At 46.6% G+C, this 47,106-nt stretch carries 32 protein-coding genes and 2 pseudogenes; 10 read left to right on the plus strand and 24 right to left on the minus strand.

Annotation, left to right across the window (positions count from 1 at the left end; genetic code table 11):
• Window positions 1–433 (plus strand): annotated as a pseudogene (gene carB, locus BUB73_RS13635) (carbamoyl phosphate synthase large subunit); the annotation flags it as partial.
• Window positions 434–703: 270 nt separating this feature from the next.
• Here carB and BUB73_RS13640 read toward each other — a convergent pair.
• The 4 genes from BUB73_RS13640 to BUB73_RS13650 all read right to left on the minus strand — a co-directional run bounded on the left by BUB73_RS13640 (window position 704) and on the right by BUB73_RS13650 (window position 7,464).
• Window positions 704–1,816 carry a nucleotidyltransferase domain-containing protein gene (locus tag BUB73_RS13640; RefSeq protein WP_073286659.1) on the minus strand — a complete coding sequence of 371 codons (1,113 nt, stop codon included), beginning with the start codon at window positions 1,814–1,816 and terminating at the stop codon, window positions 704–706.
• Window positions 1,817–1,821: 5 nt separating this feature from the next.
• Window positions 1,822–2,277, minus strand: a complete 456-nt coding sequence (locus BUB73_RS13645; RefSeq protein WP_073233867.1) for a hypothetical protein — start codon at window positions 2,275–2,277, stop codon at window positions 1,822–1,824.
• A gap of 272 nt (window positions 2,278–2,549) precedes the next feature.
• Window positions 2,550–2,675, minus strand: a complete 126-nt coding sequence (locus BUB73_RS17850; protein ID WP_254917750.1) for a hypothetical protein — start codon at window positions 2,673–2,675, stop codon at window positions 2,550–2,552.
• Between the two features lie 145 nt (window positions 2,676–2,820).
• The gene (locus BUB73_RS13650) at window positions 2,821–7,464 is read right to left on the minus strand and encodes an InlB B-repeat-containing protein (protein WP_073286662.1); all 4,644 of its coding nucleotides are present in this window, start codon (window positions 7,462–7,464) and stop codon (window positions 2,821–2,823) included.
• Window positions 7,465–8,323: 859 nt separating this feature from the next.
• Between BUB73_RS13650 and BUB73_RS13655 the strand changes: the two genes are divergently transcribed.
• The 6 genes from BUB73_RS13655 (at window position 8,324) to BUB73_RS13680 (ending at window position 12,156) form a co-directional block, all read left to right on the plus strand.
• The gene (locus BUB73_RS13655) at window positions 8,324–9,163 is read left to right on the plus strand and encodes a DUF6261 family protein (protein WP_139259225.1); all 840 of its coding nucleotides are present in this window, start codon (window positions 8,324–8,326) and stop codon (window positions 9,161–9,163) included.
• Window positions 9,164–9,330: 167 nt separating this feature from the next.
• On the plus strand, window positions 9,331–9,660 hold the full coding sequence (locus BUB73_RS13660; protein WP_073156520.1) for a DUF6788 family protein: 330 nt from the start codon (window positions 9,331–9,333) through the stop codon (window positions 9,658–9,660).
• A 43-nt stretch (window positions 9,661–9,703) separates the two neighbouring features.
• On the plus strand, window positions 9,704–9,826 hold the full coding sequence (locus BUB73_RS17855; RefSeq protein ID WP_256374941.1) for a hypothetical protein: 123 nt from the start codon (window positions 9,704–9,706) through the stop codon (window positions 9,824–9,826).
• A 7-nt stretch (window positions 9,827–9,833) separates the two neighbouring features.
• Window positions 9,834–10,319 carry a DUF6169 family protein gene (locus tag BUB73_RS13670; RefSeq protein WP_073286667.1) on the plus strand — a complete coding sequence of 162 codons (486 nt, stop codon included), beginning with the start codon at window positions 9,834–9,836 and terminating at the stop codon, window positions 10,317–10,319.
• Between the two features lie 183 nt (window positions 10,320–10,502).
• Entirely contained in the window at window positions 10,503–11,318 is an 816-nt protein-coding gene (locus tag BUB73_RS13675; protein ID WP_083539789.1) for an ATP-binding protein, read from the plus strand.
• A 268-nt stretch (window positions 11,319–11,586) separates the two neighbouring features.
• Window positions 11,587–12,156: a 6-pyruvoyl trahydropterin synthase family protein gene (locus BUB73_RS13680; protein ID WP_073286673.1), complete on the plus strand. Its 570-nt coding sequence runs from the start codon at window positions 11,587–11,589 to the stop codon at window positions 12,154–12,156.
• A 78-nt stretch (window positions 12,157–12,234) separates the two neighbouring features.
• Here the strand turns inward: BUB73_RS13680 and BUB73_RS13685 are convergent, their stop codons facing one another.
• From BUB73_RS13685 to BUB73_RS13725, 9 genes are all read right to left on the minus strand, one after another.
• On the minus strand, window positions 12,235–13,731 hold the full coding sequence (locus tag BUB73_RS13685; protein ID WP_088658976.1) for a hypothetical protein: 1,497 nt from the start codon (window positions 13,729–13,731) through the stop codon (window positions 12,235–12,237).
• Between the two features lie 11 nt (window positions 13,732–13,742).
• Window positions 13,743–14,558, minus strand: a complete 816-nt coding sequence (locus tag BUB73_RS13690) for a hypothetical protein (RefSeq protein ID WP_073286678.1) — start codon at window positions 14,556–14,558, stop codon at window positions 13,743–13,745.
• A gap of 9 nt (window positions 14,559–14,567) precedes the next feature.
• A complete protein-coding gene (locus tag BUB73_RS13695; RefSeq protein WP_073286682.1) occupies window positions 14,568–15,383 on the minus strand; it encodes a TIGR02147 family protein in 816 nt (271 codons plus the stop codon).
• A 259-nt stretch (window positions 15,384–15,642) separates the two neighbouring features.
• Window positions 15,643–17,052, minus strand: coding sequence for an ammonium transporter (locus tag BUB73_RS13700; RefSeq protein WP_249269445.1), 1,410 nt, complete (start codon window positions 17,050–17,052; stop codon window positions 15,643–15,645).
• Window positions 17,053–17,067: 15 nt separating this feature from the next.
• The gene (locus BUB73_RS13705; protein WP_073156489.1) at window positions 17,068–17,409 is read right to left on the minus strand and encodes a P-II family nitrogen regulator; all 342 of its coding nucleotides are present in this window, start codon (window positions 17,407–17,409) and stop codon (window positions 17,068–17,070) included.
• A 405-nt stretch (window positions 17,410–17,814) separates the two neighbouring features.
• Window positions 17,815–18,756 (minus strand): hypothetical protein, encoded by a 942-nt coding sequence (locus tag BUB73_RS13710; protein WP_073286685.1) that lies wholly within the window; start codon window positions 18,754–18,756, stop codon window positions 17,815–17,817.
• A gap of 2 nt (window positions 18,757–18,758) precedes the next feature.
• Window positions 18,759–22,844, minus strand: coding sequence for a C25 family cysteine peptidase (locus BUB73_RS13715; protein WP_073286688.1), 4,086 nt, complete (start codon window positions 22,842–22,844; stop codon window positions 18,759–18,761).
• A gap of 23 nt (window positions 22,845–22,867) precedes the next feature.
• Entirely contained in the window at window positions 22,868–23,764 is an 897-nt protein-coding gene (locus BUB73_RS13720) for a hypothetical protein (protein WP_139259227.1), read from the minus strand.
• Between the two features lie 21 nt (window positions 23,765–23,785).
• Window positions 23,786–24,493 carry a hypothetical protein gene (locus tag BUB73_RS13725; protein WP_073286693.1) on the minus strand — a complete coding sequence of 236 codons (708 nt, stop codon included), beginning with the start codon at window positions 24,491–24,493 and terminating at the stop codon, window positions 23,786–23,788.
• On the opposite strand from BUB73_RS13725, the gene BUB73_RS13730 reads away from it, so the two are divergent.
• Both BUB73_RS13730 and BUB73_RS13735 read left to right on the plus strand, forming a co-directional pair.
• Window positions 24,488–24,979 carry a peptide chain release factor family protein gene (locus BUB73_RS13730; RefSeq protein ID WP_073156475.1) on the plus strand — a complete coding sequence of 164 codons (492 nt, stop codon included), beginning with the start codon at window positions 24,488–24,490 and terminating at the stop codon, window positions 24,977–24,979. The genes BUB73_RS13725 and BUB73_RS13730 overlap by 6 nt on opposite strands.
• Window positions 24,980–25,084: 105 nt before the next feature.
• Complete coding sequence (locus tag BUB73_RS13735; protein ID WP_073286696.1) at window positions 25,085–26,320, plus strand: lamin tail domain-containing protein; 1,236 nt, start codon at window positions 25,085–25,087, stop codon at window positions 26,318–26,320.
• 59 nt (window positions 26,321–26,379) lie between these two features.
• Here the strand turns inward: BUB73_RS13735 and BUB73_RS13740 are convergent, their stop codons facing one another.
• A complete protein-coding gene (locus BUB73_RS13740) occupies window positions 26,380–26,838 on the minus strand; it encodes a hypothetical protein (protein WP_073156469.1) in 459 nt (152 codons plus the stop codon).
• A 202-nt stretch (window positions 26,839–27,040) separates the two neighbouring features.
• On the opposite strand from BUB73_RS13740, the gene typA reads away from it, so the two are divergent.
• Window positions 27,041–28,873 carry a translational GTPase TypA gene (typA, locus tag BUB73_RS13745; protein ID WP_073156465.1) on the plus strand — a complete coding sequence of 611 codons (1,833 nt, stop codon included), beginning with the start codon at window positions 27,041–27,043 and terminating at the stop codon, window positions 28,871–28,873.
• Window positions 28,874–29,108: 235 nt separating this feature from the next.
• On the opposite strand, the gene BUB73_RS13750 is transcribed toward typA, so the two are convergent.
• The 10 genes and pseudogenes from BUB73_RS13750 to BUB73_RS17595 all read right to left on the minus strand — a co-directional run.
• Window positions 29,109–29,834 (minus strand): IS3 family transposase, encoded by a 726-nt coding sequence (locus BUB73_RS13750; RefSeq protein ID WP_073286698.1) that lies wholly within the window; start codon window positions 29,832–29,834, stop codon window positions 29,109–29,111.
• Between the two features lie 252 nt (window positions 29,835–30,086).
• Window positions 30,087–30,419, minus strand: coding sequence for a transposase (locus BUB73_RS13755; protein WP_073286714.1), 333 nt, complete (start codon window positions 30,417–30,419; stop codon window positions 30,087–30,089).
• 160 nt (window positions 30,420–30,579) lie between these two features.
• Window positions 30,580–30,972: pseudogene (locus tag BUB73_RS13760) on the minus strand (carbamoyl phosphate synthase large subunit); the annotation flags it as partial.
• A gap of 174 nt (window positions 30,973–31,146) precedes the next feature.
• Entirely contained in the window at window positions 31,147–31,815 is a 669-nt protein-coding gene (locus BUB73_RS13765) for a hypothetical protein (RefSeq protein ID WP_073286701.1), read from the minus strand.
• A 12-nt stretch (window positions 31,816–31,827) separates the two neighbouring features.
• Complete coding sequence (locus BUB73_RS13770; RefSeq protein ID WP_073286703.1) at window positions 31,828–32,640, minus strand: FISUMP domain-containing protein; 813 nt, start codon at window positions 32,638–32,640, stop codon at window positions 31,828–31,830.
• Window positions 32,641–32,647: 7 nt separating this feature from the next.
• Window positions 32,648–42,949: a LamG-like jellyroll fold domain-containing protein gene (locus BUB73_RS13775; protein WP_139259228.1), complete on the minus strand. Its 10,302-nt coding sequence runs from the start codon at window positions 42,947–42,949 to the stop codon at window positions 32,648–32,650.
• A gap of 984 nt (window positions 42,950–43,933) precedes the next feature.
• Window positions 43,934–44,494, minus strand: a complete 561-nt coding sequence (locus BUB73_RS13780) for a hypothetical protein (protein ID WP_073286708.1) — start codon at window positions 44,492–44,494, stop codon at window positions 43,934–43,936.
• Window positions 44,495–44,582: 88 nt separating this feature from the next.
• Complete coding sequence (locus tag BUB73_RS13785) at window positions 44,583–45,464, minus strand: hypothetical protein (protein WP_139259229.1); 882 nt, start codon at window positions 45,462–45,464, stop codon at window positions 44,583–44,585.
• Window positions 45,465–45,653: 189 nt separating this feature from the next.
• Window positions 45,654–46,493 (minus strand): hypothetical protein, encoded by an 840-nt coding sequence (locus BUB73_RS13790; protein ID WP_073156440.1) that lies wholly within the window; start codon window positions 46,491–46,493, stop codon window positions 45,654–45,656.
• Window positions 46,494–46,659: 166 nt separating this feature from the next.
• The coding region (locus BUB73_RS17595; RefSeq protein WP_217650917.1) for a hypothetical protein at window positions 46,660–47,106 on the minus strand (447 nt) is incomplete at its 5' end.

A 47,106-nucleotide genomic window follows, 5' to 3' on the forward strand; every position in this document is an offset into this window, starting at 1 on the left:
CGGCAACCGCATCCCCGACAAGGGCAACATCTTCGTATCCCTCAAGGACGAAGACAAGGAACGTGCAGTGCCTCTCATCAAGAAGCTTGCAGACCTGGGCTACGGCATCTACGCCACCCGCGGTACTTCTACCATCCTCTTCAACGCTGGTATCAAGACTCGCGCCGTGTTCCGTATCTCCCGTGGTCGCCCAAACCTGCTGGACCTCATCCACGATAACGAAGTCCAGTGGATCGTGAACACCTCCGAAACCGGTGCCGAAGCCATGGTGGACGAAATCCAGATGCGCAGTAAGGCAGTGGTCAGCGGCGTGCCTATCACTACTACCATCGCAGCCCTCACCTCTACCGTTGAAGGCCTCATGGACAAGTACGACTACGGCCGCTTCGAAGTCTGCAGCTTGCAGGAATATCATCGTCACATTGTGAAGTGACACGCTAGCGTGTCATCCCTTCGACAGGCTCAGGGCAGGCTCTGAGCGAAGCGAAGGATCTGGCAGCAATCCACGTGTCATCCTGAGCGAAGCGAAGGATCCAGGGCGTTGCCCTGGCGGGCCGGCCCTCTTGCGCTATAAAAAGACCGAGCTGGAAAAATCCAGTTCGGTCTTTTTTTCGTTCAGCCTCGCGCTCCGTGCGACAGCACAAGGCAAGCGCCGCGCGAGTCCGACCCCATGCGGGCTGCGGGGCCTAACGCGAAAGCATTATCAGAACTTCACATCCCTTAATGAAATCTTGCGCAACCGGATTCGTGTCGAAGTGTTTTCTACAAAAACTTTCCAGTAATCGACTTCCGCCCAGAAGGTTTCCGCCAAATCGAAGCGCCAGTAACTTAAGGATTTCTTGCGCTTGCCAAGCCACCAGTAGAGCCATTTGAGGCGACCGCCTCCTACATGGCGACCAAAGTTGCCACCCTGCAGGATTTCCCGCAGGAGCCACCGTCCACGGAATTCATCGGGCTTGCAAAGCATCAGACTTTCGTCAAGACCAAACGATTCACGAAGCAGCCACATGAGGGCCCCCGCAATTTTTCGCAATCCAAAGCTGTTCAGGTTCGCCTTCAGTTCGTGGCGATCACTTTCGCTGGAATGCCTAAGCAACACGTAATAATCTACAATCTGCCGGAGCCCTACCCCGCCACCAATAAAATGGCGATAGATGTGCGATAGCTGCATGGCCAGCGCAAACTTCATGGAATGGGCGCAGAAACCTTCGGGAACCTCCACCGAGTTCAGGATTTCCCTGTCCAGATATTTCAGCAGCCGCCTTGTCGTAAAAGGATTGTAGTTGCCCGAAGACGTGCGGAAATGAACTTCCACATCAATTCCACGGTCATTTTTCATGTGGGTGTGGTGCGGCGAAGCCTTCTGCGATTCCTGCATTCCAGTTTCCCGCAGCAAACCCACGACGCTCTTTTTCCCGCCGGAAACCCAGATGTCAATATCTCCCGGTTGCCGGCAAAGCGGATTCGGATAGAGTCTAGCGTTGGCCTGGCCTTTCAAAACGGCGCAGCCTCTGCCATGCCCCTTGAAAAATTCCGTAAGTTTTGCGGCTTCCTGATTCAAAATCTTGTTCAAGCCATTAAAGGATTCCGCTTCGCTCGCCCACTGGAACATCAGCTCCATGGGAGGGCGCAGCTCCTGAGGCAACTTCATCACCCCGTCAAACGCAAGCCCCAGAAGAGTCTGCCGGTCCGCCTCGTCGTAAATACGCTTCCACTCTTCCGCAGACAGCCGCGGAAACGCACCAGCACTTGCCCCCGGACACCCAAGCGCAATACGCAACAGAAGGAAAAAATTATCGTATCTGGAAAAATCCATAGCATTCAGACAAAATACTGTAAGGCCGAATATTTTATTTCGGGAAGATCCTTCAAGTTAGCATCATCTTTTGATGCTATGTAAAACTCATAGTATCTTTTGAACATTTCCACAATTCTAGTGTAATTTGAATTAAGCTCTTGGAACTCCCGTTTATCAATAGACGCAGGAAGACCAACATCTTCATCTACAATTACAACAGCCTTGCAAAAATCTAGTGCAGGAACTTTTTGTTCATTACTTAATTCGGAACGGCCAGATGATCCGAAAAAATATACGGATTGAGGAACGCCTTTTCGTTTTTTTGGCTTATGAGCATTTGTCCTAAAAGGAACAGCAAACTTTTTTCCAAAGGCCTCTATTATTAACGTTAGGTAGGGGCGCTGCTGCTTGCAAAGAATTTCGGAATCCAATACATGCTTTGCGTAAAATGCTGGCGTCAGTACAACAATGTTAATCACTTGTTCCTCCTTACAAGAAATGCCGGATTTTACTCCGGCACATCTAGTTGGCCTTTCTTTTTTTTCTCAGGTGGCGACCTACCACCCTGTTTCATCTAGTCGGCCTTTCTTTTTTTCTCAGGTGACGACCTACCACCCTGTTGCACTACTTAATATAGTTTTCCGCAGAACCTTTGTCAAGCACCTACCCTAAAATCCGCACAAAAAAGTCCCTCCGATTTTGGTCGGAAGGACTTTCGTTTTATACTTCAAGGCGAAATCGTAAAAAAAAACTAATCGTCAACGACAACACCCATTCTGTCGGGAAGGCTGCTCTGCAGCAAGTTTGAACGGTGCTTCAGCTTGATCACCTTCACCTGGGGCTTTTTGTACTGTTTCTTCTGCTCTTGCTTTTTCATTTCTACTCCTATTACTGAAATTTGCCGCCATAACCCTTGGGACCGTCATTTTCAAAACCGCTGTTTTGCAGCAGGTTCGCACGGTGTTTTAGCTTGATCACTTTTACCTGGGGTTTGCAATACAGTTTCTTCGGTTCCGGCCTTTTCATTTTACGATAACCTTGCTCTTGTTATTGAAGAAGGAGCCCTTAACGCTGGGTTTGCCGTTGAGTTTACGGCCCTTCATGTCAAACCAGCGCTCTCCCGCGGCGTTGAACTCGCCGGTGCGGGTATTGAGTTTACCGATATACAGAGTTCCGCCCTCATCGTCATCCACGACCACATCCAAGTAATTCGGGGTCTCGATACTGGAAGTCGAACGAGCCATGGGAGCCATGCCACGGAAGGACGGTTTCGGAGAAGGTGCCGGAGTTGCGACAGGATTGTAATAGAGGTAGGCTCGCATAGGCGGCAGATTTGCACCAGCGGTAGCTTTCACAAATTCGCCAATATGGACATCGGCAACATTCTCGGCAGCAAAACCATAAACATACCCAAGATCCGGATGACCTTCCTTCCAGACCATTTTTCCATAGGTTCCGCGAAGTTCCCAGCCATCACCCTCATCCTGGCCCTGGTCCGTGGGAGAGGCATCCAATGTACGTTCCAAGGTAGCCCCAGTCTTAAAGGAGATGGTCTCGCCAGTAGTTTTCACTAGGTACGGGGTGTTTGCGATCAGTTCGTCACGAACGGAACCCACGTGAACAGTCCAGTCATCCGAAGAAACATACTTAAATCTGTAGAATACAGCGCCCTCCACATTTTCCACATACATGCTAAAAGGCAGCGTAATGGTGGAGATTGTGCCAGCGGCAAAGGTCCTATTCAGCTCAATTGCGTCCACATCGATACTCCAAGGGAGCAGTACGGAGGTTTCGGAGTTTCCGTCGATAATTGCCTTGCTATCGTCATTGTATATACAAGCTGCGCCGTAGGTTGTGCCAAGGGCGGCCACCGGGGACATTTCAACATGGCCATCCACATCGGCAAAGCGCTTGTGGCACTCATTGCAGACATAGCCTGCTTCCCAACCTGTTTCAGAGCATGTGGGTACTACAGCATCATCGGTCCAGACCAGCATAGATGCGTCGTGATCAACAATGTGGTCCTCGTAATCCTTCCAGCCATCGGCAGACCTGTAGGCATCGGCTGAACCATGAGGCACGTGAATCAAAAATTCATCAGGAACGTTGAGGAAAGTCAGCCATTCCCCCAATTGAGGGGGCACTTTTGACTTCATATCCACACGAATCAAAGGAGTTTCTGTAAAAGCGAAATGCCCAATAGTTTCAATACTGCTCGGGATTTCAATACTAGTCAAGCGTTTATGATTATTAAATGCGCCATCGTCTAGTTCTGTAACACCATCGCCCAAAAACATGACACACAGACCGTCCTCGCACTTATTTTTCTTAATATCATACATAGATGAAAGCACAGGCAAAGCAGTATCACCGTCGCTGGTTGTGTAAGCAATATAGTGATTGCTGAAAGTTGCTTCTAGGCTATTCTGTTCTGCATCAACCGTGTATTCAAATGTTGCAGGAACATCGACATCACTGTTCCAGCTAAGGAACTTGTATCCGTCTGCAGGCTCCGCGGTAAGGGTAAGTACTGTACCAACAGGGTAGAATTCGTCGGGATCGTAGCCACTTACAGAACCGTCGCCAACCACGGTCACATCAACACGAACCGGCACCTGAATTTCAACACTCCCTGCGGCACCAGACCAGTTGCCACTTTCTTCGACCTCGTAGTAAACCGTATAATCGCCGCCTTTATCCGCACAAGGAATATTTTCCGAGTAATCATCATCTAAACTGTAAAGCATCGTTCCAAAGTTCGTAGATCCGGCGGTGACAAGTGCGACGCATGCACCAGCGTACTTCGGATTGGCAGAAGTCGGAGGTTCAACTGTAGGCGTAGCCTTCGTGATATTAAAGGATTTTGTTACAGGTTTTACCCAGTCATATTCACCACGGAAAGTAACTGTTACAGTTGCGGCGCCAACATTTACATTGTTGGTATAAGAATATTCGTAGTCGGTACCTTCTGTAAGACTGAGTGAGCCTGCTAAAACAAGTGGCTCAGGCTTTATCTCGCTACCCGTATAAGTCTGGTCGGGAACATTGTCCAAAGCAGCAACAGTTTTCAGAATAGACACCGACCATCTATCATCGCCAAGATCGGTTAGTATGATATCGTAGAAGCCCGATGGGATATTGCGAAAATAAAATATCGTCGATTTATCATCATCAATAAACTCCCCTACGCCATCGGAATATGGAATATCGACAGTGCTTTTATCTAACCTCAAATAAGTTTGGTCTTTAGAAACAATTTTATAATTACTGTTAGCTTCAAGATTTAATGTAGTCACACCATCGTAGATAATGTTTTCTTTAACTATACTGCCAGATACATTTTGCCACACAAACTCCGTCGTACCGTGAGGGCCTTGCTCAAAAATTGCACTTACCGTTACATTGCCCTTTGGCATCACGAAAGAATTCCCATCAATTACAACATCATTGTTATTGGCATCCTTTACGATAAGACGGCTAATTCTGTATCCAAAGTCTGGAGTAACGGTAATTGTCACCTTTTCCGTATACTTTGCCGCCCCTGCTCCTGTCAATGTACCATGCTCGATGTCGTTAGCAATGGAAATGCTATAATCGGCATCGTCCTTTGGTGCGATAACGCGTCGGTTGCCATCTTCGCTGATATTGAAATAATCGGTTTTATTGGCGGTCACATTGCTCTCGCCATGCATATAGGTAATATCTTTTCCAATACTTGATGCATCAACGAGTACTACGCTATCGTAAATGGTTACCGTACCAAATTCATTCGTACTACCAGGATTTACCAAACCCGAACCAATGCCTTCAGCTGACCCACCACTAGTTGCCTTTACCGAGCCCCCCTTAATGGTAATATTACCAAGTCTTACAATATTTGCGCCACCATACGCAAAGCCAGTTCCAATTCCGGCTCCAGATCCACTTCCGATAGCATTAATTGTTCCTCCTTCGATAACAATATCTCCACCATAAGCATCAACATACCGTACACAATCTAAACCAATACCTGCAGCTCCATCACTACCAATTGCTGTTAAGGAACCATTACCTTTGATAGTAAGTACAGTCCCTTCGCCACCAACCTGGATACCCGCTTTAAATACATTTTTACTTATACTTGAATATCCCTTAACATTATTTGAACCTTCAAGAATAATTGTTGCAGAGCCTTCGCAAACTATACCTCCATTTATTGTCGCATTAGAAAGTGTAATATTTGCACCATTGGCAATTGTTACCGTGCGTTCTGTTGTACCACTAAGAACATCATTATTTAGAGCAGTAAAATCATATGGTGCCTCCGCTAGATTTACATTGTACTCATGATTTATTGTAGCCGTAATATTTATGTCAGAAGTTCCAACTGTCACACTATAAACACCGTTTGATGCAACCAAAGCATTGGTTCCATCAGAAACATCAAATACCGTATAAGTATAGTTAGGTCTAAACTCAACAACCGTTCCTGAAATATATTTGCCGTCACCATCTGGAGGATTTGTGGAGCTTACAATTTCCATCTGTTCAGGGATAACGACAGAATATGTATCAGAGGCTCCTGCTGTCACATTTACATCACCATCTGGCATAACAAAAGTGTACTGACCATTTCCTGCATCCAATAACGATACTGCGCCACCATTTAATTTAATCGATTCAACATCAACTGCCGCGCCAATAGAAAGTGTAACCATCTCTCCTGTAAAAGCATATTCTGTATTTGCTGTTATTTGAGCCTTGATATTATCACTAATTACTATATGATGATTTAATGCTTTGGTTCGAACATATCGCTGTTCGCCCTCACCAGAATCATAAAACAATTTATCCTTGGCATTCCCTTCGACTGTCGACTCGCCGTCCTTAAATATCACATTGATAGTGGTTTGTCCATTTTCACCTTGACCGATACATTCAGCGCCAGATGATCCCTTAGTTGAAACAATTTTCTTTACAGCACTACTAATTGTGATGGTCATTGTACCACTCTTGGCCATATTTCCTGTTCCAATACCTGCTCCTCCATAACTGTTTAGTGCTGCACCAGTTGCAGTAATGCTTCCACCATTTAGCGTAATGCTCGATACATATCCATTCCCGCTACCGCCGATGCCAGCACCACCATATGCAGAATGTGTTGTTGCATCGATAACACCACCATTAATGGTAATGTTTCCACTTGTTGAATTATAACCACCACCAATACCAGTAGTTTGGCCTATTACCGTAATCTTTCCGCCATTGATAATGATGTTACCAAAGCCCGCCATATTAGTTCCACCAATACCAGCGCTGCCAAATACGTTTTTTGCATTAGCCACAAGCGCACCCATCGTCGCTTCATTCTCCGACTGTGCATAGACATTGAATGTCGCACTACTGCTAACGCCAATACCTTTATTTGCATTAAGAGTCGCTCCGTCAGCTAATATCAAATGCACATCACCATTTACCGTGATGCGCTCATCAATTGTTACATTGTCCGATACAACATACCAGCCTGCACTCCAGGTTGTCATAGAGCTAGTAATCGCTGTTGCAGATTCTTCTAGTGTTTTTAGAGAGCCTTTTTCGTCAAGATATGCCGTTTGGGCAAATAAAGCCGTGGGCAAAACTAGCATAGCCAGCACCGACAGAATGTTCTTAAATCCACGAAACTTCATAAATTTTCCTTACTTTTTCCTAATTTTCAAAAAAGATAGAAAATACACACAAATTTACAATAGCACAAAGGTCCTAAACAAAAGCTATTCATCCCCGGATAGACATAGCATCTCCACGAACTGAGGAACTTGCTTCTTCACATAGACATAGCATCTCCACGGATTGAGGAACTTGCTTCTTCACGTAGACAAAGTATCTCCACGGATTGAGGAACCTGCTTCTTCACGTAGACAAAGCATCTTCACGGATTGAGGAACTTGCTTCTTCACATAGACAAAGCGTCTTCACGAATTGAGGAACTTGCTTCTTCACATAGACAAAGCATCTACACGGATTGAGGAACTTGCTTCTTCACATAGACAAAGCGTCTTCACGAATTGAGGAACTTGCTTCTTCACATAGACAAAGCGTCTTCACGAATTGAGGAACTTGCTTCTCCACATAGACAAAGCATCTTCATGAATTGAGGAACTTGCTTCTTCACATAGACATAGCATCTCCACGAACTGAGGAACTTGCTTCTTCACATAGACATAGCATCTCTACAGGTTCGTAGAGCAGCTTCTTCACCGAAAACAAACTCCTTGCAAGTTTTTTTTGAGGCAATCGATTCCAATCGGGAATATTTTTCTTTATAAAAAAAGGCCTGCAAGCCTAGAAAAACCGGCGTTTTTTGAAAAATTTCGCGTGGTGCAAAATGGTTGCATCCTTTTTAGAAAACCTTCATTTACATACAAACTTTGTATAGATTTTTAAACTTTTCTTTAGCGGCGGACCCTTGTAGTTTAGTGATCAATGAGCCGGGAATTGCTCGGACAGATTGACCTAAACATCAACACTCTTTACGAGGGTACCTATATGAAAAACGTTAACGCAATCAACTTCAACCGCATCACCAACGACGGCTTCATCGGTTTCCACAACAACGTGGCAACGGCAGCCGCATCCATCAATCTCAAGGATGTCCGTACCCAACTTGACGCATACAAGGCAACCATCGGCAAGTTCTCCGACTACACCACCAGTGTGGCGGAGGCCGCGGCAAAGAAGGGCGCATCGGAACAGGATTCCAAGCGCACCATCGCATTCCGCAATTTCCGTGGAACGGTAAAGGTTCTCACAGGCTCCCTGGACCAGCAGCGTTCCGCCCTGGCCAAGGAAATCTGGGAATACGTAAAGGGGTACGGCAATGCAGGTTCCGTTGACCAGAAGAGCCTCACCGGTATCATCGAATCGGTCATTGCTAACGTCCAGGCGGTTATTGGCAAGGAAGAATATGCCGGGGCCCTGGCCGGGAGCGAACTGGAGCTTGCCTTCAACGCCCTGAAGGAGGTGCAAGGCGCATTCGCCGAAGCCAACCAGACCCGTGCCGAGGAACGCCGCATCCGCGAGGAGACCACCAGCAAGAATCTCCGCAACGATTGCATCAGCGCCTTCCGCCAGCTGATTAACTTCGCGCAGTACAACGCGGCCACCAAGGGTGACGAAAGTTGCACGGCCTTCATCGACAAGGTGAACGTATTCATCGCCAACAGCCGTTCCCTCTACAAGGCTCGCGCAAAAGCCCGTGCAAAGGCTCGCGAAGACACCCCGCCCACCACCGAGGCTATCGCACTTCCTGTGGAGCCCACGACCGGTGCAGCGAACACCGTAACCACAAACGGCGTTTCGGCCGAAAGGAGGATTAATGCCGCATAGTTCCGAAATAGAATACCGACTGCGCATCTCGCACACAAAGACACCCTGCCGACGCAGGGTGTTTTTTTGTTTCATCGGGAGATTTTACCCTACAAAGTTCAATTTTCAAGCACTTGTAGGACAACACTACCCTACAACCGTCAAATATTTTTATATTGTAGGGTAAGATGAGCGTTGTGAAAGGAATATTGCTAGAAGAACTCGATCGCCTGGAAAAACTTCAGGCGAAGTATGCCTCCGAACAAGCAAAACTCCCCTCATGTTCTCTTCGAAGAAAAAAAATAGGCAAGCAGGTATATCTTTACCATGTATCCCGTCAAAACGGGAAAGTTGTTACCAAATACCTCTGCAAAAGCGTCGATCCGCAAGCCGCGCAATTTGAAGAACAAGATGCAAGACGAAGAGAGTTAAAGGCAAAATTAAAGAAATTGCAAAAAGACATTGAAGAAGTAGGACGAAGCCTTGGAAAAGTCAGCAGAAACAGACAAGTCCTTTGACAAGGCCTCTTCAAAATCCTATATTATGGATGAGGATAATGCTATGAAGCAGTTTACTACATCCGAAGCAAGGAAGCTTTTGAAAGACATTCTTGCCGAAAAGAAACAAAGGGCGGAATATTTCAAAGCCAACGGTACTTTGAAGGGCTTTGCTCCCACAAAGTAGTTTTTTTGTGATTTATCCAGTAATTGAAGATTGCGACACCTTTTATTTTGAGACCGAAACTCAAAATAAAATTTCTGTCATATTCAACGACTTGACTTCGCAATTTGAAGCCAACTTCCCTATCTTCTGCGTGGACATCTATCGCGTAGAAAGCAGTTTGCTGCCAAATAATCATGTAAACGATATTTCTGGAAGTAATACTAGAGATACCATTGTTTCGATCATTCGAAACTTCCTGGACAAATTCGACAGCGCCTTGGTTGCGTTCATCGACACATCGACCGACAGTAAGGGGCGGGCAAGACACAGGCTTTTTCAGTCCTGGTTCCGTATGTATGGCGAAAATGAATTTTCCATCACCCCAAGAGAAATTTTCTTTAGCGAAACAGAGTCCTATTCGTTCTTGATTATCCGCAAGTCTTATGCAAATGCAGACTCTATAATCGAGGTTTTTGACAACTTCATCAAGTTGGCCAATGAGGCTGAAGACTAGCGTTTCGCGTTAGGGATAGTTACCCGTATGGGCGGAGACTCGCGTAGCGAGGCTCCGTTTTAACAGCGTTGCGGGCGGTCCGTAAGGGCCGACCGGAACGCGTTAAAATATAGCCCGACCCACGCAACGCGTGGGGAACGCCCTTATAAGAAGCATTCATGAACATGCAGCTGGCCGTCAAGGATGGCGAAAACGACGAAGCGAGTCAAGCGAAAATATGCTTGCATATTTTCATTTGACGAGCGAGGAAGTTGCACGCAAAGCGTGCCACTCTACATGATCGAAGTGAACCCCCGCGCCTCCCGCACCGTGCCCTTCGTCTCCAAGTCCATCGGCGTGCCTCTGGCAAGCTACGCTTCCCGCTGCATGCTGGGCGAAACCCTCGAAGAAATCGGCTTCACCGAAGAAGTCCACGTTCCGTACGTGAGCGTGAAGGAAGCCGTGTTCCCCTTCGTGAAGTTCCCGGGCGTCGACGTGACCCTCTCCCCGGAAATGAAATCTACGGGCGAAGTCATGAGTCTGGATCGCGACCGCGGACTTGCCTACCTCAAGAGCCAGCTGGCCTCCGGCAACCGCATCCCGGGCCAGGGCAACATCTTCGTCTCCCTCAAGGACGAAGACAAGGCCCGCGCAGTGCCCCTGATCCGCCAGCTGGTGGAACTGGGCTACGGCCTCTACGCCACCCGCGGCACCTCCACCATGCTCTACAACGAAGGCATCAAGACCCGCGCAGTGTTCCGCATTTCCCGCGGCCGCCCGAACCTGCTGGACCTTATCCACGACAAGGAAGTCCAGTGGATCGTGAACACCAGCGAGACCGGCGCCGAAGCCATGGTCGATGAAATCCAGATGCGCAGCAAGGCAGTGGTCAGCGGAGTGCCTATCACCACCACCATCGCCGCCCTCACCTCCACCGTCGAAGGCCTCATGGACAAGCACGACTACGGTAGGTTTGAGGTTTGCTCGCTGCAGGAGTATCATAGACATATCGTCAAATAGACGAGAGAACGGACCTGCGGTCCTTCAGACGAGAGACGAGAGGAACGCAGGATAAAAACGCCCTCTGCGTGTCATCCCTTCGACAGGCTCAGGGCAGGCCCTGAGCGAAGCGAAGGATCTGGCATTACAAAAGGACTTGAGTTTTTCTCAAGTCCTTTTTCTTTATGTACTATCCCAGCCGCAAAATTTCCCCCTTGCCCTCCCCTCTCTCCGTTTGATATACTGCAGGTACAACCATCAACGTTCGCTATGCGGACAAGGAGAAATCATGAGAAGCTACACAACGTTCAGCCTGCAGTACGCCCACCGTTTCTACGGTTTCAAGGGAGAGGCGCAGTATCTTCACGGTCACACGGGGATCTTGACCATCGAAGTGGAGGATTCCATCAATGCGGGGGTGAACATGGTGTTCCCCTGCAACGAAATCCAGAAGACGGCCTGGGACATTCTGCGGAATTTCGACCACGCACTCATTCTGCGTGAAGACGACCCGCTGCTCCCCGCGATTCTGGACGTCTACGAAAAGCAGGGCATCAGGAATGGCCATCCGCAAAACAAGATGAAGGGGCCTGCGTTCAAGACGGCACTAGCCACGGCTTACCCGGATTGTCGCCTGGTGGTGACGAAGGAGACCATGACAGTGGAAGGCATGATCAAGATTGTCTATGACCTTCTGAAAATGAAGCTGAACATCGCAAAGATTACCTTCACCAGCGGAGCGAATGCTGCCTCCCAGGAATTTCCTGTTGCGGGCACGGTCAAGCGCTGCCCCCTCTGCGGAATCGCCCTGGACGAAAACGGCGTTTGCCCCAAGTGCGGCTACAAGGAAAAATCGTAACATCCCCGCTGCCTGTCTAATTTAAAAGGCCCTGAGCATTTCGCTCAAGGCCTTTTTTCCTAACCCAAATTTTCCCTGTTATCGATTCATAACCGGCATATCCAATTCTTCGGCTATGATTTCAATTCTATAAACCCTTCGACCAATTTTCAGGAATCTTGTTCCGGGGTAGGAATTTTCAAGGTTCACCTGCACGTCATTAGCGCAGAAGCAATCGGTCACCGGTTCATTGCGATTGTATAGGCGGGTAACAACCAGCGTATCCCCGGAGCATTCAAAGCTCATGGTGCTCCTATTCGAGCAATCCCCGACCAGCTGCGGAATGATCAGCGCTGTACGGCCGTTGCTTTTCAAGAGCATCGTTACCGGCACCGCAGGCAGGATTTCATCAGAGCCCGTGGCGGACGCGTCACAATGCCCTGTACTTGCAAGTCCAACAGCCACTTCAAATTCTTCTTTCCGTTCCACATCGTAAACCTCGCCACGGAATTCCACAAACTTCGCATTTGCGAAATTAGAATTCAAGACAAAGTCATGATCACTTGTGCATTGGCACTTTGAAAGTGTAATTTTCTCACAAGTGCCAGCCGGATATTCAGACTGATATTCGCAAGGGAAATCATAGGACACATGCAGAGTGTCGCCATCCATTTTCATCACCACAGGAGCCGTGATTTCGCAATAGTCTTCTATAGCCGGGAGGCGAAGCACCAAGGAAGCCAATTCCTTATCCACAGAAATGGAGGCCACTTTATTGGAGGGAGAAGATTTTGCCAAGGCAACAACATCTATGATTTCAACATCTTCAACTTCCCCGATCAAGCAGCTTCCCGTTTTAACCCCACCGTTAAAAGTCACGACGGTATTTTCGCTGACGGCACTCATTTCGAAATGGTCGAAATCAGCGAAAGTTTCCTGAGGATTTTCTACGGGAGTTTCCTTAGGCGGTTCGTCACCATTACCGATCGGATCAACCGCGAGAATGGAATCCGGAACACTGATGCCAAGGCAGGGAGAAACTACCAAGTCGCTGAACAAAGCCCAATACTTATTATCATAGTGACCGAAGGCAAGATTTGCCTTACATTCATAGGAGTTCATGGCCCGATCGTGAACCATTTGGCCACCCAGCTCAGAGCAAGACGCTTTCAGCAATTCCGAAGCACGCTTGGTATATTCTGGAACTTCATCACCCTGATCACCAACAGCGGACTCACTGACAATTTGCACCAATACAGAATCTTCTATACGAGCATCATAAAGTAGTTCGCTACCATTATTTCGTTCACAAAGAACGTAGGCTCTAGTGCCCTGGTAATCCGCAGTTACAACACCAGCCTTGCGCGTAGTGGATTTACTGCAGAATTCACCTTCGCAAGGATCAACCATAACGAGGTCATCCAAATGAATTCCCAGATTTCGATAAGAATTCAGGACATCATCTTCTGACACAGTTTGGTCGGCACCGCCTTGCTCTTCCGGAATCACCTTAGTGGTGCCTTCATCGGAACAGGCCATCAGGCTCATGCCACAAGCCATCAAACTGGTCATCCAAAAATTATTCGTCAGCTTCATAATCATTCCTCCTAATCATGACAATTGTTTACAATTTCGGTAGCAAGAGGATTCCAAACCGGATCCCTATATTCCGTTTCCTCACCCGGATTATCACTAATCTTAATTTCGCATTCAGCGATATAGCCCATTCCATCTTCCGTGGGAACGGTTTCCTTTCCAGCACCATTTTCCGCAATGCAGGCAACCGTAAAGATTTCCACCGCTTCCATAGATGTGGTTTCCAAATGCTTCTTAATCACATTGAAATCATTTCTGACTTCGTACATGTGGTTAAAATCGGCACCGCATCTCACGGTATAAACATAAAGCTGTTCTTCCATGCTCAAGAATCCAGAAGCCGTATTGCCGCTAACCGTATGGTAATCGCATTCCGGCATGCCGCAGTTTCCCGGGGCATTTTCATGAACAGTGCGATCCGCCACAATGTAGGCGTACACGCTATCCAAGGCGGCACCGGAGAAGTCGATGTCCTTAACATCGCTCGAGGGAAGATCCGGATTAAAAGGAACATCGGGGGCATCAATGTCTTTGCTGCTGCAGCTGGGCGTAAGCGTTTCCATACTAGAACTGGAGAGCAGAGAAATATCATCCGAGTTGGAGCCCGGTTCCCTATCAGAACTGGAGGTCGGCATTTCTGCAATAGAGCTGGAGGCCGGCGTATCGGCGATAGAATTTCCCTGGTCATCAATGCCAGACAAATTGTCGGAACCGCAAGCGGCAAATACAAGGGCCGCGAGCAAGGCTGCGCCCATCTTAGTTGCAAAACCTGCAGTCTTTTCGGCCGCAAGAACCGCACCAAACTTTTCAAAATACTTTGTTCTCATTTTCGCCTCCTAAACCCTTTCCGTCAACGGGAAAAACTGTAAATTCAAACGGTAAACCTGATCGATATTATCGCATTCATTGGCAATGGCCATCACTCGCTTGCGACAACTTTCCACTTCTTCATAAATGCGAGCGAAAGCATTGGCGTCCACCCCCAAGGTCACGCCAGAGATGTTGCGTTCGCGAGGATCCACCTTGTCGATAGCTTCACGAGCCATGTCAATCATTTCACGATTCAAGGAACGGAGGGCCAGGGGAATGGCTTCCGTGGAACCGGAAATGGCACGGTCGGTTTGCTGATAGGAATTCTCCCCAGTTTCCTGGAGGAGATCCGCCTTCACCAACAGGTTGAGAGAGTCGCGGACCTGCTGGGCGGTAAATGCATGTTTAATCTTCTTGGCCATTTCCAGAGGCAAGGCACCGGGCATCAGAGGAGCCAATTCGCGAACGATGGTGTTGACCGCAGATTCATAATAGGCAAAGGTGTCAGAGTCTATGACACGCGCCTTCTGTTCCTTGGCAATCTTAGTCATCTCTTCGAAACAAGCCTTTTTCTTGGCGTCTATTTTTGCATTTCCAAACTCAACCATCTTTTCAAAGTAGGTCAACTCAAAACCAGCCAGTCCCATAGCGGCAGCCACCTTGGGCACACCCACCCGACTCAGAGAAGTTTTACCATCACACACCAACTTCAAATAAGAAGGTGACGAAAAATCAGCCATCCTGGAAAACTCGCGCCAGGTAAAAGCGGACTTTCGCTTCCGTTCCTCGTAAAAATCCTGCATGTAGCAGCGATAATCTTGATACTCAGTAATCGGTTTCATATTTCCTCTCTTGCATGTTCAATATAACTAGGTTTTTTCAAAAAGTCAACAGAAAATGATACAAAATATTAGTTTTTCTTTAATTTTACCAAATTTCATCAATCATTTAAAAATTTTATTCCATATATAAAACAAATCTTACCTTATATGATACAGAAGAAAAAGAAACCCCGTACCATTCGGTACGAGGTCCTTGTTTTTATTATGGCTTTAACTTATTGCGACGTTTGCCGCGAAAGTCCAGGCGGTTTTCCTGATCTTACATGTTGCTGAAGATCTGGAAGCCACCGTAGGATTCTTGACCGTGTTCTGCAAGATCGAGACCGCGGAGTTCTTCCTTTTCGCTAACGCGGAGGCCCATAGTCTTCTTGATCACGATGAAGATCAGGCAAGCAGAGAGGAAGCAGGGGATTGCGTAGGCAACGACACCGAGAAGCTGGGTGGAGAAGTTGAAGCGGCCGGTGTAATCGAAGATACCAACTGCGAGGGTACCCCAGATACCGTTGACCAGGTGAACGGAGAGAGCACCAACCGGGTCGTCCAAGCGGAGCTTTTCGAAGAAGTACACAGCCAGGACTACGATCACACCACCGATTGCACCAATGATCCAGGCACTGAGCGGGGAAACGGTATCAGCAGGAGCGGTGATTGCAACCAGACCAGCCAAGCATCCGTTGAGAGCCATGGTGGCATCGGGCTTCTTTGCGATAATCCAGGAAGTTGCAGTTGCGGTAATGATGCCAGCCACAGCAGCCAAGTTAGTAGTCACAAGAATCAGAGAGGTATCGAAGGGGTTGCCGGAGAGAGCGGAACCGCCGTTGAATCCCCACCAGCCGAACCACAGGATAAACACACCGATAGTTGCCAGCGGAACGTTGTGAGCGGGAATTGCATGAGCCTTGCCGTTCACATACTTGCCGATACGGGGTCCGAGAATGATTACGCCAGCGAGAGCGCCCCAGCCACCAACGGAGTGAACCAGTTCAGAACCAGCCAGGTCGTGGAAGCCTTCTGCACCGAATGCAGCGAAGTTGGAGAGCCAGCCACCACCCCAAACCCAGGAACCAACTACCGGGTAGACGAATGCTACGTAGAAGAAGGTGAACACCAGGAAGGAGGAAAGTTTGATACGTTCAGCAACGGCACCGGAAACGATGGTTGCAGCGGTAGCGGCAAACATAGCCTGGAACAGCCAGTCAGTGAACAGGGAGAAGTGACCGTTATAAGCGGCAGTGAAGTTGGCGGGATTCATCCAGTCGCCAATGCCGAAGCCTGCAAAGCCAAGCCAACCGTTAAATTCACCCGGATACATCAAGCCAAAGCCCAGCAATGCGTACACGGAAATACCGATAGCGGGAACAGCCACGTTCTTAAAGCAGATGTTGGAAGCGCTCTTTGCACGGCAAAGACCGGATTCAACGCAAGCAAAGCCAAGGCCCATGATGAACACCAGCATTGCGGAAATCATGATCCAGATATTTTCGGTCATGAAGATTGCTTCACCTACAGAGGGAGCAGCTTCTGCAGCGGGAGCGGCAGCGGCTTCCACGGCGGCAGCCACAGGAGCAGCAGCTTCGGCAACAGATTCAACAACAGCAGCGGCGGCGCTAGAAACGGTATCAGCTACAGCAGCGGCGGTATCGACGATAGTAGAAAGTGTATCAGCCATTTTTATACCTCCTTATTAGCCAATAGCTTCCGGGCCAGTTTCACCGGTACGGATACGGATACATTGTTCAAGGTTCGTCACAAAAATTTTGCCATCGCCGATGTTACCAGAACGGGCGCCAGCAATGATTGCATCGATGCAGGGCTGAACGAATTCATCGTTTACGGCGATACGAATACAAATCTTCTTAAGCAGGTTCACTTCGGTTTCAACGCCACGATACACCTGAGTGTGTCCCTTCTGCTGACCGCAGCCCAGAACATTGGTGACTGACATCTTGAAAATTTCAGCCTCGTATAGAGACTGCTTTACGCTATTTAGCCTTTCGGGTTGAATGTAAGCTGTAACGAGCTTCATGATTTCATCCTTGTGTTGAGTTTATTTTTGTTTCCGCCACCCATACGCAAAGACCATGCCAACTCAGATTTTCAGTTGGCAAAAAATAGACGAAACCGTCTCAATCCCTTATTCTATAAGGGTTTGAACGCATCTTCCTTTTTTTATCTGTTAGATTTTACCGCCCCGACGTTCCCCCAAAAAGGCTTACACTTTATGAATTACCCAAATAAAATTATTTACACAATTTGTAATTCAAACAAAAATTTCCTATTAAAGAGCCTCCTAAGGCAACCTTCAACCCCCTCAATCCTATTTATCATATTTTTGTAATTTTCATTTTCTGTAAACCAGCAGAGACAACCACCGCAAATAAAAAACTCCCCCATGCGGAGGAGTTTCGCAAAACAAAAATGTTCGAATCGACTATTTCTTCTTCGAGTTTTTCTTGCCGGCAGCCTTCTTCTTGTCCTTCATTTCTACGCGGCGGCTTCCGGAGCGGAGGCGTTCCCAAGGGGCAAAGGACATAATGGGGAACTGCAGAACGAAGAACCACAAATTGAAAACGAAGAAGTAAAAGGCTGCGCCCCAGTAATTCAAATTAGAAGTCTTGGCGGCATCGGCGGCATTTGCAGCAGCATCGGACGCCTGGGCGGCATCCACAGCGTTAGCGGCAGGCATGTCAAAAGCCACGGCGCACACAGCTAGCAAGGAAGCCGCAAGCACCGGGACAAACATCTGCTTCGCAGCCTTTACCAAAGCACCCGCAGCAGGCACACCGGCAGACAGATGCTTGCCCGCCACAGCAGACAAGGACATCGCACTGGCAAATCCAAGAGCAGAAAGCACAGCCCACACAAGCCAGGTGGGTTCCAGGCTAGCTGGCAGAACGGCACAAAGTCCGCTCCAGAAAATCCAGGCCAAGACAAAGGGGAAAAGTCCACAGGCAAAGGGGACCTTCACCACAACAAGAGCCACCAGCGAAACAATCGCCAAAGCGCCAAACATCATGACAGGCATGTTTTCGTTACCGCCCAAGATGTAGAGAGCGCCAAATGCCAAGCCAAAAGAAACGGCAGACGCAACCGCACCGCGAACGCTTCCAAAAATAGCGAACAGTACAACGGCGGCAATGGCAGCCACGCTCAGATACTGAGCATTAGCCCAGACCCCTGCAACACCTTCCACCTCGGCCATCCACATTCCCAGCGCTTCAGACGCTCCCAAGGGCAAGGAGGCAATGCCCTGCCAGCTGGAGGCCATAAAGCTGATGGAAGCAACGACGATAGCCACAATGGAAATCAGGCGTATACGCAGCATGATCTCCAAAAAAGACTGAATCTTACCCGGTTTTTCTCTCAAATCCATAATTACCTCGAAATCAATAGTTTCTGTTTTTTAGTCCAAGTTTTCTTTTTCACACCTTCCGACGCAGGAACTTCGCAACGTACCACATAGTGATACAGCCCATTAGCAAGAAGGCGGTTACGATCATCGCGGCCATCCCAGCGGGTCACACCCGATACGGCATCCTTCAAGACCTTCACCAGACGGCCATTCTGATTGTAGATGAAAATGTTTACTCTAGAATCAGCGAAATTCTTAAAGTAGAAAGTCGTTCCCTTTTTACCCATGGGGTTCGGAGCATTGAAAACATCGGCCAGGCCCGTCTCCATCTCGTCAGTAATTTCGACCACCAACGTTTTCGTAGCAGCATTTCCAACAACATCCAGGGCCCTCACTTTAAACAAGTAGGATCCCGCAGGATATTGTTCCGTACTAAAGTTCATACGGACCTTAGCATATTTGGAATTCTGTTCAAGATAAGGGCTTGGATGGAACGGATCCTGAACACCTTCAACTTCAAAGGAAATTCCCTCATCAGCCTGTTCCCTAAAATCGAGGGCCGTAGAATCTTCCACTTCAACTTGCAAGCACGCAGGAGCCTGAAGCTTTACGTTTTGTCCGTCAACAAAGTAGGTTGCCATTGCCCCCGATATACAAGACTGAATCTTGATTGTGGGGGGAACAGTATCCTTCAAGGAATCTGCATAGTTGGATATTCCTGCGATTCTCAAATGTCCAATTAGGGAGCGGCCAACAGCAGCGGATTTCTTTGAATACGCCCACGTTGTAAATTCCGCCAGGGAATCACCAAAGGACATTTTACGCGGGGTGACAAATTCTGTAGAGAACCGTCCATTCTTCACAGCCACTTCTTCAGAATAAATCAGAGGACCATTCAAGAACACTTCCAATTCTTCGTTCATCGAATTTTGCAAATCAACCGTTTTGTACGAACGGCCTTCTTTCAAGTTCAACACGATATATCCATCATCAAGACCATCTACAGTTCCAGACAAAGTCAATTTATCAAGCGCCTTAATCTGTTCCAGAGGTTTATCTAGTTTCACTTTATATTCAGAAATCGGCAGACCAATGACCGGTTCGCCTAACAATACATAGCGTCCTTCATTATAACGCTGGTTTCCAGATAAAGTGGAATAACGTTTGGAACCTACGTAAGCATCACCAATGCGACGGACGGAATCAGAGGTCAAGGCAAAGCTCATGAAATTCAATCCGAAGGTTTTATTCTCCGAGGCAAAAGTTTCTCTAGTCGCACCAATGGAAACAATAGAACCTGCGCCATTAGCCATTAACATTTCTTCTGAAAGTGACGGAACAGTTCCTTCATCAAAACGGCCAACCGTACAGGAGAACGAAGCCAATATGGTATATCGTCCCTTATTAGAAAGTTTCTTAACATAGCTGGGCTTCATCAAACCTTCTACAGCCCAGTCCGTCTTCGAACCATGTCCATAGTACGTGGTAATCAGGGCTCCCTGGTTCAAAATACTGATAAAGTTTTCGGCAGCGAGTTTTTTTTGTCCAGAAGCATCCCGTTCATAATCCACCAGGTAAATTTTCTTCATATCCCAGCGAATATTCTTTTCTTCAGAACGATCACTGATTGTTTTAGCCGTATTTTCCTGAAAAGTGGTATGAGGGATATTATCGACACCGCCATTATTCCAGGCATCATCTGCAGCCAACAAAATGACAGAACGCCAACTAGAATTGTCAAACGTTTTCAGCATTTCATGATCTTTCGCCTTGCGAACATAGTTGGCAAACGCAGACGGAGACTGGGCAGGAATTCGCCCAACGGCAACATCCAGCTCATAAGGTCCAAAGCGAATCACTTCACCCGAATCCAGTACGCCATAAAAATCCTCGGACACATAGTCTTCATCCTGGTAGGTCGGGAAATGATTTGGCGTCAGTCGGCTGTTCATGCCGCGGTAATCGAAAGTTCCCGAGCCGACCAAAAGGACATAACGGAAATCGGGGCATACAGAGTAAACGTAAGACAGGTAGTTTCTAATTGCAACCGGAGAAAGGCGCCCTGCCGTGTACGTTCTGTAAATGTCTTCAAGATTTACTACAGAGGTGGCAATAGAACTTACAGCAGAACCGCCGGCCCTAAACTCAGCCAAGGCAACAGCTTCATTAATAAAGTCAGGAGGAGCAATGATCAAATACTCCAACTTTGAATTAGGGCGAGTCAAATCCTTAAGGACACCGCTATTGGGTCTAGAAAAACCAGCAACCCTCAAGTTCTCTCTAAACGCATCCGAACGAACGGCAAGATAGCGAACATCATCCTCGCTGGCCACGCTATCCTTGGCAACACCGTTGGATGAACGCAAATAGCCGACAGGCTGAAGATTCTTAAACTTCATGACCTGCGTACCAGACGGAACCGGAACGTTGATCACACCCGAAACATTTCCCGGCAAAAGCCATTCCGCAGAATCGACAACAGGCTTCCACTGGTAGGCAAAACTGTATCCGTTAAAACGATCATACTGTGTGCCGCCCGGGAGCATATCCAGGGCAATGGAATTGCCAGTCTTCTTAAGTTCGACGCCATCGATCCTAAAGTTACCCCCCGGCATCAAAGTCGTCGCCTCACGGCGGACTCTAGTTCCGTTCACCTCTACGGCAAAAAAGATGGAATCCATTCTTTCTGCATAACTACGGCTAGACATATAGATGTCTTTTTTCTGGTCATTTGCTTTTTCTGCAGAAGCATGACTTACAGAACGGCGGGGCATGTACGTTACGGCAACATACTGCCTGCCGCCTTCCACAAGGCCAGGCAACGTATACGTTTCATCCGTTTTTAACTCCGCAGCAGAAATCCGCGTGGAATCAAACCTCGAGTGCCAATGCCAGAACCATTCCTTACCTGAAGCGGATTCCCAGTTCAGGTCCTTTCCGTAATAAGTATCCCTAAGCAAGGCATCTTCTTCGGCATGTACATAGCGCATCCACTCCACATCTCGGCCCTTTCCCGCAGGGGATTCAACCAAGTCCGAGAGTCGCTTGCCCTTACCCGTATATTTCTTTCCAAGAAGGAATCCCTGGTCAAAGGAATAGGGAGAATAGGAATGGAAGTAGTCCATCTCGCCGTTTTTAAACGACGGATTTTCGCGGTCACAACGTTTCCAGAAGCCGTTTCCGTATCCAACAAATACAATGGAGTCTCCCTCGCCAAAAGTTCCGTCAGCCTTGGAACTAGAAGGAGAATGGTCTCTAACCTCAATGGGGATTTCAAAAATTTGATTGGGATTGCGTTCCGCCGCGCCAGGACCAATTGCCGCAAGGGTATCCTGAGACGAACCATATAGGCAAATCTTATCTACAGGTATGCCCACGAGATCGTCTTCTCGTTGAGCGGAAACCATTGCCGCACGAACACTTCTATACTCTACAGCATACAGGCCATCTTCAGAGAACGAGCCAAGCTTTTTATCGCCTACAAAGAACTGTGCCAGGAATTCAACGTCGGAGTAATCGCTAGAGGCGGACTTGCGAAGGCTTTTCTGCAAAGCCTTCTGGTTCGCGCCAAAGCGCGAAGCCCCGTTCACGTTCAGTGCACGGGCAAGTCCTCTCAGACCAGGCTTCACACCTGCAGCCCGTCCGTTAAACTTGACGTTCAGTCTAAAGTTCTTGCGAAGTGCAACAGAGTTTCCTCTTTTCACGTAAAGAGGCACCCGGATATCCGTAAGCCAGAGGCCATCTCGCTGAACTGCTTCAGACATCTGAATCGGACCAAAGCCAAACGACACCGGCTCCATTCTTTCCGGATCAGCACAGACAGGCTTGCCCAATTCAAGCAGACGCTCATCAGATATGAAAACCTGAGGCAATTCCTTCGTCGGCAAGGCAATGCTATACGTTCTAAACGGAACACCGTTTCCATCGAAATAAGTGGCATTTTCCGGTCGGAAAAAACCACCCTTGGAACCATCGCAATCCAGCACAGCCGTATTTGCGACTCCATCATCCATCACAAAGCGATTTTGGGAATCCTCCACCACTTTCGAGGCAAATGCAGGCACCGCCAACAGCGCCGCAAGAACAAAATTTGATATTGAAAACTTCACGTTTTCAAAATAGAAAAATGCACCTAGGGATTAGTCACCAGCAATTCGGAATAGCCGTTTCCATTGGTCCTAAATTCAACCACTTCGCCTCGAGCCGTCTTGGCCTTAAAAAGCGTAAAGAACGGAGGCATCACACCGCTACTGAGAATGGCATCCAGTTCCTCTGACGGCATTTTATAGTTAGCATTCCATTCCTGCATATACCAATGCCAGGGCTGCCAATTGAACACGCCTCGAACAGACTGGACAAAAGCACGAAGCATCAGGGAATACTCATACTTGAAGTAATCCTCATAATCCCTAAGCATCGCCTTTTTCTCCACAAAAGTCTTGGTCGAATAAGTCGGATCCAAGGTTAGCGGAGAATCTACGCGGTTTTCATAAGTAAAGCGGAATCCATTGCTCATGGTCTTGATTTTCAAGTTAGGCTTATCTATATGAATAAATTCATTTTCAGAAACTTGTTTATAATCTCTAAACACCACGGAGTTAGAAAGTACAGGATTGATTGTCAATTTTTCGGGCTTTGCATCCAGCTTTTTCAGTTCATAAAACATCAGCACTTCACCAGCACCTTTCTGCAGGAGTACAGCCAGCAAGGGAAGTTGACGTTCCGTAAGTACCCAAACCATTTCCGGCTTATTTTCAGCCTTGAGCATAGGATTCAGCACTTCCATCAGGGACGGATCCTTTACGCCGTTCACATCCCATTCCATCCACGTGCCCGTACCGCCAACAGAATCCAGCGTCGCAAACAGACGGTCGCCACTAAAGGGTCGGCGGGAATCTACGGCACCAAGAATTTTTGCGGAACCCGAAGTATAGCCGGTCTTAGTTGATTTTTGGGAGGCCGGGGCGGATACGCACAAGGATACCGCTAACAGACAGAGGCCAAGCACACGAACAAAGCTTTTACTCATTATAAAACCAACGAAAAAGCGTTAGAATCCAATAGGATTGAACAGGGATTCATCCAGTCGGCTATACTGCAGATGGTATTCCCTATCCAGCCAGTACAGGGCCAATTTCTTGTCAGTCCAGTTCTTCTTCACGGCGGTAGCTTCAACGCCCTTGGTAATCAGGGGAACCGTTCCCACTAGGTCTAACTTCCAGTCGTTATCATCCCATTCAAACAGCATAATGGGAACCTCGGGGCTATTGGCAAGACCAATGCTGCCGCGGTCATTTTTCACCTTCATGGGCCCAAGTTTCAGGCTGGTAAAGCGCTGGAACATCCCCGCCTTAGAAAGGTAGAGCCACAGCATGCGATCTTCGGAAACTTCCCACAGGTGTTCACGTTCGTATAGACGGTAAAGGAGAATGGAATAAATTTCGTAAAACTGGCAGGTATCCAGTTCCGCCTCGGTGTAGGACATGGCATGACGTTCCAGTTCATCCAACCAGTTTTCCGAAGGGTCGGTCAGCATTTCCAGCAAGGTGTCTGCAGGAGTATCGACGCGAATGGCGGCAAGGAACTTCTGGAACATGGCTTCCAGGGCGGCCTGCTTATCAATTTCGCGATTCTGAGCCTTTGCATCCTTAACGGCAGCAGATTCGTTTAACGAGCTAGAGGAACCGGCACAGCCAGCAAAAAACATGAGAATTCCGGCAACAGCGGCCAAAACTATTTTATTTTTCAGTACATGCATCGCGACACCTACCTAAAAATGACCTTGGATGAACTCCTTCGAGCCTGCACCCTCAAGGGGTATCAAGGCAGCGGTCCCGGCGGCCAGCACCGCAACAAGACCAACACAGGAGTCCTTTTGACTCTTCGTGAATTCAATTTAGAAATCAAATCCTGCGAAGGTAGGAGCGCTCACGAAAATAAGATCCATGCATTGCACCGTATGCAGATGGCCCTAGCCCTGCAAGTTCGAGAAACACCAGCAAACCCGGAAATTCCTTTTCCCGGCAGCAACGGTCACATCCAGACCTCCAATGCGTTATTCCCCCTTTTCGTAGCTCATGTATTTGATATTATGGCCGCCAAGGGGGGTGATACCAAGACCGCAGCAGCCGCATTCAACCTCAGTCCCAGCGCCCTGGTTAAAATTCTTCGGCAAGATAAAGCCTGCGCCACAAAACTCCAAGGGAACAGGCAACAAAACGGCCAAAAGCCCCTTAAGCTTTAAGATTTCGCAGGCCCCGAAAGTAAAAATCTTTTTACAGCGTAAAAGGCGATTTTCTGGATCAAAAACTCGTGTTAAGAAGTGGACCACTTCAAAACAGGAGGTTTTATGAGTCCGATTCTTAACCGCATCTCGACCAAGTGTTTCTTGGCCGCCATCTTGTTCTGCGCCGCATTTTTCTGGAACTGCGGGACAGACTCCACCAACAACCAGCTTTCGTCTGTTGACGTCGAAAAGACCAGCGTTTCCCTGAGGTTTTCCTATACCGAAACCCCTCTGGTAGACAGTCTTGTTCTTGACTGCCTCGGCCCGGACACGCTCCATTTGATTCATGCCCCAGGAAATCCCGACTTCAGCCTGGACCTGTTTCCCAGCGACCACTGGAGTTTCAAGGCAAAGATTTATGCCAACGGAGACCTGCTGCAGATGGGAGAACTGGAAGCCAAGCTTTCTGCAGGCGCTGCCGTAAACCTGAGCATCCAGATGCACGCCATCGTAGGCTTTGTCTACATCGAGGTTCCGTTGGGTCTGAACAACAGTGCGGGAGTTACCCGGGGAACCATGACCCTTACATCCGACAAGGACAGTTATACCATCCCCATGACCCAGACGGCAACCGCCGGTATTTTCAAGAGCGGAATGTTGAAACTGGGGGCCAACTACGATGTGGAAATCACACTGTTCGGCGAAGATGGAAAGGGCATCTACAAGCTGAAAGACAAGTTCCTTTTGACGGAAGACAGCCCCGTTCCAAATCTGACATTAAATTCGCTCAGGAGCCAGGTTTCGCTGATGGTGAACCTCGCACCAGAAAAGAACGTGGAATTGACACTCCCCCTGCCAGCAGGATACCGCAAGCCCAGGGCCAACGAACTCCTGATTACCGAAGTGATGGCCGCCCCCGACAATAAGGACACTACCCAATACGAATTTGTAGAAATCTACAACGGCAGCCTGGACACCCTGATTCTTGACGACTGCGCCATCGGGCTCACCAGCTCCAGTTCCACCAAGTTCATCCCCCTCACCGTCAGCGAGATTCCGCCTAACGAGATCCTCGTTCTGGGAAACCCCAACAGCCAAAATACACCCGCCCTCCACATCGGGACCGACGGCTGGAACGACATGGGAAATTCCAAAGGGTTCGTCATCCTCAAGTGCGACGACATTACGCTGGATTCGCTTTACTACGCCTCGGAACCAGACTCGCTACACCCTAATGTAGTACCCGCAGTTCCCTCGGGCAAAAATGGCGCCTCCTCCCAACTGAACCTGGAGCAGTGGAAAAACCGTCAGGATTCAACCGCCTGGAAACTGGCCACACCCACACCGGGAATCCTCTAACGAAAAAAACGGCCGCTCCAGAAAGCGGTCGTTTTAAAATTTGCAGCCGATTAGGCGAATCAAGCTCTAATCTGAGTGTTAGCGCGTTCCACGTCAAACAGTCTGCGGAGCAGTTCTGTACGGGCAGGTTCACGTTCTTCAGCAAGAGTCAGGGGAGCCATGTTGATAGCTACCAGGATAGAGCCCGGATAGTTATTTGCATTCTTGATGAATTCGCTGCTAGAAACGCCATCGGTATAGAAGTCAACCACAAAGGTATCCCAGTCGTCGTTTTCAAGCTGTTCCTGGGCTTCGGCCTCAGTCTTGACAGCCTTAATCGTAGCGCCAACCAGAAGATCGGTCAGCACTTCGAGGCAAGCCTCACGGCGAGCATCGTCTTCTTCCCACACCAAAATGCAACGGTCGCTGTAGTCACGGACAACCGGGGCAGAGGATTCTTCTTCGGACTCGAACTTTTCGAGGGCGGCCTCGTCCATTTCGTCGTCATCAAAATTATCAAGATCTTTATTCTTTGCCATAGTAGCCCAAATATAGTAAAAAAGCCATGAGTTACGAGCTATGAGCCATGAGTTACGAGCTATGAGCTATGAGTTATGAGGCCTGTAAGGGTGTTTTTTGCGCAATGCTCACAGTTCCACACTCAAAGCTAACTTGCCACGATTGTGCTATTTTTCTAAATTTGCGCCCAAAAATAAACCTTTCTATATATAAGAAGGCCCTATGGATCAATCTAAAATCAGAAACGTCGCCATCATCGCCCACGTTGACCACGGTAAAACTACCCTGGTGGACCAGCTCCTCAAGCAGTGCGGAACCTTCCACGAAGGTGAAGAAGTCAACGAACGCGTGATGGACTCCGACAACCTGGAACGCGAACGCGGCATTACCATCCTTTCCAAGAACACCAACGTGATGTACAAGGGCTACCGCGTGAACATCGTGGATACCCCGGGGCATGCCGACTTCGGTGGCCAGGTGGAACGCGTTCTTGGTACCGTTGACGGTGTGATTTTGGTGGTGGACGCTTTCGAAGGTCCTATGGCCCAGACCCGTTTCGTAACCCAGAAGGCTCTCCAGATGGGCCTTATTCCTATCGTCGTCGTGAACAAGATCGACCGTGACGGTTGCAATCCCCATGGCGCTCTGGACAAGGTTTTCGACCTGTTCTGCGAACTTGACGCAACTGAAGAACAGCTGGACTTCGACAAGGTGTTCGGTTCCGGCCGTCGCGGTATCTGCAAGGCAGAAATGGAAGATCCGGATGGCGATTTTTCCATCCTCATGGACAAGATTATCGAACGCATTCCGGCTCCCAAGGGCGATCCGAATGCCGAACCCCTCATGCAGATTACCTCTCTGGAATACTCCGGCTTCCTCGGTCGCTTGGCAGTGGGCCGCGTCCAGAACGGTCTGTTCAAGCCGGGTCTGACTGTTGCACAGTCCACTGTCGACGGCAAGTTCAAGAACGTCCGTCTCCAGAAGGTTCTCCGCTACGACGGTCTTTCTCCCCAGCCGGTTGAAGAAGCCGGTCCGGGCGACATTGTTCTTCTGGCAGGTTTCGACAACTTCGACATCGGCGATACCCTGTCCGATCCGAAGAATCCTGTGGAACTGCCCCGTATCCACATTGACCCGCCCACCATCTCCATGATGTTCACCGTGAACACCTCCCCCTTGGCAGGTAAGTACGGTGGTAAGTTCATGACTGGTAACCAGCTCCAGGAACGTCTGGAACGCGCACACATGGCTGACCCCGCCCTCCTGGTGGAAAAGGCTGACGGTGCTTCCAACTTCAAGGTTTCTGGCCGCGGCATTCTCCATCTGACCATTCTGGTGGAAAATATGCGTCGTGAACTCTATGAATTCACCATCGGTTCTCCCCAGGTGATTTTCAAGAACGACGAAAACGGCAAGCTCCTGGAACCGGTCGAAGAATTCAAGGTCGAAGTACCTAACGAATTTAGCGGCGCCTGCATTCAGGAAATCCAGCAGCGTAAGGGCGAAATGACCAACATGACCACCGATGAAAACGATCGCGTCACCTTGGAATTCAACGTTCCTTCTCGCGGCCTTATCGGTATCCGTCCCAGACTCCTGTCCCTCTCCAAGGGTTACGCCATCAGCCAGTCCATCTTCAAGGGCTACGAACCGTACAAGGGAGAAATCCCGGCTCGTATCAACGGCGTGCTCATTGCTAAGGAACCGGGTGAAGCCGCTAGCTACGCTCTCTCCAACCTGGAAGACCGCGGCTACCTCATCATCGGACCGGGCGCTGAAGTTTATCCGGGTATGATCGTTGGCGAACACAACCGTGATGTGGATATCACCGTGAACGTCACCAAGGGTAAGCACCTGACCAATATGCGTTCCAAGTCTGCTGATGATATGATCCAGCTGACTCCGTATCGCCGTCTGACTCTGGAAGAATGCGTTACCTTCATTAACGAAGACGAATGCATCGAAGTCACTCCGGAAGTTCTGCGCCTCCGCAAGACCGAGCTGGATCCCATCAAGAGAAAGCAGCTCTCCAAGAAGCCCGCAGAAGAAGAATAATCGTTGTTTGCGGCACCAATGGCGCCGCGACACTTCTCGGATTAGAAAAGACCAGCTTTTTAAAGTTGGTCTTTTCTTATTTCTACAAAAAGCCTGCGGAAAAATTTCCACAGGCTTTCTTCACAATTCAGAACTAAAATGGACTTGTAGATTTTTTAATAGAGGGCTTTTCGCAAGCCATATTCATTAATTTGATGGTTTAAATATACTCTCTTTTCGTATCGATTGTTGAAGTTTATGCAATAAGTTTCTGCAATCGGTAAGCTACTGGAGTCAAATAGCCCAGACTGCTGTGCAGGCGTTTGCGATTGTAGAACAGTTCGATGTACTTGAACAGGTCCTCCCTGACCTCATCAATATCGGCATAGGATCTATGGTGGACTTGTTCCTTCTTCAAGCTCGCAAAAAAACTTTCCATCGCCGCGTTATCGTACGGACAGCCCGGAGCACTCATGGACGGCACTATGCCAAGACTATCAAGCATGTTGCGATATCCTCGGCTACTGTACTGCGAGCCTCGATCCGAATGGAAAACTAGGTTCTCATGCGTGCCGCGGTTCGCCACAGCCAGATATACCCACCCGAGATTCGTGCGGATATACGTGATATCGCCACACCAAAACTGGTTAAGACCGAAAGGCGCAAAATTACGTTGCAAACGATTTTCCGCAAACATCCCGTCGCTCTTGCCCGGTTTGTAAGGCTTAAACTTCTTGATGGCAACAGAGTATAGGCCGTTTTCTCGCATTATGCGCCGGAGTTTGTACTCATTGATTTGAACGCCTCTTTCATTCAAGACCTTTAGAAGTTTCGTACAACCATAGACTCGATGGTGTTCCTCGAACACATCGCGTACAGTTTGTACAAGGTCGGCTTCCCGTTGCCTCCGTTGATTTCTCTTGGTTTCCTGCTTTGACCACTGGTAATAGGAACACTGGGGTATTCCTAGCGCTTTGCACATCTTCTTCACCGAATGCTCCTGACGTAACTTGTAGACAGCCTCGCATTTCAGTCGTGTGGTCGCATAAGAGCGAGCCAAGCGAGTGTCGCAAAATTATGCTTGCATAATGTTCCCCAAAGAGGATAACTCAGCTACGAAACTAAAGTTTCAAGTTTCGTATATATGACCGAGTGCAGCCGCTGACGCCGTAGGCGTCAAAGATGTGCAGGGATTTCCAGAAATCCAATCGCCTCAATCATGTCGATTTGCAAGCTAGCTTGCAATCGCCGCGATATTCGGCTCATAGATTTTTTTTAGGATTTCTACGGTTTCCCGTTCCTCGGCAAGTTCCTTTTCTCTTTGTTTTAGTTTCCGTTCCAGTTCACGGTTCTTTGTCGCAAGTTCTTCAATGGAGACTTTCTTGAGTCGGTGTTCTTCTTCGTATGAAGGCAAATTATTCTTCTTTCTGTAATCCTGGACCCATCTGCATACGGTATTGGCCGTGACGCCGATTTCCTTCGCAAGTTTCGTCGCAGACTTTTCACCTTTCAGGACGAGTTTTACGGTCTGCAACTTCATTTCTTCATTGTAATGGACTCTAGACATTGTTTTTCCTCTGGTTGAGAATGAAATGACTATGTCATTTTGATTCTGCACCTCGGTCATAAAAACATGTAAACATGTTTTTGCGACGCTCGGTTTGGCAATCATTTAACAATGAATATGACAGCATGATTTACCCTCTTATTAAATCACGCCATAGTCCAATGAGGAGCGGGCGATCCGGGGTAACGCCAACAGCCTTGGCAACGTATTCGCGGAGCATGTTTTCGTCGTAGATGACTTCCATGCCGCGGCCGCCAAGCACGAAGCTGAGGCGGATCATCACCGGGTAGCCACCGATCTGCTTGACGCAAGCGAGGGCTTCGTCGATGTTGGTAGCCATGCCGCTTTCCGGCATCGGGATTTCCAGTTGGTCCATCATCTTGCGGAACAGGTCGCGGTCTTCAGCGATGTCGATGGAATCGATGCTGGTACCGAGAATCTTCACGCCTTCGTCGCTGAGAGCGCGGGCGATGTTCAGCGGAGTCTGGCCACCGAACTGCACGATAACGCCAGCGGGCTGTTCCTTCTTGTAAATCTGGAGAACGTCGCCTACCATTTGGGCGTTCCCCGCGCTCCGCACGGGTCGGGCTATATTTTATGGGTCGCACGGTTCACTCCGTTCCCGCCCAACCTCATAAAAACGAGCCCACAGTCTCGGCCCCAAGGGGTCACTATCCCTAACGCGAATGCTTTCAATGCAAAAAAGGCTCCATATGGAGCCCCACTTTTATTCTATATCGAACATTTTGGGTGGCAACACCTTTCGTCGTTCGGCTTCAAGAATATCCAACACAACTTTAGTTGTATTTCCATCTGCAAGAGAGGTATTTGTCTCAACCTTCTTGAGCGTTCCAGGGAGCTTGCATGTATTATCGCAATATTCAAAAGAGGTTTCAGCATTAGCACCATTAACTTGAAGCACCATCTTCATCACCCGCTTTTTTGTGGCGGAGTAATAAAGAGTTGGTTTTGAGGCATCCTTAGGGACAATCTTCCAAAGCGAACCGGCCTTAACAGGATTCTTGTAATCTTCTGGAGACCCCATCTTTTTATTTATGTCAGCAGGATTCTGTTGCTTAATATTTTGGGCAGGCAGAGTCTTTCCTGATTTTAAATCAACAACTTTCATTCGCGTTCCATTTTGAATCGTCTTCATCTGAATAAGACTTGAATTAATTGTCGTTACAGATTTATCGCTACCCGCATTAATCACAGACATGTCAACAGACAGCGACTTTTGATTTGGCAATATGACCGTAGTTCTAATCTGCATTTCACACGTGTCCGGGAAAGCGGATTTCGCCTGATTTTCAAATACGGTACTCAAGTCCAAGGCGAAAGATTGAGTAACCACCATCACAATTCCAAGCCCAATAATTTTAATTGTTTTTTTCATAAAATTCCTTTTTTAGTCCTTTACACAACGAACAGATACTCTGGCTTCTTTCCCAACACTTTCAAAATCATGGTATTCATAGCAAAAATAATTGGCGATAATGGCAAAATAGTTATCAGCCACACCACCTAAAATTTCTCGTTCATCACTTGTCCAAAAAGCGGCACAACGGCCTTCCTTGACGTATTTTTGATAGTCATTACGCCAGCCCGAAGGCAACAAGGAAAAACCTAATGTATCAGAGCCATTTTTCGTTATTTCAGACATCCGGTAATTTGCATAGTCCCGCGAATACCCCCCATTGTAATCATTCTCTGGGCTAGTATTAATCCACCCATCTTTTGATTTCAGATAATACCATTTTATATAACCAATTTCTTCCAAAAAAGCCAAATCATCGGCACGCATCCACGCAAGTGCAAATAGTATTAAAGAATTCCATTCATCTTTTGTCGGCAAGTGCCACCCCTGCGGACATACACCCTGATATTTTTTCCCTTCCGTCCATTGACGAACATTAACTGCGGTCGTATCCAAAGCCATGGCCGATTCCCATCTGTAGAGACGCCCATATTTTTCGCAATAAGCGGGTTCATCATTGTAGCAAAAACTGCTATCGACAGCATAGTTCAAATTTTCCGCCATCCATTCAAGGCCATTTATAACCGTGGTCCTATATGTCTTGCCATCGCGTTCATCGAAAACAGTACCGAATTTAGGCGTATAATCTGGGAACTTCGGTCCCGTTGCAGATGGTTCGTCATCGCCACAGGAACAAACCAATGTCACAGCAGCAACTGGGATGAGTAATTTAACCTTATCCATACATTCCTCACAGAAGGGTCAACAATTTTGTCGATTTTAAGGCTCCATTAATACGAAGCGCAAGATAGGTATTTCTCATGTTGATTCCAGACCAATCCACACGAATGTACTGTTGTCCCGGGGCAAGAGTTCCCGTATAGACATGACGAACAGGAATGCCGCCGGCATTGATCAAATCCAGAGATACATAGGTATATGCATTCATCGTTACCACGAGTCCATCCTCTGTACGAGTGATCGGAATAGAATCATCCGGAGCGGTATAGCCAAAATCTATGGCATACGATGAATCAGGACTTCCAGACCCATTGGGTGTTTCAACTAGGACCAATTGTCCCGTAGGCCAGCTAGGTTCTTTTCCATAAATCACATTGCCGAGCGAATCAACCACATTGAAGCCTACCGCTTCTGCAACAGAGGTGGTCATTCCGACATGCCCCGGGTCATCATTCGCGTTCCAACCCATTTGCCAATCTGGAAGATGCAATGTAAAAGCACCCTCTCGATTCCAGGACATTCCCGAGCCAAGAATATTTTCACAATGGAGATTTACCATCCACCGTCCATTACCGAGATTGGACTTTTCTGCGGTCACACCTTGCGGAAGACCGTCTCCATAGATTTCCATGACTGGAGTAAATCCAGCTTCGACATAGAAATAGTAACGGACATCATATCCGGCAATAGGCATGTTACCTGTATTTTCAACCTTCAGATAAATTTCACTCGCTTGCGGATCTCCCGTCGTCCTAGCACGGACATCCCTTGCAAGTACACGGGCCGATGTGACATCCTCAATTTCATCTTCCATTTCAGCGCAGGAGCCGCCAATCAGGTTATTGTCTTTGTCAAGGACGATTATACCCTTGTTTTCAACAAAGTCTCTAGCCGCATTAAGCACGAAAGATGGGTCATCCGCAGAATACCAGCCATTCCATTCAATATTGTTCAGTCCAAAAAGGGGACCTTCGCCAAAGAACGGTGAGCCATTTGCCTGAATTACGGAATCAGCAAAACGCCACTCCACATACCCTGTCCGATTGCTTTCGGCATGGACCGAGAGTGTCGAACTATCCTGAGGGAAGAAGGCCGATGCATGAACCAGAGCAGGAACTTCGCCACGGAAGTAATAGCGAACAGAATAACCATTGATAGCCTCGCCTGATGTATTCACGATACGGACTCGCGGACGCAACATGGAAGAATCGGCAAAGCCTTCGTAGCGAACAAACGTCTTTACCTTGCTAGATTGTACAGGTTGCAGGCCATTATCACCAGCCATATTCCACGCAATATCCGATGCGGAAATATCATCCGTAGCCAAGGCCAAGCCAGCAATATCGACTCCAGCAGGCACAATCAATTCGAAGTTTTGTCTTCCAGAGGCAAGTTCAAGAGCCATATTTGATACCGTATAAGCTCTCCATACCTGAGCAAGCGGCATCACACCCTTCTGCTTTGAACCGGCACCGAATTGAACTTCGGCATTTTCCAAACTTGCAGAACGCGCATAGAGCACCAGATTGTACTTTCCGGCCTGTTCGACATTAATCGTCATATTCAATTTCGCATCCTTAGCCGTCGAACGATAGAAATTATTGCCGACGACCGAGCAAGTAAATTGACGGTCAAAGCCATTCACAACATCCATGTCATTTACATTAACAATAATCAGTTGCGATTCCTCGCCCTCATCCGTAACAGGTTTCGATAATTCCAGCACCTGTTCAGTACTCAAGGCCGAAAGATACATGCGAATGTCCGCAATATGGCCAACAAAGCCCTCCATCGTCGAACTTTCGCCTACCGAGAACTTTCCGTTGAACACTCGATTCATAGAAATTCCAGCCGGTTTTGTCATAACCATGTTCCCGTTCACGTAGAAATTGACATTGGAAGAATCAACCGTGACAACCACATGGCTCCAAGCCTTTTCTTGAGGCAACACATTTTCAGCAAGCCAAATATGGTTCTGTTCGACAAGGCGCATATCTTTACCCCTAATCTGAATTTCCATATTACGGCTAACACTGGAGAAGCCCATTACACGGAGCCAGTCATCTTCCTGCGGATAGCCAAGATTTATGCGGGCCTCAAACGTGTAAGAATCAGATACACCCAGATTCACATTGCTGTTGGCAACAGCCTTATCTCCGTCTCGATAGAAATAAAGGCCGACATCGTTAAGCCAAGGCATAAACATGGACAGGTTCAAATCATGGGCCGTCCCAATCATCTCGCGAACAATTTTTCCCATACCTTCCCTTGCAGGATACCACAAGGCGAGAGATTGCGGATACGGATAAAGTTTAGACGATTCATAGGTTATTTCTTCATAGTTATGACCATAATCTTCCACATGCATTGTAATGGCAAGATTACATCCGATGCAACTTGCCAACTCCTTACGGCTAAGACGAACCTTGGCAGAGACATTACCATTGGAATCAGGCATCATCGAAACATCCTTCAATGGTATCGAACTAAATACAGAACGAATATCCACCTTGGCAATTCCCGATTCGGAATCTTCAAGTTTCGCCGAAACCACAAAGATTCGATCAAGTACATCGGAGGAATCAACAACATTCCATGAAGAGACCTTGGGACGGGCAGAATCCGTATAGACCTTCGGACCCATCACCTGCATTTCATTACCAAGGACAGACATGCCCAAGTAGGTCGACTCGTACACACCATTCTTTATCTTGCCAACAGAAGAACCTCCTATTTTCCTAGAACCATCGTAAACAATCGTGTCCGGGATTTCGGCACGAATTTCCGTAATAAGCCTATCGTTTAAATACAACGAGACGATTCCGTCACCCGGCTGATTGCAACTAGCACCATAAGCCATGAAACCATTGTCAAGACCAAGCCATACAGAATCAGACGGGGTAGAACATGCAAAGTTCGCCGGAACAGTCAATGCACGGGCAGCGGCAGGTGCCAAAGGCAACTCCGAAGTATCGTTCTTGGCAATGACAAACACGTAGTTCGTATCCGTCATCGTTCCACGCCTAGGCAACTGCACATGGGCAATTTCATTGGCATCTAGGCTATAAGGCAACAGTTTTGCCGGAGTCACATCATTACTATCGTTCCACAGGGAATCGTTATCAACATACAGATTAAAATTTTTCAAGCCGATTACTCGAACATCACGATCCGATGTGCCTGCTATTGCCGGCAAGATTTCTAGACTGAAATCGGGGATTTCCGCCAATCTAGAATCCATGGCTGCAAAAACCGAGAACGTCTTTGTTACGCCGGAAATCAAAATATATTCCCATAGGTCGTCATTACCCGGATAGCACTTTGAATCATTCCATATTTCACATTCCGCGGTATCAAAGCCATTGGCAACCGCTGCATGCCCGTCTGCACCAAGATATCCATACAGTACCTTGTCAAGCGGGATAAACTTTTTATTCGTAAAATCGACCTTGTAGAGTTTCAAGGTACTCGGCGTAACATTCATATCCCGCATCTCCGCCTTGGAAATCTTGATTTCAATGCGAGGCAACGTATCGCCAAACACCTTCGGAGGCAAAACTTCCACAATCGACCCTGTTATTGGCACGTTGTTAAACACCTCGAAATGGTAGTCTTCGGCAGCAACCGTACGAACCGTAAAATCGTCACTCGAATCAAGCGTACCTTGCGGGAACGTAACAGAAACTTCGTCAAACAGCGATGTGACCGTACCCTGCTCAGTATCCTTTACTTGCTTTCCGATTACCAGATTGTAGTGACTGCAACTATAGTCGCCACCCTCATTATCGCCACCCCAGGTCAAAAGGAACTGTGTATTCCCTTGAAGCCTATTCACATTGAACCAGGCAAGTCTGCGTTCGCCGGACGTCTTGACTTCTATGGCAGAATCTACAACCGGATAATACACGGAATCCTTCAAATATAGAAGATGATATTTCGTCCCCGGTATCAAATTCGCACGTATTTCCACAAGTTCCTTGGGGCGTTTCACATCAATTTCATTTTTGTATTGGATATTGACACTAGATGGAGTTGTTGCATTCCCGACAGCATCAAGATGTGAATGGACAGAATCATCCAAATGAACCAGTCTTGAAGATACGACTTCAACATCCTTAATCCACGGATTACGAGTCCATTCTTTTTCCGCAGCCGTGCCATAATACAAATTATTATCGGATTCTCTTCTATAGTTCACTCCGCTTTGATACCGATAAAGATGATTTATCGTGAGTTCCTTGGCACTTGTCCGTTCCGGCAACTGGGAAGTAAAATCCAAAGAACGTCGATACCTGACATCCTGTTTCCAGTCGGATGCGGCAATATAAAGCGTATCGTTGGAAATTTTGTACTTCTCATTCGGGACACCTTTGAGCAATGTCGTATAAGTCGGAACAACATCACCGCTTATCGAAATCGGCAAAGCAATATAAGCACTAAACTTTTTCGAACTTGCATCATAAGAGTCTGGGCTAATAGACAGCGATCTAACAAGCGAATCACCATTTACAACCTTTGCGGAATCAAGATGCAATGAAGAAAGCGAACCTGGATCAAAATCAACGTCAGAATTAGAATACAAAATCAAATTATCAGGATTAGTCTTAAAATTGGAGAGATTTTTGAAATAACTGGTAGTATCACCGTTCAAAGTGAACTGTTTCAACCAATCAACATCGCTGTAGTCATTATAATAATGATGAATCCTGGAACCCAGCAGATAATATGTTTTCCCATTACCCGGGTTATTTACGCCTTTACCACCTGCAGGATAATCTAAACGTACGGATTTATCCGCATTTTCGGCAAATACGGCCCCAAAAGACTTGTTCATGCTGACATAGAAATCAATATCGCCAGGCATAAAGTAGTCTGTTTTCAACGAATCACCATTATTGGTTATGTTCTGTGCATAACCTGGAGCAAATATATGCGCAATAAAATGGCGACTATTATAATTTATCGTGTCATTTGGGTCGTTGTAGAATTTTAGAGTGAATCGGGATACCTGTTCAAACCCGACACCTTCATCCGCAAAAAGGAATGTATTTCCACCACCAGAAAGTTCACTAGCTTTAAAATATGGTAAATGCTGCGTTTCAAAAGGAGTCAACAAACCATAACTATGCTTAAGATTCCATTGAGAACCATCAAATAGGTTTTTCGCTCTCGATAAATTCATCGTTAGAGAATTTTTTTCGAGCGTATGGAAATATCCATCTTTTTCACCATAGAGGCTTATATTCTTAGAGTCAAAACGAATGGTACGGTTCACAAGATTATCATAGCCGAAAGGAGCATTCCAATACTCGGGAGGAATGGTTAGTTTGATACTAAACTTCAATTTTCTATAGCGAGTGTTATCACAATGATCTGGATTAATTTTTTGTTCATTTGTATAAAAATTGGATGCTGAATTTCCTACAAGTTCTACAGCAAACAGCTCCCTATTGGGGTCGTACTGATTTGAAACAGAATCTTGCGTATATATACACTGATGGACTCCATTTTCATTTACCTCTTCATCTGCCGCGCAAGAGCCCCGTTCTTTTCGAGGGAATGGCAAATACCCACCTTGTCCCGGAGCCGGAATAACTACATCATTAACATCAATTTTAGACAAGTCCCATAAAGAGTTTGTCTTCAACAGAGTATATGCGAGCAATGATCCATCCCATTGTCCATTATTATAAAAAGAATCCCATTCTCTCCATGATGTAACAAACATATCAAACTTCGTTTTCTTGCCAAATTCCGCCAAGTCTGGCCCACCTAAATAGCCATATTTTTTTGCAGCATCAATATCAATATCTATAGATGTTGACAAGGACTGCTCATCAAAATGTATCGGTCTAACATCGGCAAGAGGTTCATTCCTTGTATCTGTGGTATCACACCTTCCATCAGTACAAGACTGGATCCACCTATCTACCCATATGACTGCAACCAAATCCAAACTTTGTCTCTGTCTCTTAATACCTAGACTGAATCGTTCCGGCGTAAAGCCAAGCGGATATTGCGTTCCACTAAATTTTGTAACGAGATTCGCCTCGCGAATATTCTTGGGCAAGTATTTTCCACTCAATTCAGCATCAACAAAGTAATCCGCGATGGGTTCATACCTGTTGACAACTCGTCCCAAACTGGAATCAGTAACGGCCTCGGAAACATAAATGCTCACGGAATCGGTATGCGACCTGTCACCCGGAGTTTTGTCAATCATGCTATTTGTAGTAATTACCGACAATAGCGCTATCGCAGAATCACCCTTAGGTTTATTTCCTCCCGTCGTATCAATGGTTCCAGCAGGGAAAGCCTTGATTACAACCTTATAAGTCCCAGCATCTACAGGATTATTATCCGAATCACGCTTCCCGTTCCATGTTACAGAATACGCCTTGCCGTTAGAATGCGCTGCAACGAATTTATTTGTCTCCAGCACTGAGATTGGATTATCGGCGGAGTCACGAATTTCAATGTTCACATAAGCATCTTTATAAAGAATGCCATAAGGAATGCTCATGGAACCCAATTTATACGAAGTCGGGTCCTTCACGATTAAAGGATAAACAGGCAGACTGTTGCTTAGCACGACCTTAACATCTTGAGAGGTCAGATCAATTTCCTTCGTCTGTACATCGACGAACGCATTTTCACCATCAAGTCCAGTCACCTCGGCATAAACCTTCACCTTTCCATCGGCCGGGAAGAACCGGGAATCCAGGCGGCCATCCCATGTAAACGACAACCCAAAGGCTTCCGGATGAACATTCCAGCCCGTCTGCAGCACATTCATCGTATCGACACCAATGTTCTGACCGGCAAGCGTAAAGCCGGCCATTTCACTAGACCCGAAATACACAGGTACGTTATGCCCAGCCAGTGTATCGATATGGCTGCCAACTATACGGAATGCACCTTCCGACTTCATCACGACATGTCCAGAATCACCCGAGAGAATCATGACATTGTCGGTTGTCGTAGGCGGCATCAACATCGGATAACCGCTCAAGTATTCCGAAGTAATTTCGGGGAAATTGTTCATTTGAGATTCAACACGGCACCCCTTGTCAAGATTCATGATGACACTGCCCTTCAGGGCCATGCACGTTTCGCCAAAAGACGAAGACAAGAACGAGACTTGCAATTCAGACGTGTCGGGCAAACCGGACCATCTCAAATGATACAAGCTGTCATCTTGATAGAACCACACCCCAGCAGGGGACTTTGTGGAATCATAAACCAATCCAGCAGTCAAATCATAAGGCGAACCATAATACGGGTTTGCCCAGGCTCGTTCAACCGACCTGTCAAAAACACCGACGCCCTTCGAGTCTTCTGCATAGATACGCAGCATGTACGCACCAGACGGGTTACCCGTTAGACGGAGCGACATATTGACAGAATCCACCCCGACAACCATGGAGGTTTTCGAAACATCAAATGCGACTACCGGTTTTACACTATCCGCCGCAAGTTTGCCCAAAGTTATAAGGACCGAATCCGTACGCCAGGAACAACTATCGCACGTCTTGACCCCAAGTTCAATATAATACTGCTTATCATAGATGGTATCTCGATAGAAATAACCCAACACTCCTTCGTTACTCTGCGCAATTTTCGATATATTCGCGCTATCCTTCGAACGGTTGGCAGCAACAGTCATGATTTTGTCTGTTTCCCATTCCGTCGAATTTGCTTCCCTATACCTTAGACGATAAACAGCGGAATTTTCGTCATCGTCAAAATCGGGCGGAGCAATGCCCACAATCGGGATAACCGGCATCTTTAAATCACCAGATTCCGTAGGAGAAACAATATTCGGATGACGTTTTCCCACAAAGAACAGACTGGTGCGAACACCGACATTTCCCGCCAGATCCACACAGGCTGCTTCAAAATAGCGTTTCCCGTCATTTGTTCCAATCAAGCCCTTATCAAGATAGAACTTGAATGTTTCCGTATGCAATACGGAGCCAGTAATTTCACGCCACTGATTTTCATTGCCGCCGCCAATAATTCTATAGCTACACTTCATACCGGTACGGTTGACAGCCACATCCTTACTTTCGGAAACTTTGATGGAGGCTTCGAACGGTTTTGTAGATGCAGTATCATAGACGGGAATCGTACTTATAAGGCCTTCAATTTGCGGGGCTGTTCGGTCAATCAGCATCTTTTCAGGATACGACTTAATCGGAGTTGATGTATTCTTCGCCTCGTCACGAGTAACGGCAAGAACGCGATACTCGCCATCTTCCAACAGAAGCCCCGTATTTTCGGTCCAGCTACCATCAACCTGGTCTTTGTCAAGCCACACAGAATCACCGGCACGGTCAACAGCATTGCTGTCAGGAATATGCTTAAACAACCAGTTTATAAAGACGGACGTTTCACTACGGCCGTTCAATGCTTCACGAACGGAATACGATATGTTCAGGAGGCTATCCTTAGACACATACACACACTGATTGTCCTGGCGGGCTAGTTTCGGCAAGGAAGCGTATCTAGACACCTTCTGAGAATCCATCGGGGCTGCAACCAAATCAAATTTGGGCAAAGCTGGCGCAGTTTTATCTACCCTAAATTCTACCGTATCATAACCGACATTCAACTTGTGGTTATTAATGACCGAATTCCAGTCCGTTTCACTAGCGGTCTGCTTGACAACCTTTTCGAACAGCGCGTTCACCGCTCCGTAGGCAGTCAAGTTCGGCAAAGCATAATCTATCGCAGCCGCACTTAAACGATACTCACCATCCGTCAGAGATTTCTTGTTTACTCCATCCCAGGTTACAGCAAAGTCCTTCGAGACGACATCGTAAAGGAACGGCAATTTTGCATCAGACACCTTGTTGTAGGTTCCTCCTTTCTTCTGTTCAAGAGTCCATTGCATAATACGGATATCGGCGGCATCCCTGTTTTTCGTTGTCAAGGAATCATTACCATCGACCTTTACACGGGCTATAAAGACGGAACTGTCCGGATTCACGCAATAGCTATCTGTCGTCAATGTGAACTTCGGAGCCGTAGTATCCACGACAAACGGAACCAAATATATATCGCCGCTATCAGACGAATTGTCCGTAGAATTAAAACTTGTCGCATTGAAAACCCAAAGATAATCACCTTCTGCCGGACTATCAACCTTTTGACTTGACGAGAATCTCAGTCCTTCAGCAGTAGGAGAACTCGTCATCGCATGCCATGACGCAATCGAATCCGAGGAATCGCACTTCGCTGTCACGCAACGGAAAATAGAATCTTTAGCGCTGACGATGCTAAAGCCCTGATAATCCAGGGCACTTGCAGAACCCACAAAGCCGTCGATTTTATTCACCACGACATTCGGCAGCGGCCAACTAGATTCCAAAAGGTCTTCAGTAGCCTTAAACAGATAATAGAACCTCTGCGTATTGGAAAGACCAATCTTGTTCACGACAGACACGATTACCGTATTCTGGTTATCCTTCTGTATTACAGAAAGATCATCATTATAGGAGGCATTGAAGTAGTCTCTTGCATTGAAATCAAAATGACCATCTTTTTTCACAGGATGCGGAACAGTCATCAGAGGAGTAGTCGGCCAACTTTGACCAGCAATTCTCTTATAGACTTTGCAGGCATCATTTGCTGTCGGATCCTTTTCCACGTCACATTCCCAGACAAGTTCCTGCTGGAAGTTGAAATTCATATAGATTTCACGCAGACGGTGTGGCATCAAGTCGTCAACAACAAAGGAATATTTTTCAATGTAGTTCGTCACAGTAATTGGTGGAATTTCGTAACGTTCTACGTGACGAATGGGAACCTCATCCGAAGAAACTTTCCCATTAGCATCAATACCACTCACTCGTTCCCATCGGTCAATCTTGACGCCCATTTTATTCCAATCGGCATCTGTCTTAAATTCAATCGGATTTTTCTGATATTCGTTATACCTTTTCTTTTGGAAGGAACCATCAACTTTAAGCGTATCACCAGAAACAAGAACGGAATCTCGCTTTCCGTACAAACCAATTTCGCAATCAGTATTATTACTAGTCCGAGATTTTTCGTAATAGCAATTCGGATCTATGGCCTGCAAAGTAGGATCTGCAACGAAAAGACCTAAATTGACATAAGGTTTTTCATAAAGAAAATCTTCCATCAAGTATGGAGTATGCGAAGACGAACCATCAACAGCCAAACTAAACTTATTTTCTGCGCCATGCCATTTTTTCTGGAAATGTGAATTTACGGGAACCTGATGCGAATACTTCAAATCTGCAATCGCCGCAATTGTAACATAACCCAAACCAACAATAGTCATGTTTATTCCCGTTCCACAAAGTAAAGCTCCTTTAGCTAATTTCAATGCAGGTTGATTCCAAAAAAGAGTTTCTTCCAGAACTGCCGCTGTTACACCAGCAATGGCGAGAATCGCGATAGCTTCATCAATAACGGTGCCGACCCTTGAAAAAGGAACACTAAGTTCATCAAGAAAGTAAGAAAACCAATCTTTAGCAGCGTCTATCGACAATTCAACATCAGCATCTGTAGAAAAATCATTAAAATCAGCATATAAAGCAATATTGCCATTATATGCTGATTTTTTCACATCCGTTCTTGAATCTTTAAAAACAGCAGTTTCGTTTCCACTTCCAGACCAGCTAGGAATCAATGCTGTACCTTGCTCTTGTAAAGTTACACCAGCAAGAAAACCATACGCCATAGACGCAACCGTATTATAGGTTCGTTCAGAAATACTGCCTCCATCACTTAAATGCGTCCACGCATTACTTATTGAAGCGCTTATTGAACTAGGAACAAATTGTGAAAGTCCTGTTTTATTGAAAAAATTTTGATTAGGATCACTAAACGTTAACCCATTTTCGCCATACAGTAATCTGAACATTGGCAAGTTATCTTTATAAGGTTGTCCTTTCAAGAAAGAAACGCCGTCGTCGCGACCTGAATTAGGATCAATATATGCAGTCAAAGAATCTTCTTTATAATAATCAAAGCCATCACCTAACACAGCAAGAATACCCTTACCAAGCAAAGGCGCTACAGAATTACTCCATACAGGAATAACAACCCCTAACAAAGCTATGCTAGAAGAGACTGATTCAAATCCCATTAAAAAAGCTGTTATCGCAAAAGCCTCCATAGTCGCAGCCTGCGTTATGGCCTTTCCCAATCTATCACCAAAATCAACCTCTTTCAATTCAAGCAACAAATTTAATGCACCTGTTCCCTCATGCGGGCTATCAAGAGTTATCACTTTATCAACATCATCATTATAAACATTTCCTTACACATATTCACGAGACGCAACACCACCCATGCTGTGGGAAATAAGGATATTTCTTGATGGAATTTTACGATAACTATCTAAAGAATCATGACGAAATCCATGTAGCGCACTTTGGCCACCAGCATCAACTTCTTGAGCTTCCTCCAATAAGGAACGACGATTAGAACAACGATTCGGTCCAACCCAAGTTCTTTTTCCAATTTCACTTCCATTATTTCTCGGGGAATTCGCAGGATTCGTAAACGATCGATGAAGATAGACCTTTTCACCATAGTCCTTCTCAAATATATCATCGCGCAGCCAAGGACGTAGGTCTTTAATCATTCCTGCAGCCCTCGACTTTATTCCTTTGGGAATCAAATCACCAAACATCGTATCCTGTGCGGCCTGCGGATAAGGGTCACCTTTATCATTATAACCCTCATCACAATTTAGGCCACCCCATTTAGATCCGGCCCCATGAATTAAGAAAACATTGTATTCTGACAAAGCTTCCATCGGCTTTGCAAACAGGGACACAACCAAAGATAAAAATAGGATTACGTAGTTTGGACGCATTTTTACTCCTAACACAGAAAACTACGTAAAATAAAAAAAAATATATATATAATTTGTAAAGAGTTTTTTCTACAAATTTACACAAAATTTACAAGTTGTTTTCACCATAGAAGACTGATACGCTATCATTCGAGAAAATTATCGGAAACGATTCACCTTGTCGGCCAAATTGTATCTCAAGCCAATTTTTCCTATCTATTCCACCATTTTCCAAAAGCCGATAAACTCTATCATCTATCTGCAATTTAGGTCCCCAGAATCGGATTTCTGACATTTGCTTCACCCATATTGAATCAAGAATTTCTTGTTTTTCATTCAATAATTTTAAGGTATCCGAATCTATGGCAAGACATATAAAAGAAGAATCCCTGTAATAGAAATCTAAACATCTCCCTTTCCACATCATACTCGATATTTCCACTTCTCTCAATAATTTCTCTTTATCATCTAGATAGAAATAAAATCTTCTAACCGCCGAGACGGAACCTTCCTCATTGGAATAAAACGTATTTATTTGCATTTTACTATCTATCGAATCAATAGAAACTTTTTCATCAGATATTTCCAAATCTTCAACAACATTTTTGTCAAAATTCCATTTTAACGCTTTGTTCACTTTAAATGGAGGAAATTTATAATCATAAAAAATCAAATTTGTTTTATCTAATTGAAACACACATGCTCCACAAGGTGTTGACGGAGCTACAAGTTCTCTTAGAACTTTTTCTCTATACATATTTACTAAGAAAAACTTTGACTCAACCAAATTCCATTCAGTATCATATCCCTGAAGATATGATGAATAGGATTCCACCAAGTTCTCATAATCCACATTCAACAAAGCTAATGAGTCACTATACACAGCAACAAGCGAAACACGTACTCTAGAATCAACAACCTTATCATCTCTAGAACATGCACTAAATAACAGCATAGAGATCATTAACAAACAATATACCATCTTTTTCATCTTATTATAAAGATAGTTATAAGAACAAAAAAATATCAAGATGCTTTAAAAAAACATTGAATAGCAATAAGCCGGGCGTTGCGGGTGCGGCGTCTGAGCACCCGCTCGAAGGGGTGATGAGCTATAAGCGCAAGCGTGTGCGAACCAGGGGAAGGCTTTCCCCTATATTCTTGCAAATTTACATGAAATTTACAATTTGTCCGATTCGTATATAAAACTATTGCCAACTCCATCCGTGATTTTTAGATTACCGGAATCAGAATGTTCAATATCATACAAATAGTGTAAGGATACATTCTCCCCATCATACAAGCCCCATATTTTTCCATTATAGATATATCGGCCTTTAAAAAACACATAATGTTCATCACCAACATGCAAAGAGTCAACAATATCCCCCTCACTATCAAGAACCATCATATAACAATCCTTTATCTGCAAACAATAGAGTCCTCTTTCGTCTTGCATCACATCACTGCACTCATAATTTACGTATTCAGCCATGGATATTTGACCATTTCCCCAATTCGCATACCCCTTACGTACATAATAATTATCACTCCTTATTGAAGCACCGCCTTTGACGACATTTGTAGGAAGCGTCTCTCGCGAAACTACAGACCAATTTTCCAATACATTAGAATGATAATTCCACGCCGAGGCTTTAGTTAATTCCGACCTTCCATTTTTTTCATAATACCAATAAAATAGAAGCAGAGAATCCGAGATAACAACCCAATTCATAGGTGTTGAAAGCGGATAATCAACCTCCTTATAAATTTTTTCTTCTCGCATATCTACATAAACATATTTTCTGCCAACAACATCAGTTCTTTCGTCCATACCCGAAATGTATGACGAATAGAATTCCACTTTTTCATTAGACTCCACTAAAAGAAGTCCAGTGGTATCATCAACCAATGTTACAAACTCAACAGAATTAAACCGGTCTATCACCCGTTCTTCGTAGGAACACGCTACCAAAAAGAGCAATGCAACAAAGGATACACAGATTAACAAATTCTTCATGTTTTAAATATAGCTCTATACAACATAAAATCAAGACAAAAAGGACTGCATCGCTGCAGTCCTTTGAATGTTTGGGTTCGCAGGTCTGGATCCTTCGCGCTTACGCACTCAGGATGACGTTTACGTTACACTTCCTCAATGGAAGCATGATACTCCTGCAAGCTCTTCACTTCGCCCTTGCCAGCCTTGGCGGCCGCAATGCCCTTGACGGTGTCGAGAACGGCGGCGAGAGTGGTGATGTAAGGAGTCTTGTATTGGACGCCTTTGGCGTCCGTACTGCGGTTCGGTCATACAAAAATAGCTTGCAAAGCGCAAGCATTTTTGTGCGACGCTCACCTTGCGTACTATTGATGGCAGCCTTACGGATGGCGCATGGGCATAGCCCAAATGCTTGGCTCAGCCATGCCAGAAAACAAGTTTTCTGTCGCGGCATTCGCCTTGTGCATTTGTCATCGGCAACAGCGCCGCGGCGAGCCCACGGGGTGTTGATGATGAGGTTCACCTGCTTGTTCAGGATGACATCCAGAACGTTGGGGCGGCCTTCGGCGATCTTGTTCACCACTTCGCACTTGACGCCAGCCTTTTCGTAGAACTTGGCAGTGCCTTCGGTTGC

Origin of the sequence: Fibrobacter sp. UWH6 (assembly GCF_900142465.1) — a bacterium.
Classification (GTDB): Bacteria; Fibrobacterota; Fibrobacteria; order Fibrobacterales; family Fibrobacteraceae; genus Fibrobacter.

Coding starts and splice junctions, on each gene's coding strand:
- BUB73_RS13735 (WP_073286696.1), top strand. CDS start 25,085: ATGAGTCCGATTCTTAACCGCATCTCGACCAAGTGTTTCTTGGCCGCC.
- BUB73_RS13780 (WP_073286708.1), bottom strand. CDS start 44,494: ATGCGTCCAAACTACGTAATCCTATTTTTATCTTTGGTTGTGTCCCTG.
- BUB73_RS13790 (WP_073156440.1), bottom strand. CDS start 46,493: ATGAAGAATTTGTTAATCTGTGTATCCTTTGTTGCATTGCTCTTTTTG.
- BUB73_RS13710 (WP_073286685.1), bottom strand. CDS start 18,756: ATGGATTTGAGAGAAAAACCGGGTAAGATTCAGTCTTTTTTGGAGATC.
- BUB73_RS13775 (WP_139259228.1), bottom strand. CDS start 42,949: ATGACTATTGTTGGTTTGGGTTATGTTACAATTGCGGCGATTGCAGAT.
- BUB73_RS13740 (WP_073156469.1), bottom strand. CDS start 26,838: ATGGCAAAGAATAAAGATCTTGATAATTTTGATGACGACGAAATGGAC.
- BUB73_RS13770 (WP_073286703.1), bottom strand. CDS start 32,640: ATGGATAAGGTTAAATTACTCATCCCAGTTGCTGCTGTGACATTGGTT.
- BUB73_RS13650 (WP_073286662.1), bottom strand. CDS start 7,464: ATGAAGTTTCGTGGATTTAAGAACATTCTGTCGGTGCTGGCTATGCTA.
- BUB73_RS13675 (WP_083539789.1), top strand. CDS start 10,503: ATGGCGAAAACGACGAAGCGAGTCAAGCGAAAATATGCTTGCATATTT.
- BUB73_RS13785 (WP_139259229.1), bottom strand. CDS start 45,464: ATGAAAAAGATGGTATATTGTTTGTTAATGATCTCTATGCTGTTATTT.
- BUB73_RS13660 (WP_073156520.1), top strand. CDS start 9,331: ATGAGCGTTGTGAAAGGAATATTGCTAGAAGAACTCGATCGCCTGGAA.
- BUB73_RS13700 (WP_249269445.1), bottom strand. CDS start 17,052: ATGGCTGATACACTTTCTACTATCGTCGATACCGCCGCTGCTGTAGCT.
- BUB73_RS13730 (WP_073156475.1), top strand. CDS start 24,488: ATGCATCGCGACACCTACCTAAAAATGACCTTGGATGAACTCCTTCGA.
- BUB73_RS13685 (WP_088658976.1), bottom strand. CDS start 13,731: ATGAAGCTGACGAATAATTTTTGGATGACCAGTTTGATGGCTTGTGGC.
- BUB73_RS13695 (WP_073286682.1), bottom strand. CDS start 15,383: ATGAAACCGATTACTGAGTATCAAGATTATCGCTGCTACATGCAGGAT.
- BUB73_RS13705 (WP_073156489.1), bottom strand. CDS start 17,409: ATGAAGCTCGTTACAGCTTACATTCAACCCGAAAGGCTAAATAGCGTA.
- typA (WP_073156465.1), top strand. CDS start 27,041: ATGGATCAATCTAAAATCAGAAACGTCGCCATCATCGCCCACGTTGAC.
- BUB73_RS13680 (WP_073286673.1), top strand. CDS start 11,587: ATGAGAAGCTACACAACGTTCAGCCTGCAGTACGCCCACCGTTTCTAC.
- BUB73_RS13690 (WP_073286678.1), bottom strand. CDS start 14,558: ATGAGAACAAAGTATTTTGAAAAGTTTGGTGCGGTTCTTGCGGCCGAA.
- BUB73_RS13640 (WP_073286659.1), bottom strand. CDS start 1,816: ATGGATTTTTCCAGATACGATAATTTTTTCCTTCTGTTGCGTATTGCG.
- BUB73_RS13755 (WP_073286714.1), bottom strand. CDS start 30,419: ATGTCTAGAGTCCATTACAATGAAGAAATGAAGTTGCAGACCGTAAAA.
- BUB73_RS13655 (WP_139259225.1), top strand. CDS start 8,324: ATGAAAAACGTTAACGCAATCAACTTCAACCGCATCACCAACGACGGC.
- BUB73_RS17855 (WP_256374941.1), top strand. CDS start 9,704: ATGAAGCAGTTTACTACATCCGAAGCAAGGAAGCTTTTGAAAGACATT.
- BUB73_RS13750 (WP_073286698.1), bottom strand. CDS start 29,834: ATGTGCAAAGCGCTAGGAATACCCCAGTGTTCCTATTACCAGTGGTCA.
- BUB73_RS13725 (WP_073286693.1), bottom strand. CDS start 24,493: ATGCATGTACTGAAAAATAAAATAGTTTTGGCCGCTGTTGCCGGAATT.
- BUB73_RS13765 (WP_073286701.1), bottom strand. CDS start 31,815: ATGAAAAAAACAATTAAAATTATTGGGCTTGGAATTGTGATGGTGGTT.
- BUB73_RS17850 (WP_254917750.1), bottom strand. CDS start 2,675: ATGAAAAAGCAAGAGCAGAAGAAACAGTACAAAAAGCCCCAGGTGAAG.
- BUB73_RS13720 (WP_139259227.1), bottom strand. CDS start 23,764: ATGAGTAAAAGCTTTGTTCGTGTGCTTGGCCTCTGTCTGTTAGCGGTA.